The sequence below is a fragment of the Accumulibacter sp. genome (assembly GCF_029255285.1).
In the GTDB taxonomy this organism is placed as follows: domain Bacteria; phylum Pseudomonadota; class Gammaproteobacteria; order Burkholderiales; family Rhodocyclaceae; genus Accumulibacter.
Window position 1 is genome coordinate 1 of sequence record NZ_JAPUVI010000091.1, and the last position, 55,107, is coordinate 55,107.

The 55,107-nt window shown below is 63.9% G+C and carries 59 protein-coding genes, 1 other RNA gene and 1 riboswitch (1 of these 61 only partly in view); of the genes, 44 read left to right on the plus strand and 16 right to left on the minus strand.

Going from position 1 to position 55,107, the window contains the following annotated elements:
- Positions 1-319 precede the first annotated feature (319 nt).
- Complete coding sequence (gene tsaD, locus Q1M07_RS12055; protein ID WP_300454131.1) at positions 320-1,345, plus strand: tRNA (adenosine(37)-N6)-threonylcarbamoyltransferase complex transferase subunit TsaD; 1,026 nt, start codon at positions 320-322, stop codon at positions 1,343-1,345.
- 7 nt (positions 1,346-1,352) lie between these two features.
- On the opposite strand, the gene plsY is transcribed toward tsaD, so the two are convergent.
- Positions 1,353-2,000: a glycerol-3-phosphate 1-O-acyltransferase PlsY gene (gene plsY / locus Q1M07_RS12060; RefSeq protein ID WP_300454132.1), complete on the minus strand. Its 648-nt coding sequence runs from the start codon at positions 1,998-2,000 to the stop codon at positions 1,353-1,355.
- 105 nt (positions 2,001-2,105) lie between these two features.
- On the opposite strand from plsY, the gene Q1M07_RS12065 reads away from it, so the two are divergent.
- Positions 2,106-2,462, plus strand: a complete 357-nt coding sequence (locus tag Q1M07_RS12065; protein ID WP_300454133.1) for a dihydroneopterin aldolase — start codon at positions 2,106-2,108, stop codon at positions 2,460-2,462.
- Between the two features lie 24 nt (positions 2,463-2,486).
- On the opposite strand, the gene Q1M07_RS12070 is transcribed toward Q1M07_RS12065, so the two are convergent.
- Genes Q1M07_RS12070 through Q1M07_RS12085 form a run of 4 tightly spaced genes read right to left on the minus strand, consistent with a single transcriptional unit; the run spans position 2,487 to position 4,563 of the window.
- Positions 2,487-3,140, minus strand: coding sequence for a BON domain-containing protein (locus Q1M07_RS12070; protein ID WP_300454134.1), 654 nt, complete (start codon positions 3,138-3,140; stop codon positions 2,487-2,489).
- Positions 3,137-3,730 (minus strand): phosphoheptose isomerase, encoded by a 594-nt coding sequence (locus Q1M07_RS12075; RefSeq protein WP_300454135.1) that lies wholly within the window; start codon positions 3,728-3,730, stop codon positions 3,137-3,139. The genes Q1M07_RS12070 and Q1M07_RS12075 overlap by 4 nt, the downstream gene beginning before the upstream one ends.
- 43 nt (positions 3,731-3,773) lie before the next feature.
- On the minus strand, positions 3,774-4,166 hold the full coding sequence (locus tag Q1M07_RS12080) for an HIRAN domain-containing protein (protein ID WP_300454136.1): 393 nt from the start codon (positions 4,164-4,166) through the stop codon (positions 3,774-3,776).
- Positions 4,153-4,563 (minus strand): YraN family protein, encoded by a 411-nt coding sequence (locus Q1M07_RS12085; RefSeq protein WP_300454137.1) that lies wholly within the window; start codon positions 4,561-4,563, stop codon positions 4,153-4,155. Before Q1M07_RS12085 ends, Q1M07_RS12080 begins: the two co-directional genes overlap by 14 nt.
- Between Q1M07_RS12085 and rsmI the strand changes: the two genes are divergently transcribed.
- The 22 genes from rsmI to Q1M07_RS12195 all read left to right on the plus strand — a co-directional run bounded on the left by rsmI (position 4,562) and on the right by Q1M07_RS12195 (position 26,271).
- Entirely contained in the window at positions 4,562-5,443 is an 882-nt protein-coding gene (gene rsmI, locus Q1M07_RS12090) for a 16S rRNA (cytidine(1402)-2'-O)-methyltransferase (protein WP_300454138.1), read from the plus strand. The two genes, Q1M07_RS12085 and rsmI, sit on opposite strands and share 2 nt — an antisense overlap.
- Before the next feature lie 50 nt (positions 5,444-5,493).
- Entirely contained in the window at positions 5,494-6,528 is a 1,035-nt protein-coding gene (gene pyrC / locus Q1M07_RS12095) for a dihydroorotase (RefSeq protein ID WP_300454139.1), read from the plus strand.
- Positions 6,529-6,563: 35 nt separating this feature from the next.
- Positions 6,564-7,016: a hypothetical protein gene (locus Q1M07_RS12100; protein ID WP_300454140.1), complete on the plus strand. Its 453-nt coding sequence runs from the start codon at positions 6,564-6,566 to the stop codon at positions 7,014-7,016.
- Positions 7,017-7,060: 44 nt separating this feature from the next.
- Positions 7,061-7,801 (plus strand): DUF3025 domain-containing protein, encoded by a 741-nt coding sequence (locus tag Q1M07_RS12105; protein ID WP_300454141.1) that lies wholly within the window; start codon positions 7,061-7,063, stop codon positions 7,799-7,801.
- A 9-nt stretch (positions 7,802-7,810) separates the two neighbouring features.
- Positions 7,811-8,182, plus strand: an RNA gene (rnpB, locus tag Q1M07_RS12110) — RNase P RNA component class A.
- A 360-nt stretch (positions 8,183-8,542) separates the two neighbouring features.
- Entirely contained in the window at positions 8,543-8,989 is a 447-nt protein-coding gene (gene mraZ, locus Q1M07_RS12115) for a division/cell wall cluster transcriptional repressor MraZ (RefSeq protein ID WP_300454195.1), read from the plus strand.
- Positions 8,986-9,936 (plus strand): 16S rRNA (cytosine(1402)-N(4))-methyltransferase RsmH, encoded by a 951-nt coding sequence (gene rsmH / locus Q1M07_RS12120; protein WP_300454142.1) that lies wholly within the window; start codon positions 8,986-8,988, stop codon positions 9,934-9,936. Before mraZ ends, rsmH begins: the two co-directional genes overlap by 4 nt.
- Position 9,937: 1 nt before the next feature.
- On the plus strand, positions 9,938-10,216 hold the full coding sequence (gene ftsL / locus Q1M07_RS12125) for a cell division protein FtsL (protein WP_300454143.1): 279 nt from the start codon (positions 9,938-9,940) through the stop codon (positions 10,214-10,216).
- Entirely contained in the window at positions 10,213-11,964 is a 1,752-nt protein-coding gene (locus Q1M07_RS12130; protein WP_300454144.1) for a penicillin-binding protein 2, read from the plus strand. The genes ftsL and Q1M07_RS12130 overlap by 4 nt, the downstream gene beginning before the upstream one ends.
- A complete protein-coding gene (locus tag Q1M07_RS12135; protein WP_300454145.1) occupies positions 11,961-13,460 on the plus strand; it encodes a UDP-N-acetylmuramoyl-L-alanyl-D-glutamate--2,6-diaminopimelate ligase in 1,500 nt (499 codons plus the stop codon). The genes Q1M07_RS12130 and Q1M07_RS12135 overlap by 4 nt, the downstream gene beginning before the upstream one ends.
- A 5-nt stretch (positions 13,461-13,465) precedes the next feature.
- Positions 13,466-14,839, plus strand: a complete 1,374-nt coding sequence (gene murF, locus Q1M07_RS12140) for a UDP-N-acetylmuramoyl-tripeptide--D-alanyl-D-alanine ligase (protein WP_300454196.1) — start codon at positions 13,466-13,468, stop codon at positions 14,837-14,839.
- The gene (gene mraY, locus Q1M07_RS12145; protein WP_300454146.1) at positions 14,839-15,927 is read left to right on the plus strand and encodes a phospho-N-acetylmuramoyl-pentapeptide-transferase; all 1,089 of its coding nucleotides are present in this window, start codon (positions 14,839-14,841) and stop codon (positions 15,925-15,927) included. The genes murF and mraY overlap by 1 nt, the downstream gene beginning before the upstream one ends.
- Before the next feature lies 1 nt (position 15,928).
- A complete protein-coding gene (gene murD / locus Q1M07_RS12150) occupies positions 15,929-17,296 on the plus strand; it encodes a UDP-N-acetylmuramoyl-L-alanine--D-glutamate ligase (protein ID WP_300454147.1) in 1,368 nt (455 codons plus the stop codon).
- Positions 17,296-18,450, plus strand: a complete 1,155-nt coding sequence (gene ftsW, locus Q1M07_RS12155) for a putative lipid II flippase FtsW (protein ID WP_300454148.1) — start codon at positions 17,296-17,298, stop codon at positions 18,448-18,450. The genes murD and ftsW overlap by 1 nt, the downstream gene beginning before the upstream one ends.
- A complete protein-coding gene (gene murG / locus Q1M07_RS12160) occupies positions 18,447-19,505 on the plus strand; it encodes an undecaprenyldiphospho-muramoylpentapeptide beta-N-acetylglucosaminyltransferase (protein WP_300454149.1) in 1,059 nt (352 codons plus the stop codon). The genes ftsW and murG overlap by 4 nt, the downstream gene beginning before the upstream one ends.
- A complete protein-coding gene (gene murC / locus Q1M07_RS12165; protein ID WP_300454150.1) occupies positions 19,502-20,890 on the plus strand; it encodes a UDP-N-acetylmuramate--L-alanine ligase in 1,389 nt (462 codons plus the stop codon). The genes murG and murC overlap by 4 nt, the downstream gene beginning before the upstream one ends.
- A 9-nt stretch (positions 20,891-20,899) precedes the next feature.
- Positions 20,900-21,826, plus strand: a complete 927-nt coding sequence (locus tag Q1M07_RS12170) for a D-alanine--D-alanine ligase (protein WP_300454151.1) — start codon at positions 20,900-20,902, stop codon at positions 21,824-21,826.
- A 3-nt stretch (positions 21,827-21,829) separates the two neighbouring features.
- Positions 21,830-22,582, plus strand: a complete 753-nt coding sequence (locus Q1M07_RS12175; protein ID WP_300454152.1) for a cell division protein FtsQ/DivIB — start codon at positions 21,830-21,832, stop codon at positions 22,580-22,582.
- The gene (gene ftsA, locus Q1M07_RS12180) at positions 22,579-23,808 is read left to right on the plus strand and encodes a cell division protein FtsA (RefSeq protein WP_300454153.1); all 1,230 of its coding nucleotides are present in this window, start codon (positions 22,579-22,581) and stop codon (positions 23,806-23,808) included. The genes Q1M07_RS12175 and ftsA overlap by 4 nt, the downstream gene beginning before the upstream one ends.
- Positions 23,809-23,877: 69 nt before the next feature.
- Positions 23,878-25,053 (plus strand): cell division protein FtsZ, encoded by a 1,176-nt coding sequence (gene ftsZ, locus Q1M07_RS12185; protein WP_300454154.1) that lies wholly within the window; start codon positions 23,878-23,880, stop codon positions 25,051-25,053.
- Between the two features lie 95 nt (positions 25,054-25,148).
- Positions 25,149-26,078 carry a UDP-3-O-acyl-N-acetylglucosamine deacetylase gene (lpxC, locus tag Q1M07_RS12190; RefSeq protein WP_300454155.1) on the plus strand — a complete coding sequence of 310 codons (930 nt, stop codon included), beginning with the start codon at positions 25,149-25,151 and terminating at the stop codon, positions 26,076-26,078.
- Positions 26,079-26,082: 4 nt separating this feature from the next.
- Complete coding sequence (locus Q1M07_RS12195) at positions 26,083-26,271, plus strand: hypothetical protein (protein WP_300454156.1); 189 nt, start codon at positions 26,083-26,085, stop codon at positions 26,269-26,271.
- Here the strand turns inward: Q1M07_RS12195 and Q1M07_RS12200 are convergent.
- The 3 genes from Q1M07_RS12200 to Q1M07_RS12210 all read right to left on the minus strand — a co-directional run bounded on the left by Q1M07_RS12200 (position 26,258) and on the right by Q1M07_RS12210 (position 28,153).
- Positions 26,258-26,692 (minus strand): DUF721 domain-containing protein, encoded by a 435-nt coding sequence (locus tag Q1M07_RS12200; RefSeq protein WP_300454157.1) that lies wholly within the window; start codon positions 26,690-26,692, stop codon positions 26,258-26,260. The two genes, Q1M07_RS12195 and Q1M07_RS12200, sit on opposite strands and share 14 nt — an antisense overlap.
- Positions 26,693-26,773: 81 nt before the next feature.
- The gene (locus Q1M07_RS12205; protein ID WP_300454158.1) at positions 26,774-27,301 is read right to left on the minus strand and encodes a dihydrofolate reductase; all 528 of its coding nucleotides are present in this window, start codon (positions 27,299-27,301) and stop codon (positions 26,774-26,776) included.
- A gap of 30 nt (positions 27,302-27,331) precedes the next feature.
- Positions 27,332-28,153, minus strand: coding sequence for a thymidylate synthase (locus tag Q1M07_RS12210; protein ID WP_300454159.1), 822 nt, complete (start codon positions 28,151-28,153; stop codon positions 27,332-27,334).
- A 74-nt stretch (positions 28,154-28,227) separates the two neighbouring features.
- Between Q1M07_RS12210 and Q1M07_RS12215 the strand changes: the two genes are divergently transcribed.
- Complete coding sequence (locus tag Q1M07_RS12215; RefSeq protein ID WP_300454160.1) at positions 28,228-29,760, plus strand: hypothetical protein; 1,533 nt, start codon at positions 28,228-28,230, stop codon at positions 29,758-29,760.
- Here the strand turns inward: Q1M07_RS12215 and mog are convergent.
- Together mog and yjgA are read right to left on the minus strand one after the other, a co-directional pair.
- On the minus strand, positions 29,718-30,356 hold the full coding sequence (mog, locus tag Q1M07_RS12220) for a molybdopterin adenylyltransferase (RefSeq protein WP_300454161.1): 639 nt from the start codon (positions 30,354-30,356) through the stop codon (positions 29,718-29,720). The two genes, Q1M07_RS12215 and mog, sit on opposite strands and share 43 nt — an antisense overlap.
- Positions 30,343-30,936 (minus strand): ribosome biogenesis factor YjgA, encoded by a 594-nt coding sequence (yjgA, locus tag Q1M07_RS12225; RefSeq protein ID WP_366984096.1) that lies wholly within the window; start codon positions 30,934-30,936, stop codon positions 30,343-30,345. Before yjgA ends, mog begins: the two co-directional genes overlap by 14 nt.
- 57 nt (positions 30,937-30,993) lie before the next feature.
- Here yjgA and pmbA point away from each other — a divergent pair, with 57 nt between their 5' ends.
- Both pmbA and Q1M07_RS12235 read left to right on the plus strand, forming a co-directional pair.
- A complete protein-coding gene (gene pmbA, locus Q1M07_RS12230) occupies positions 30,994-32,370 on the plus strand; it encodes a metalloprotease PmbA (RefSeq protein WP_300454163.1) in 1,377 nt (458 codons plus the stop codon).
- A 219-nt stretch (positions 32,371-32,589) separates the two neighbouring features.
- Positions 32,590-33,669 carry a TRAP transporter substrate-binding protein gene (locus Q1M07_RS12235; RefSeq protein ID WP_300454164.1) on the plus strand — a complete coding sequence of 360 codons (1,080 nt, stop codon included), beginning with the start codon at positions 32,590-32,592 and terminating at the stop codon, positions 33,667-33,669.
- A gap of 119 nt (positions 33,670-33,788) precedes the next feature.
- Here Q1M07_RS12235 and Q1M07_RS12240 read toward each other — a convergent pair whose 3' ends face one another.
- Both Q1M07_RS12240 and Q1M07_RS12245 read right to left on the minus strand, forming a co-directional pair.
- On the minus strand, positions 33,789-35,282 hold the full coding sequence (locus Q1M07_RS12240) for a TRAP transporter large permease subunit (RefSeq protein WP_300454165.1): 1,494 nt from the start codon (positions 35,280-35,282) through the stop codon (positions 33,789-33,791).
- Positions 35,282-35,869, minus strand: a complete 588-nt coding sequence (locus tag Q1M07_RS12245; protein WP_300454166.1) for a TRAP transporter small permease subunit — start codon at positions 35,867-35,869, stop codon at positions 35,282-35,284. The genes Q1M07_RS12240 and Q1M07_RS12245 overlap by 1 nt, the downstream gene beginning before the upstream one ends.
- A 521-nt stretch (positions 35,870-36,390) precedes the next feature.
- Between Q1M07_RS12245 and Q1M07_RS12250 the strand changes: the two genes are divergently transcribed.
- Positions 36,391-36,624, plus strand: coding sequence for a hypothetical protein (locus Q1M07_RS12250; RefSeq protein WP_300454167.1), 234 nt, complete (start codon positions 36,391-36,393; stop codon positions 36,622-36,624).
- A 42-nt stretch (positions 36,625-36,666) separates the two neighbouring features.
- On the opposite strand, the gene Q1M07_RS12255 is transcribed toward Q1M07_RS12250, so the two are convergent.
- From Q1M07_RS12255 to Q1M07_RS12265, 3 genes are all read right to left on the minus strand, one after another.
- On the minus strand, positions 36,667-38,160 hold the full coding sequence (locus Q1M07_RS12255) for a sensor histidine kinase N-terminal domain-containing protein (RefSeq protein ID WP_300454168.1): 1,494 nt from the start codon (positions 38,158-38,160) through the stop codon (positions 36,667-36,669).
- Positions 38,129-38,809 (minus strand): response regulator transcription factor, encoded by a 681-nt coding sequence (locus Q1M07_RS12260; RefSeq protein ID WP_300454169.1) that lies wholly within the window; start codon positions 38,807-38,809, stop codon positions 38,129-38,131. Before Q1M07_RS12260 ends, Q1M07_RS12255 begins: the two co-directional genes overlap by 32 nt.
- Positions 38,810-39,144: 335 nt before the next feature.
- On the minus strand, positions 39,145-40,335 hold the full coding sequence (locus tag Q1M07_RS12265; protein WP_300454170.1) for a M20 aminoacylase family protein: 1,191 nt from the start codon (positions 40,333-40,335) through the stop codon (positions 39,145-39,147).
- Between the two features lie 84 nt (positions 40,336-40,419).
- Here Q1M07_RS12265 and rapZ point away from each other — a divergent pair, with 84 nt between their 5' ends.
- From rapZ to Q1M07_RS12345, 16 genes are all read left to right on the plus strand, one after another.
- Positions 40,420-41,301, plus strand: a complete 882-nt coding sequence (gene rapZ / locus Q1M07_RS12270) for an RNase adapter RapZ (RefSeq protein ID WP_300454172.1) — start codon at positions 40,420-40,422, stop codon at positions 41,299-41,301.
- A complete protein-coding gene (locus tag Q1M07_RS12275; RefSeq protein ID WP_300454174.1) occupies positions 41,298-41,669 on the plus strand; it encodes a NusG domain II-containing protein in 372 nt (123 codons plus the stop codon). Before rapZ ends, Q1M07_RS12275 begins: the two co-directional genes overlap by 4 nt.
- A 96-nt stretch (positions 41,670-41,765) precedes the next feature.
- Positions 41,766-41,838: riboswitch (S-adenosyl-L-homocysteine riboswitch) on the plus strand.
- 109 nt (positions 41,839-41,947) lie between these two features.
- Positions 41,948-43,357: an adenosylhomocysteinase gene (gene ahcY, locus Q1M07_RS12280; RefSeq protein ID WP_300454175.1), complete on the plus strand. Its 1,410-nt coding sequence runs from the start codon at positions 41,948-41,950 to the stop codon at positions 43,355-43,357.
- A gap of 25 nt (positions 43,358-43,382) precedes the next feature.
- Positions 43,383-43,733, plus strand: coding sequence for a phage holin family protein (locus tag Q1M07_RS12285; RefSeq protein ID WP_300454176.1), 351 nt, complete (start codon positions 43,383-43,385; stop codon positions 43,731-43,733).
- Positions 43,734-43,739: 6 nt separating this feature from the next.
- A complete protein-coding gene (metF, locus tag Q1M07_RS12290) occupies positions 43,740-44,630 on the plus strand; it encodes a methylenetetrahydrofolate reductase [NAD(P)H] (protein WP_300454177.1) in 891 nt (296 codons plus the stop codon).
- Positions 44,627-44,905 carry a DnaJ domain-containing protein gene (locus tag Q1M07_RS12295; RefSeq protein WP_300454178.1) on the plus strand — a complete coding sequence of 93 codons (279 nt, stop codon included), beginning with the start codon at positions 44,627-44,629 and terminating at the stop codon, positions 44,903-44,905. The genes metF and Q1M07_RS12295 overlap by 4 nt, the downstream gene beginning before the upstream one ends.
- Positions 44,902-45,486, plus strand: coding sequence for a hypothetical protein (locus Q1M07_RS12300; protein ID WP_300454179.1), 585 nt, complete (start codon positions 44,902-44,904; stop codon positions 45,484-45,486). Before Q1M07_RS12295 ends, Q1M07_RS12300 begins: the two co-directional genes overlap by 4 nt.
- Positions 45,487-45,490: 4 nt before the next feature.
- Positions 45,491-46,216: a hypothetical protein gene (locus Q1M07_RS12305; protein WP_300454180.1), complete on the plus strand. Its 726-nt coding sequence runs from the start codon at positions 45,491-45,493 to the stop codon at positions 46,214-46,216.
- Between the two features lie 39 nt (positions 46,217-46,255).
- Complete coding sequence (locus Q1M07_RS12310) at positions 46,256-47,470, plus strand: hypothetical protein (RefSeq protein WP_300454181.1); 1,215 nt, start codon at positions 46,256-46,258, stop codon at positions 47,468-47,470.
- Between the two features lie 173 nt (positions 47,471-47,643).
- The gene (locus Q1M07_RS12315; RefSeq protein ID WP_300454182.1) at positions 47,644-48,252 is read left to right on the plus strand and encodes a MotA/TolQ/ExbB proton channel family protein; all 609 of its coding nucleotides are present in this window, start codon (positions 47,644-47,646) and stop codon (positions 48,250-48,252) included.
- Positions 48,253-48,266: 14 nt separating this feature from the next.
- The gene (locus Q1M07_RS12320) at positions 48,267-48,686 is read left to right on the plus strand and encodes a biopolymer transporter ExbD (RefSeq protein WP_300454183.1); all 420 of its coding nucleotides are present in this window, start codon (positions 48,267-48,269) and stop codon (positions 48,684-48,686) included.
- Positions 48,686-49,732 (plus strand): tetraacyldisaccharide 4'-kinase, encoded by a 1,047-nt coding sequence (gene lpxK, locus Q1M07_RS12325; protein WP_300454185.1) that lies wholly within the window; start codon positions 48,686-48,688, stop codon positions 49,730-49,732. Before Q1M07_RS12320 ends, lpxK begins: the two co-directional genes overlap by 1 nt.
- Positions 49,713-49,889 carry a Trm112 family protein gene (locus tag Q1M07_RS12330; protein ID WP_300454187.1) on the plus strand — a complete coding sequence of 59 codons (177 nt, stop codon included), beginning with the start codon at positions 49,713-49,715 and terminating at the stop codon, positions 49,887-49,889. The genes lpxK and Q1M07_RS12330 overlap by 20 nt, the downstream gene beginning before the upstream one ends.
- 17 nt (positions 49,890-49,906) lie before the next feature.
- On the plus strand, positions 49,907-50,671 hold the full coding sequence (gene kdsB / locus Q1M07_RS12335) for a 3-deoxy-manno-octulosonate cytidylyltransferase (protein ID WP_300454188.1): 765 nt from the start codon (positions 49,907-49,909) through the stop codon (positions 50,669-50,671).
- 131 nt (positions 50,672-50,802) lie between these two features.
- Positions 50,803-51,456: an adenylate kinase gene (gene adk / locus Q1M07_RS12340; RefSeq protein ID WP_300454189.1), complete on the plus strand. Its 654-nt coding sequence runs from the start codon at positions 50,803-50,805 to the stop codon at positions 51,454-51,456.
- Positions 51,457-51,725: 269 nt separating this feature from the next.
- The gene (locus Q1M07_RS12345; protein WP_300454190.1) at positions 51,726-54,140 is read left to right on the plus strand and encodes a sodium-translocating pyrophosphatase; all 2,415 of its coding nucleotides are present in this window, start codon (positions 51,726-51,728) and stop codon (positions 54,138-54,140) included.
- A 234-nt stretch (positions 54,141-54,374) separates the two neighbouring features.
- On the opposite strand, the gene ubiB is transcribed toward Q1M07_RS12345, so the two are convergent.
- Positions 54,375-55,107: the 3' portion of a ubiquinone biosynthesis regulatory protein kinase UbiB gene (gene ubiB / locus Q1M07_RS12350; RefSeq protein WP_300454197.1), read on the minus strand. 812 nt of this gene lie beyond the right edge of the window; 733 of the gene's 1,545 nt are visible here — the last part of the coding sequence; its start codon lies off the right edge, out of view; the stop codon is at positions 54,375-54,377.

A 55,107-nucleotide genomic window follows, 5' to 3' on the forward strand; every position in this document is an offset into this window, starting at 1 on the left:
CGTCGGTAGAAGGCTTCAACGCCCAGGCCGCTGCCGTCAAATTTCGCCAACAAGGATCGCCACTCCTGCCGGCTCCGCCTCGATCCCTTGCCCTTCTTTGCTCCCACCATCGCCGTTCCTCCTGCGTGTCATTTGCGTGGGCAGCCGTTTTGGTCATCGCGCGCGCGAACGGAAGAACGTCGTAGGGTTACCGGTTACGCCACTGATCGGTGGCTGGTCCGGATTTTCGGTCGCCACCCCCTCATCCTGGCGCTCGATCGGCGTGTGTAACCGGCGCCACGAACGGCGGGCTCGACGGCGGCTGGAGTAGAATGCGCCGATGCTGATTCTCGGAATCGAATCCTCCTGCGACGAGACCGGTGTCGCGCTCTACCGCGGCGACGGTGGCGATGGCGGAGAACTGCTCGCCCACGCCTTGCACTCGCAGGTCGCGATGCATGAGGACTACGGCGGCGTGGTGCCGGAGCTCGCCTCGCGCGATCACATTCGGCGCCTGATCCCCTTGTTGCGCCAGGTGCTGGCCGACGGCCGATGCGCGTTGGCCGAGATCGACGCCGTGGCCTACACGCAGGGACCGGGCCTGGCCGGCGCACTGCTCGTCGGCGCGGCTTTCGCCGAGGCCCTGGCGACCGCGCTCGGCGTGCCGACCGTTCCGGTACACCACCTCGAAGGCCACCTGCTCTCGCCGCTGCTTTCCCGCCGGCCGCCGCGCTTTCCCTTCGTCGCCCTGCTGGTTTCGGGCGGCCACAGCCAGTTGATGCGCGTCGCCGGCGTCGGCCAGTATGAACTGCTCGGCGAGACGCTCGACGACGCCGCCGGCGAGGCGTTCGACAAGACCGCCAAGCTGCTCGGCCTTGGCTACCCGGGCGGTCCGGCGCTCGCCGAACTGGCGGAACGCGGTCGGCGCGACGAGGTGCAACTGCCGCGCCCGATGCTCAAATCCGGCGACCTCGACTTCAGTTTCAGCGGCCTGAAAACGGCGGTGCTCACCAGGGTGCGCGAGTTGCCAACGATCAGTGACCAGCAGCGGGCCGACATCGCGCGCGGTTTTCAGGATGCCGTTGTCGATGTGCTGGTCGGCAAGTCCTTGCGCGCCGTCGCGCTGAGTGGCCTGCGGCAGCTCGTCGTTGCCGGCGGCGTCGGTGCCAACCGCGAGCTGAGGCGCCAGCTCGACGCCGCCGCGAGCCGGGCGGGGATCGTCGTTTTCTACCCGGAACTGGAATTCTGTACCGACAACGGCGCCATGATCGCGCTGGCCGGAGCCTTGCGCCTGCAGGCCGGGCTGGCCGGCAAGCCGGCCGGTGCCTTTGCCGTGCGGCCGCGCTGGCCGCTGACCGGCAGCTAGCGCGCTCTCATTCGCTGGTAGCGCGCCGGCCGGCGGCGGTTTTCCTGCCTGCGCCGATCTTCGGCTCGCTGCCGGCCATCAGGCGCTGCAGGTTCGGCCAGTGCTTGCCGACCAGCGCCATGGCGATGATGCCGACCGCCAGCACCAGGCCATTGCTGCCCCACAAAAGGAAGGCGTAGAGCGGCGCTGCGCTGGCGGCGACGAGCGCAGCAAGCGACGAATAGCGCGACGTGAAGGCGATCAGCAGCCAGGTGCACAAGGTTGCCAGGCCAAGCCAGGGGTCGATCGCGAGCAACACGCCGGCCGCGGTGGCGACGCCTTTTCCTCCCTTGAAACCGAGGAAGATCGGGTAGAGGTGACCGAAGAAGACGGCCAGCGCGACGACTCCGACCGTGTAGCCGGGCAGGCCGAAATCGGCCGCGTAGCGCTCCGCGAGAAAGACGGCCAGCCATCCCTTGGCCACATCGCCGATCAGCGTGACGACCGCGGCGCCTTTGTGGCCGCTGCGCAGGACGTTGGTCGCGCCGGGGTTTCGCGAACCATAGCTGCGCGGGTCGGCGAGGCCGAACAAGCGGCTGGCGACCAGCGCGAAGGGAATCGAGCCGAGCAGATAGGCGGCCAGGATGGCGAGCGGAGTGATCAGCAAGGGCGACATCGGGGCGATCGGGTATCGGTGGGGCTGTGGGTTAGAATGCGCGCACTGTCGTCGCCGCGGACCGCGCCCGACGAGTCATTTTACACCGACACGACACCCGCCCGTATGGACATCATTTTCATCGACGATCTTCGCGCCGCCACCCGGATCGGCATCTATCCGCGCGAAAAAGCGATGCCCCAGACGATAGAAATCTCGTTGCGCATCGGCACCTCGACCGCCAGCGCCGGCGCCAGCGACGACATCGGCGACACCATCGACTACGCGCAGGTCGTCGACTGCCTGCGTGCCGAACTTGCCGTGCGGCACTTCAATCTCCTCGAGAGGCTGGCCGAATATGTCGCCACACTGCTGCTCGAAGACTTCGGCGCCACCTGGGTTCGCGTTTCGATCGCCAAGGTCGGCATGATGCGCGGCGTGCAGCGCGCCGGCGTCGTCATCGAGCGCGGCGCGGCGGCGTAGTAAGGCTGAGGCAGGACGTCGCGCTCAGCCGCCGCCGCTTGCCGGCGGTACCGGCGGCCGCTGCTCGGGCAGACGTATGTCGGCCTCCCTGGCCTGCGCGGCGGAGATGATCTCGAGCAGCGTGACGACTTTCTTGACGTCGCTTGTCGTGCGCGCGACCTGGATCGCCGAGTCCGCCTCGCGCTGGGTCACGAGGCCCAGCAGATAGACGATTCCGGCCTCGGTGACGACCTTGACATGGACTGCGTTGAACTTTCCCGAGTCGACGAAGCGGCTCTTCACCCGAGTGGTGATGTAGGAATCGTTGCTGCGCGCCGAGTAGGACGTGACCGGTGCCACCGCCAGTTCGTTGTAAACGCCTTGCACCTGCGGCACGCCGGCGACGATACGTTCGATTTCCGCTTTCGCTTCCTCGGTCGCCACTTCGCCGGTCAGGAGAACCTTGCGGTTGTAGCTCGTGAAGTTGACGTGCGTGTTGGCGCTGTACTTCTCGTTGACGCGCGAGCTGGCTTTCCACTCGATGGCTTCGTCGTCGGTCTGCGTGCCCAGCGAGCGGCGATCGAAGGTGGCCAGCGCGCCGCCGGTGGCGGCGCCGGCGGCGACGACCGGCAGGCAGCCTTGCAGCAGCGGCAGCAGCATGGCGCCGACGAGGAGGCTGGCGGTGAGGATTTTTCTCATTCTTCAACTCCCATGAGCAAGCAATCGATGCCATCGCACAGGCAGTGGATGGCGAGCAGGTGCGTTTCCTGGATGCGCGAGGTGCGGTCGGCCGGAACGCAGATGTGCACGTCGCTTTCGCGCAGTAGGCCGGCAATCTCGCCGCCGCCCCTGCCGGTCAGTGCGACGACGCGCAAATCGTTTTCCTGCGCGGCGTTGATCGCTTCGACGACGCTCGGCGAGTTGCCCGAGGTGGAAATCGCCACCAGCACGTCGCCAGCCTGGCCCAGCGCCCGTACCTGCTTGGCGAAGACCATCTGGTAGCCGTAGTCGTTGGCGACTGCCGACAGGATCGAGCTGTCGGTGGTCAGCGCAATCGCTGCCAGTTCGTGGCGTTCGACCTCGAATCGGCCGACCAGTTCGGCGGCAAAATGCTGCGCGTCGGCTGCCGAACCGCCGTTGCCGCAGGCGAGGATCTTGCCGTTGTTGAGCAGGCAATCGACCATCGCTTCGATCGCCTGCGCAATCGGCGAAGCCAGCACTTCGATGGCGTCGAGCTTGGTTTGCGCGCTGTCCCGGAAATGCTGGCTGACGCGCGTGATCAGGTCCATGGGCGCTGACTCGGGTTTGGGGTGAGGAGCGCGGATTCTATCATCAGAGGATCAGGAATACCTCGAACTCGACGCGGCGCCAGGGGTCGGAATCCTCGCGCAGGCGCGAAACACGCGCCTCGAGCCGCTCGCCGCCGTCGAGTGCGCGCGCCACGGCGCGGTTCTCGGCGCGCGGCACATAGCCGAGCTGGTGGCCCTGCCAATCGACGCGGATGGCATTGCGGTCGTGGCGATTGGTCGGCTCGCGAACCAGCGTCAGGCGGTCGCCGAGACGGATCTGCGACCAAACTTCGCGCAACGCGTAATACTGGCTGCCCGCCAGCGGCGAGCTCTGGACGACGATCCTGACGCTCTCGGCGCTCTCGGCGCTCTCGGCGCTCTCGGCGGTGGTGCAGAGAGTCAGCCAGAGGGCGACGGCAAGGCTAGCAAAAGGCATCGCGCAGCCACTCGATGGCGCTTTCGGATAGATCGTCGAGCAGCACGCAGTCGAAGCGGCAGTCCGCATCGCCGGCCGCGTGTGTGGCCAGATAGTGTTGCGCGGCGAGGATGATCCGCTCGCGCTTGCCAGCCGTGATGCTGGCCGCGGCACCGCCGTAGCCGGCGCTGCGCCGCAGGCGCACTTCGACGAAAACGAGGCCGCGCCGGTCGCGGCAGACGAGGTCCACCTCGCCGCCGCGGCAGCGGTAGTTGCATTCCAGGATCGTCAGACCCTGCTGTTCAAGAAAGTGCCCCGCCAGGCGCTCGGCTATGCGGCCGTCGGTGGCGCGCTTGGCCGCCTGTATGGTCTGCCCGGTCGTGCTATCTTTGCCGCTCACTTGCCCACCGATCGCCATGACAGAAGAATCCACCGCATTATATGTCGTCCCCACTCCGCTCGGCCATCTCGGCGACATGACGCAGCGCGCGATCGACGTCCTGCGTCGGGTGCGCTGGGTCGCTGCCGAGGATACGCGACACAGCGCACCGTTGCTCAGGCACTACGGATCGACGGCGCGCCTGCTGGCGGCGCACGAGCACAACGAGGAGGGCGCCGCGCGACAGGTGATCGCGCGCCTGGCGGCCGGCGAGTCGGTGGCGCTGGTGGTCGATGCCGGGACGCCTGCCGTCTCTGACCCCGGCGCGCGGCTGGTGGGGCGCGTGCGCGCCGCCGGTTATCGCGTCGTTCCCTTGCCTGGCGCCTGCGCGGCGGTCGTCGCGCTGTCCGCCGCCGGATGGAGCGAGGCGCGCTTCCTGTTCTACGGTTTCTTGCCGAGCAAGGCCGGGCAGCGTGCCGAAGCCTTGCGCACACTGGTCGATCTGCCATGGGCGCTGGTCTTCTACGAGGCGCCGCATCGCATTCTCGACACCATCGACGCGCTGTCCGCCGTCTTCGAACCGACGCGCCAGGTGGTGCTGGCGCGCGAGCTGACGAAGATGTTCGAGAGTATTCATTGTTGTCCGCTCGGTGAAGCACGGGACTGGTTGCTGGCCGATGCCAATCGCCAGCGCGGCGAGTTCGTCGTGCTCGTCGCCGGTGCGCCGGCGAAGATAGGTGATGGTGAAGGTGAGCGCGTGCTGACCGTGCTGCTCGACGAGGGCCTGCCGGTAAGCCAGGCCACACGCCTGGCGCACGCGATCACCGGTGCGGGGAAGAAATCGCTCTATCAAAGGGCATTGCGCTGGCACGACGAGCGGCGACCAAGCGACGCGGTCGCCGGGCCGGAAATCCTCTAGAATTCAGGTATCCTGCGCTTCCCGACACGGCTCCTTTTTCTGGTCAGAACATGCAGATCACGATCACCCGCCCCGACGACTGGCATCTCCATCTGCGCGACGGCGAGGCGCTGGCCAGCGTTCTGCCACATACGGCGCGTCAGTTCGCGCGCGCCATCGTGATGCCCAATCTGCGACCACCGGTGACGACCGTCGCCGCCGCCGCTGCGTATCGGGCGCGCATCCTGGCCGCCTTGCCGCCCGGAACGGCGTTCACGCCGCTGATGACCTTGTACCTGACCGACAACACGCCGGTGGATGAGATTCGGCGTGCGGCGGACAGTGCTTTCGTACACGCGGTGAAATTTTATCCGGCCGGCGCGACGACCAACTCGGACCTGGGGGTCACTGATCTCGGCCATTGCACGATGGTGCTCGCCGAGATGGAGAAACTCGGCCTGCCGCTCCTGGTGCACGGCGAGGTGACCGATCCGGCGATCGACGTTTTCGACCGCGAGGCGGTGTTCCTCGAGCGTGTTCTGCAGCCTCTGATGGCGCGCTTCCCGGCGCTGAAGGTGGTCGTCGAGCACATCACGACCGCCGATGCGGCGGACTTCGTTGCCGCTTGCGGGCCGAACGTCGCGGCAACGATCACCGCGCACCACTTGCTGTACAACCGCAACGCAATTTTTTCCGGCGGCGTCCGGCCGCACTACTACTGCCTGCCGGTTCTCAAACGCGAGCAACACCGTTTGGCGTTGCTGCGGGTCGCGACCTCGGGCAATCGCCGTTTCTTTCTCGGCACGGATTCGGCGCCGCACGCCCGGACGACCAAGGAGGCAGCCTGCGGCTGCGCCGGATGCTACACGGCGCATGCGGCACTGGAGTTGTACGCCGAAGCCTTCGAGTCGATCGGTGCGCTCGACCGGCTCGAAGGCTTTGCCAGTTTCAACGGGCCGGACTTCTATGGCCTGCCGCGCAATTCCAGCCAGGTCACGCTGCTGCGCGGCGAGTGGTCGACGCCGGAGGCATTCCCTTACCTGGCCGGCGACACGCTGGTTCCCCTGCGTGCCGGTGAGCCGCTACGCTGGAAGATGCTCGGTTGAGACCGCGCATCGCGATTTGTTGCAGGAGGTTGTGCGTGCTGCCGAACAAGCTGTTGGTGCTGACGCTGTTGCTGCCCTGGCTGGTCGCCTGTTCGGACCAGCGGGCGGCGCTTGAACTCGAATCGCCGCAGCATACGCTGACGCTGGTTCGTGTGCAGAACTTCTTCTGGGAAAAGACCGCACGCTACACCGTCGTGGCCGCTCGCATGCCGGACTGCATGCGCCGCCACGACCTCGGTCCAGGCGGCGCCGACAGCAAAATGGAGGTCTATTCGCCGGGCAACAACGCCTGGATTCTCAAGCAGGGCAAACGAATGTTCGCGGTCGAGACGCGTAGCTGCGAAGGCTTCGCCAAGCTGGAGGAAGAGCCGGAGGGCGGCCTCGGCCCCTTGCTCGGAACTTTCCAGATGCGCAACGGCGTACTGACCGTGGTCGCCGCTGGCAAAGGCGAATCGGCTGGCGGGTCGGTCGCCCCGGCCGGTCAGTGAGAGGCGAGGTTTTTCCTTCGCCGGGTGGCCTCTTCGCGCCCTTGATGCCGCTTCTCGAACAGATGCCGTCGGCACCCGGTCTGGCGCTGCTCGATGAACTGAGCGCGACACGCGATCTGCGTACGCAGAGCGGCCAGCGGGTGGTGTTTCGGCCCGCACCGGCCGACGGCCTCGATTACGAAACCCGTATCTGGACGCGCGGCGAAGTGGCGACTCGCCCGGACAACTGGCACGATTTTTTCAACGCACTCGTCTGGCTGACCTTTCCGCTGACCAAGGCAGCGCTCAATGCCTGCCATGTCGAAGCGCTGGCCGCACCGATCGGCGGCCACGGTCGCGGCCAGGCGCGCGACGCGCTGACGCATTTCGACGAATGCGGGGTCGTCGTCGTCTCGTCCGACCCTTCGCTGCTCGGGCTGCTGCGCAGCTTTCGCTGGCGGGAGCTGTTCTGGGAGCGCCGGCTCGACCTCCGCCGTGCGCTGTGCTGCTTCGTTTTCGGACACGCGACCTACGAGCAGTTGTTGCGGCCCTTTCGTGGCCTTACCGGCAAGGCCGTTCTTTACGCAGTCGACAGCGCCTGGCTGCAGCGGCCGCCAAGCGAGCAACTGGCCGACCTTGACCGGCGTCTGGCCGGCGAACTGGAGGCCGGTCTCTATCGTCAGCCGCGCGCCTTGCAGCCGCTACCGCTGCTCGGCCTGCCCGGCGTTACGCCGGACAGCGATAACCCCGCCTATTACGACGACCCGTATCAGTTCCGGCCGGGCCGCGCCGGGCGCGGCGTATAATCTGCCCGGGAAGTCGGTCAGGCAGCCGCTGGGCAAGAGGTGCAAACCTGGCGCCGAGAGGAAAGTCCGGGCTCCGCAGAGCAGGATGCCGGTTAACGACCGGGCACCGTGAGGTGACGGAAAGTGCCACAGAAAACAGACCGCCGATGTCGTCGTTCGGGAAACCGACGGGACAGGTAAGGGTGAAACGGCGAGGTAAGAGCTCACCGCGGCCGTGGTAACACGGACGGCACGGCAAACCCCATCCGGAGCAAGGCCAAATAGGGAAGCATGGGCGTGGCTCGCGCTGCTTCCGGGTAGGCTGCTTGAGCGTGCTGGTAACAGTACGCCTAGAGGAATGGCTGCCCACGACAGAACCCGGCTTATCGGCCGGCTTCCCACCTCCTCCCATTTCTTTTGATTCCTTCCGCTGACGGACAGCGAGCGCGGCCGGCTCGTCGCGTCGCTTTGTCTGGCGGCGCCATTGCGCCGCTGGCTGGTAGCGTCTGATTTCCGCCACGCTCACCCACTTGGCGCTCTTTTTGAATAAGTTACTTTAAGTTAGTTCTTTTGTGCTTTGTTTTTATGTAGAAAAATTATTTTTAACATCCTTTCAAAACAGCCATAAGTGCTTGTCGTCATTGACAAAACCATGCTTCGACCCCTTGCTTTGGGCGATTCTTTGCCTTAGAGTGGGAATAAGTGGTAGAAAGTGGGGGGAATTGCCCCCCCAAGCAAGAACGCAAGGGACGATCGGTGGTGATGTTTCAGGGTGCGGCAGCGTTGAGTCTGGATGTCAAGGGCAGAATCGCCATTCCGGCGCGTCATCGCGAGGGACTGGCGGCGGCTGCCGAAGGCCGGCTGGTGCTCACCGCCCATCCGCATCGCTGTCTGCTGCTTTACCCGGAGAGCGCGTGGGAACCGATTCGCGACAAGGTGCTGGCGGCGTCCAGCTTGGACCCGCGATCCGCCCTGATCAAGCGTCTGCTGGTCGGTCACGCGCGGGAGGAGGAAATGGATGCGGCGGGTCGCGTGCTGATCGCTCCGGAGTTGCGCCAGTTTGCGCAATTCGACAAGCAGGTCTGGCTGGTCGGTCAGGGCAGCCATTTCGAGATCTGGTCGGATGCCGGCTGGCAGCAGCAGCAGGAAGCGGCTTTCGCTCTGGCTGACCAGTTGTTGCCGGCCGGACTCGAGGATCTGGCGCTGTGAGTTCGGAGCCGCCGCATCGGACGGTGCTGTTGCAGGAAGCCGTTGCCGCGCTGGCCATCAAGCCTGGCGGGACGTACGTCGATGGCACTTTCGGTGGCGGCGGCCACAGTCGGGCGATCCTCGACCAGCTCGGCCCCGAGGGCCGCTTGCTGGCACTGGATCGTGATCCGCAAGCGGTGGCGCAGGGCAAGGAAGTAAACGATCGGCGGCTGCTGGTCAGGCATCAGCGCTTCGGCGAGCTGGACGATGCGCTGCGCCAGGCGGGCTTCGCCAGCGAGCAGGGCGTCGACGGCGTACTGCTCGATATCGGCGTTTCGTCGCCGCAGCTCGACGAATCGCAGCGCGGCTTCAGTTTCCGCCACGACGCGCCGCTCGACATGCGGATGGATACGACGCAGGGCGAGACGGCGGCGCAGTGGCTTGAGCGAGCCAGCGTGCAGGAGATCACGGAGGTCATTAGGAACTATGGTGAAGAACGGTTTGCTTTCCAGATTGCAAAGAAGATTGTGGTTGCTCGGGGAGAGCGGCCGCTTGCAACCACGGGGCAGCTGGCCGCGCTTGTACGCCAGACCGTGTGGACCCGCGAGCCCGGCCAGGACGCGGCGACGCGTACCTTTCAAGCTCTACGGATTCATATCAATCAAGAGCTCGAGCAGCTCGCGCTAGTGTTGCCGCAGGCCATGACAGTTCTCAAACAGGGCGGACGGCTGGTGGTCATCTGTTTCCATTCGCTCGAAGACCGTATCGTCAAACGCTTCCTGCGTGCCGAGTCTGATCCTGACCGCTCGCCGAAAAACCTGCCTCTGCGCGCCGCCGATCTGCCGCCGCCCAGACTCCGTCTGGTCGGCAAGCCGGTGCGTGCGAGCGCCGACGAGATTGCCGCCAATCCACGGGCGCGCAGCGCGATCATGCGCGTCGCCGAGAAACTCGTCGCCCGGGCGGCCTGAGATGCTTCGTCTGAACATATTTCTCTTGGTCACCGCCGTGCTTTGCGGTCTCGGCGTGGTGACTTCGCAGCACAAGGCACGCAAGCTCTTTCAGGCGCTCGACATCGAGCAGGAGCGTGCGCGGCAGCTCGACGTCGAATTCGGGCAGTTGCAGCTCGAGTTATCGACCTGGGGAACGGCGCCGCGAATCGAGAAGATCGCCCGCGAAAAACTCAAGATGACCACGCCGGATAGCGACCGCATCATCACCGCCACACCCGGAGGAGCGCTGTCGCGATGATGCACCTGAAGGGAAAAGTGGCGCACAAGTTCGCCGAAAGCCCGCTGCTGCAACTCAGCCTGCCGCCCTGGCGCTCGCGCCTGATGGCCCTGCTGATCCTTGCTTCCTTTGCCGTGCTGATCGGCCGGGCGTTCTATCTGCAGATTCTCAACAACGACTTCCTGCAGGAAAAAGGCGAGTCGCGTTACCGGCGCGATATCGAAATCAGTGCCTCGCGCGGCCGGATTGCCGACCGGCACGGTGACGTGCTGGCCATTTCGACGCCGATGAAATCGATCTGGGCGATTCCCCCGGCGACCACCCTGACCCCAGAGCAGAACAAGCAACTGGCGGCTCTGCTCGAGACCGACGCCAAGCAGTTGTCGCGCAAGCTGGACACCGACAAGACCTTCGTCTTCCTGCGGCGCCAGATACCGCCACCGGTCGCCGACCAGGTGGCCGCGCTCAAGCTGCCCGGCATCGGCCAGAACAAGGAGTATCGGCGCTTTTATCCGACCGGTGAAATGACGGCCCACATGGTCGGCTTCACCGGTGTCGACGACAAGGGACTGGAAGGCGTCGAACTTGCTTTCCATAGCCAGTTGCTGGGCCAGCCCGGCAGCCGAAGCGTCATCAAGGACCGGCGTGGCCAGATCGTCGAGGACGTCGGGTCGATCAAGCCGCCGCAGGACGGCAAGGACATTCGCCTGGCACTCGACTCCAAGATCCAGTACCTCGCCTACAGCCAGTTGAAACAGGCGATCGCTGAAAACAACGCGAAAGCCGGTGGGGTGGTCGTGCTCGACGTGCGCACCGGCGAGATTCTGGCGCTCGCCAATCTGCCGACCTACAACCCGAACAACCGCGAAAATCTGTCCGGTAGCCAATTGCGTAACCGCGCCGTCACCGACACTTTCGAACCCGGATCGACACTCAAGCCCTTCACCATCGCCCTCGGCCTCGAGAACGGCAAGGTTCGTTCCGACAGCATCATCAACTGCGCGCCCGGTCGGCTGACGATCGGCAGCGCGACGATTTCCGACGCCCATCCGCATGGCGCGCTGAGCGTGGCGCAAGTCATCCAGAAGTCTTCCAACGTCGGCGCGGCCAAGATCGCCGCCATGCTGCCGTATCAGAAGATGTGGGAAATGTTCGACGACGTCGGTTTCGGTCAGTTGCCGGGACTCGGCTTTCCGGGCGAGGTAAGCGGCCGAGTGCGGCCATGGAAGAGCTGGCGGCCGATCGAACAGGCGACCATGGCCTACGGGCACGGCATTTCGGTATCGCTGATCCAGCTCGCACGGGCGTACTCGGTTTTCGCGCGCGACGGCGATCTGGTGCCGCTCTCTCTGACCCGGGCAGAGGCCGCGCTTCCGCATGGCACGCGAGTCTTCAGCCCGCAGACGGCGCGCGAGGTGCGCGCCATGCTCGAGCTGGCGGTGCTGCCAGGCGGAACGGCTCCCAAGGCACAAATTCCCGGCTATCGGGTGGCCGGCAAGACCGGCACGGCGCACAAGCTCCAGGGCGGGCGCTACGCCAACAAGTACGTGTCGTCCTTCGTCGGTTTTGCGCCGGCGTCGGATCCCCGGCTGATCGTCGCGGTCATGATCGACGAGCCGAGCGCCGGCAAGCACTACGGCGGTGACGTTGCGGCACCGGTGTTCGCCTCCGTGATGAGCAACTCGCTGCGCACCCTCGGCATCGTCCCCGACGCCCCGCTGGTCGTCGCGCAAAGCCCGAAGCCGCCAGCGGCAAAGGCTAAGCTTTGAATCGCCCGGTCAGCGTGTCGCCGAGCGCCGCCGCCATTCTCGAAGAGCTGGCGGCGTTTGGCGTCGTGCCGAGCGGAATAGCCGACGACAGCCGCCGAGTCCGCCGGGGCGACCTCTTTCTGGCTTATCCGGGCGGCTCGGCCGACGGTCGCCAGCACATCGCCGAGGCCATCGCCAAGGGCGCCGCGGCCGTCGTCTGGGAAGCTGCCGATGGTGCATCGGGGTTCGCCTGGCGCGACGCGTGGCGGATCGCCAATATTCCGGTGTGCGGGCTGCGCCAGCTGTGCGGGCCTCTCGCCCACGCCGTCCATCAGCGGCCGAGCGAGCGCCTGTCGCTGATCGCGGTCACCGGGACCAATGGCAAGACCAGCGTCAGCCAGTGGATAGCCGCCACGCATCCGCGCCGCTGCGCAGTGATCGGTACGCTGGGCGCCGGTTTCCCTGGCCAGTTTGCCGATACCGGCTTCACGACTCCGGAAGCGACGACATTGATGCGCTACCTGGCCGCTTTTGCCGATGACGAAGTGCAAGCCTGTGCGCTCGAAGCGAGTTCGATCGGCCTGGCCGAGGGGCGTCTCGACGGCGTTCGCGTCGACGTGGCGGTGTTCACCAATCTGACGCGCGATCATTTGGACTATCACGCGACAATGGACGACTACGCGCAGGCCAAGGCCAGACTGTTCACTTGGCCCAGGCTTCGTCTGGCGGTGAGCAACCTCGATGATCCTTTCGGGCGACAACTGGCCGGGCTAAGCACAGCGACCAAAGTGGTCGGCTATACGCAACAGGACGGAGTGGACGACAGGCAAGGGACGATCCGCGCCGAGAAGGTCGAGGAAACGATCTCCGGGCTGCGTTTCCGTCTCTGCGCGCCGAACGGCCGGGCGCTCGTGGAAACCGGCCTGCTTGGGCGCTACAACGTCGCCAATCTGCTGGCCGTGGCGGCGGTTTTGATCGATGCCGGAATGACTCCGCAAGGCATTGCCGAGCGCTTCGCGCAGCTGGGCTCGCCGCCGGGCCGTCTGGAGAAAGTGGGTGGCGACAACGAACCGCTGGTCGTCGTCGATTACGCGCATACTCCCGATGCGCTGGCCAATGCCCTCACCGCCCTACGTCCGACGGCCGACGCCCGAGGTGCCGGTCTGGTCGTCGTCTTCGGCTGCGGCGGCGATCGTGACCGCGGCAAGCGACCCCTGATGGGATCGGTCGCCGCGCGCCTGGCCGATCGCGTGGTGTTGACCAGCGACAACCCGCGCGGCGAGGATGAGCAGGCCATTCTCAACGACATTCTGGCCGGCGCACCGGCTGCCGAAGTGATCGCCGATCGCGGCGAAGCGATTCGTCGTACTCTGGTGGCGGCCCATCCGGCCGACGTCGTACTGATTGCCGGCAAGGGGCACGAGACCTACCAGGACATCGGGGGGCAGCGGCGGCCCTTTGCCGACACGACGCAGGCCCGCGCCGCCCTCGACGCGCGTCGGGAGGCCAGCCGATGAGCGCCATGATGGACCTGCAGGCCGTCGCACGCGCCACCGCCGGCAAGCTGGTCGGCGACAACGTGAGCTTTAGCGGTGTTTCGACCGACAGCCGGAGCATCGCCGCCGGTGAGCTCTTCGTCGCCTTGCGTGGCGACAGGTTCGACGGTCACCACTACCTCGCGGCGGCCAAGGAGCGCGGCGCCGTCGGCGCGATCGTCGCGGCCGACAGTGTGGTCAGCCTGCCGGGGCTGTCGCTACCGCTCGTGCTAGTCGCCGAGACGCGGCTCTCGCTCGGCGCCCTGGCCGCCGAATGGCGCAGCCGCTTCACCTTGCCGGTACTCGCCGTCACCGGCAGCAACGGCAAGACGACGACCAAGGAGATGATCGCCAGCATTCTGCAAGCCGCTTATGGCGACGCGGTCCTGGCGACGCGGGGGAACTACAACAACGACATCGGCCTGCCGCTGACTCTGCTGCGCCTCAACGCGACGCATCGCGCGGCGATCATCGAGTTGGGGATGAACCATCCGGGCGAAATCGCCTACCTGGCCGGCATCGCCCGCCCGACCGTCGCCCTGGTGACCAACGCTCAGCGCGCGCATCTGGCCGGGATGGGTTCGCTCGAAGCGATTGCCGCGGAGAAGGGAAGCATCTACACGGGCCTGGACGAAACGGGGATCGCGGTTTTCAATGCCGACGAACCGTGGGCCGAGCTCTGGCGCGCTCAGAGTCGTGGGCTGGGAGTCCTGACTTTCGGCGTCGACCACGCGGCAGACGTCACGGGAAGATTTCATCTGCACGGTCTGGAGAGTCGTCTCAGCATCTTCGCCCCGGCGGGCCAGGCGGATGTCGTGCTTTCCCTGCCCGGCCGGCACAATGCGCGCAATGCCTTGGCCGCCGCCGCCGCCGCACTGGCCGCCGGCGTCCCGCTGGCCGCGGTGCGCGACGGCTTGAACTCCTTTCGCGGGCTCAAGGGCCGCTTGCAACGGCGGATGGCCTTGCAAGGCGCCGTTCTGCTCGACGACAGCTACAACGCCAACCCAGATTCGGTACGCGCCGGTATCGACGTTCTGGCGGCGACGATCGGCAAAAAGATACTGGTGCTCGGCGATATGGGAGAGATCGGCGAGATGAGCGCTCAGTTCCACGACGAGGTTGGCGGCTATGCCAAGAGCCAGGGAATCGACCGCCTGCTGGCGCTCGGTGACGCCAGTGCGCTCGCGGCCTACAATTTCGGTAGCGGTGGCGAGCACTTCGCCAGCATCGAACGCTTGATCGTCAGTCTGCGCGCCGCGCTGACCGCCGAGACGACGGTGCTCGTCAAGGGATCACGTTTCATGCGCATGGAGCGGGTGGCCGACGCCATCGCGCTGCCTGCACCTGCCGGGGAAACGTGATGCTGCTGCTCCTGACCCAATGGCTGGCACAGGAAGTGCGCGCCTTCAACGTCTTCGGTTACATCACGCTGCGCACGGTGCTGGCGGCGATGACCGCGCTGATCATCTCCTTCATCGCCGGGCCGGGCGTCATCCGCTGGCTGGCGGCGAAGAAAATCGGCCAGGCGGTACGCAACGACGGCCCGCAAACCCACCTTGTCAAGTCCGGCACGCCGACCATGGGCGGTGCGCTGATCCTCATTGCCGTCGCCATCACGACGCTGCTGTGGGGCGACCTCAGCAATCGCTACGTGTGGATCGTGCTGATCGTGACGCTCGGCTTCGGGAGCATCGGTTGGTACGACGACTGGCAGAAAGTCGTGCATCGCAATCCGCGCGGCCTGCCGGCCCGCTGGAAGTATTTCTGGCAATCGGCCATCGGTCTGGCGGTGGCGCTCTATCTCGGTCTGACGGCAACCGGCCCGGCACAACTCGAGCTGATCGTGCCCTTCTTCAAGACCGTTTCGTACCCGCTCGGCATCTTCGGTTTCATTGTTCTGAGCTATCTGGTAGTCGTGGGAACGAGCAATGCCGTCAACCTGACCGATGGTCTGGATGGCCTGGCGATCATGCCGACGGTGATGATCGCCGCCGCGCTGGCAATCTTTGCCTACGTCGCCGGAAACTCGGTGTACGCCAGGTATCTTTTCCTGCCCTATATCCCGGGTGCTGGCGAGTTGGCCATTTTCCTTGGCGCAATGGCCGGGGCCGGGCTCGGTTTCCTGTGGTTCAACGCCTACCCGGCCGAGGTCTTCATGGGCGACGTCGGCGCGCTGGCGCTCGGCGCTGCCCTTGGCACGGTGGCGATCATCGTCCGTCAGGAGATCGTGCTGGCGATCATGGGCGGCATTTTCGTCGCCGAAACGTTGTCGGTTGCTGCGCAGGTGCTCTACTACCGGTTTACCGGCGGCCGGCGGATCTTTCGCATGGCGCCGCTGCACCATCATTTCGAACTGGGCGGCTGGAAAGAAACGCAGGTCGTCGTGCGCTTCTGGATCATCACCATCATGCTGGTGCTGATCGGCTTGTCTACCTTGAAGCTGCGTTGACATGGAGCTTGCCGGTAAGCTGATTCTCGTTGTCGGTCTCGGTGAGACCGGTCTGGCGGTTGCCAGATGGCTAGCGCGCCAGGGCGCGCGCGTGCGCGTCGCCGACAGCCGCGAGGTGGCGCCACAGGCCGCCGCTTTGCGCGCCGCAGTGCCGATCGCGGAGCTATTCGTGGGCCCCTTCACGCGCGAGGCCTTTGCCGGCGTCGACCTGATCGTCATCTCCCCCGGCGTTCCGGTCCAGGAGCCGCTCGTCCAGGCGGCGGCGATGCGAGGCGTCGCACTGGTTTCCGAGATCGAGTTGTTTGCCTGGGCAATCCGCCGGCTGACTCCGTCGGCGCGGCTCATTGCGATTACCGGCAGCAATGGCAAGACCACGACGACCGCGCTGACCGGCGCTCTGTGTCAGGCGGCCGGACGGCGGACGGCCGTTGCCGGCAACATCGGCCCGGCGGCGCTCGACGCGCTGATGAGCGCCATCGACGACGATTGCCTGCCCGAGCTTTGGGTACTCGAACTGTCCAGCTTTCAGCTCGAAACGACGCACAGCCTGGCCGCGGACGCGGCGACGCTGCTCAACGTCAGCGAGGACCATCTCGACCGCTATTCCGGCATCGACGATTACGCGGCCAGCAAGGCGCGAGTCTTTCACGGCAACGGCGTGATGGTGCTTAATCGCGACGATGCGCGCAGTCTCGCGGCGCGGCGCGCTGGGCGCAACGTAGTGACTTTCGGCCTCGATTCGCCGGCCGGCAGCGGCGACTACGGGATCACGGACAACTGGATCGTGCGCGGCAGCGAACGCTTGATCGCCTTGCGCGACATGCGACTCGTCGGCCGCCACAACGCCGCCAATGCGATGGCGGCGCTGGCGCTTTGTGCAGCGGTCGGCATCGAGCCACGCGGCGTCCTGTCTGCCCTGGCGGCCTTCGCGGGCCTCGCGCACCGTGTCGAGCGGGTGGCCGAAATCGCCGGTGTCGAGTACTACGACGACTCCAAGGGAACCAACGTCGGCGCCACACTGGCCGCCTTGCAGGGTCTCGACCGGCGGGTCGTGATCATTCTCGGCGGCGAAGGCAAAGGACAGGATTTCTCGCCGTTGAAGCCGGCGATCGACGCCCATGCGCGGGCTGTCGCACTGATCGGCCGCGATGCGGAAGCCATCGCGGCGGCCCTTTCGACTTGCCGGGTGGCGCAGCGTCGTTGCGCTGACATGGCCGAGGCGGTCGGCTGGTGCGCCGCCCAGGCTCAGCCCGGTGACGCCGTATTGCTCTCGCCGGCCTGCGCCAGCTTCGACATGTATCGAGACTACGCGCATCGCGCCGAAGCCTTTGTCGATGCCGTTCGTCGTTTGGAAAGGGGGGCTGCCTGATGTTGCGAGCCGCACCGCGTCGCCTGCCATCGGAAATCGATCTGGCGCTTCTCTGGAGCAGCGTCATGCTGCTCGTGATCGGGATGGTGATGGTCTATTCGGCGTCGATGGCGACCGCCGAGGCCGGGCGCTTGACCGGCAATCAGCCGGCCTACTTCCTGCTCCGCCACGCCGTTTTTCTGTCCATCGGCCTGGTCGGCGCGGCGATCGCCTTCCAGGTGCCGATGCGGACCTGGCAGCAGTGGTCGCCGTGGCTGTTCGTCGGCGGTTTCGTATTGCTGGCGCTGGTCCTGATTCCCGGTATCGGCCGCGAAGTCAACGGCGCGCGGCGCTGGTTGCCGCTCGGGATCGTCAATCTGCAGCCGTCGGAGTTGATGAAGCTGTTTGCCGTTCTCTACGCCGCCGACTACACGACGCGCAAAATGCCGCACATGCACGATCTGAAGCGTGCCTTTCTGCCGCTGGCCAGTGCGATGGTGGCGGTCGGTGTCCTGCTGCTCAAGGAGCCGGACTTTGGTGCCTTCGTCGTCATCATCGCCATCGCGATGGGGATTCTCTTTCTCGGCGGCATGCGCGCGCGCCTGTTCGTCGTGCTGATTCTCGTTCTGCTCGCCGCCTTCGCCGCGCTGATCATTTTCTCTCCTTACCGGCGGGATCGCATCTTCGGCTTCATGGACCCCTGGGCCGACGCTTTCGGTCGCGGCTATCAGCTCTCGCACGCCCTGATCGCCTTCGGTCGCGGCGAGTTGCTGGGCGTCGGGCTGGGGGCCAGCGTCGAAAAACTGTTCTACCTGCCGGAAGCGCACACCGACTTCCTGCTCGCCGTGATCGCCGAAGAACTCGGCTTCGTCGGTGTCCTCGTGGTGATCGTCCTGTTCGGCCTGCTGATCCAGCGTGCCTTCGCCATCGGCCGCCAGGCGGTCGCCCTCGACCGCCTGTACTCGGCGCTGGTGGCGCAAGGCCTAGGTGTCTGGCTGGGCGTGCAAAGCTTCATCAACATGGGGGTGAACACCGGCCTTTTGCCGACCAAGGGTTTGACGCTGCCGCTGATGAGCTTTGGCGGTTCGGGCATCCTGGCCAATTGCGTGGCGCTTGCCGTGCTGCTCAGAATCGACTGGGAGAACCGCCAACTGATGCGTGGAGCGAAGGTGTGAGCAGGACGCTTCTGGTCATGGCGGGCGGCACCGGGGGCCACGTCTTTCCCGGGTTGGCGGTCGCCGACTTCCTGCGCAGCCGCGACTGGAAGGTGGTCTGGATGGGCGCCCCGGACGGCATGGAGGCGAAGCTCGTTCCCTCGCGCGGCTACGAAATGGCCTGGGTGCGCTTCGCCGCGCTGCGTGGCAAGGGCCTGCTGCGCAAACTGCTGCTGCCCTTTCACCTGTTCTCGGCGTGTCGCCAGGCACGGCGCGAGATTCGCCGCGTCAGCCCGGATGTCGTTCTCGGCATGGGTGGCTACGTCAGCTTTCCGGGTGGCATCATGGCGGCACTGCTGGGTCGCCCGCTGCTCATCCACGAGCAGAACTCGGTGGCCGGGCTGGCCAATCGGGTGCTCGCCAGGCTGGCCGATCGCGTCGCCTGCGGCTTTCCCGACGTTCTGCCGAAAGGCCTCTGGGTCGGCAATCCGGTGCGTCCGGAAATGGCTCGCGTAGCGGCGCCGGCGGCTCGCCTGGCCGGTCGTCGGGCGCCCCTGCGTCTGCTCGTCCTGGGTGGCAGCCAGGGGGCCAATGCGCTCAACGAGATGATTCCCCGCGGTCTGGCACTGCTCGCCGCCGAGCAGCGACCCATGGTGGTGCACCAAGCCGGGGAAAGGCATTTGGCGCAAGCCGCACGGAACTACGCGACGGCCGGCGTACAGGCACAGTGCGCCGCCTTCATCGAGGACATGGCGGGCGCCTACGAGTGGGCCGACCTGGTGATCTGCCGGGCCGGCGCGCTGACCGTCGCCGAAGTCGCGGCGACCGGAGTAGCCAGCATCCTGGTGCCTTTTCCGCATGCCGTCGACGATCATCAGACGGCCAACGCCCGCTTCCTGTCGGCGGCCGGCGCGGCCATCCTGCTGCCGCAGGCGGAGTTGACGCCGGAGTCGGTCGGCCGGCTTTGCGCAACGCCTTTCGCTCAGTTGCTGGAAATGGCCGAAAAGGCTCGCCAACTGGCCCGGCCGGAGGCCACCCGCGAGCTTGCGCGTCTGTGCGAGGAGTTGAGCAAGTGAAACACAAGGTCAGGAATATCCACTTCGTCGGTATAGGTGGCGCCGGAATGAGCGGCATCGCCGAAGTGCTGGCCAATCTGGGATTCTCGGTCAGCGGTTCGGATTTGGCCGACAACTCGGTGACTCGGCGCCTCGCCACCCTCGGCGTACGCACCGTCGTCGGGCACGCCGCGGCGAACATCGACGCGGCCGACGCGGTGGTCGTCTCTTCAGCCGTCAAGGCGGACAATCCCGAAGTCGTCGCGGCGCGCCGCCGCCAGGTTCCGGTGGTGCCGCGCGCGCAGATGCTGGCCGAGTTGATGCGGCTCAAACAGGGGATCGCCGTTGCCGGTACGCACGGCAAGACAACGACGACCAGCCTGGTGGCGTCGATCCTCGCCGAAGGCGGCATGGATCCGACCTTCGTCATCGGTGGGCGTCTCAACGCCGCCGGTGCCAACGCCCGTCTCGGTTCGGGGGATTTCCTGGTGGCCGAAGCGGACGAGTCTGATGCGTCCTTTCTGTACCTCTCCCCGGTGCTCTCGGTGGTCACCAACATCGATGCCGACCACATGGAGACCTATGGCCACGACTTCAATCGACTCAAGCAGTCTTTCGTCGATTTCCTGCACCGCCTGCCGTTTTACGGCGTCGCCGTGCTCTGCACGGACGACGCCAACGTGCGCGAAATCCTGCCGCGGGTGAGCAAACAGATCGTCACTTACGGTCTCGATCCTTCGGCTAGCTTCTACGCCGAGAACGTCAGCGCGCAGGGCGGCCAGATGCGCTTCGATTGCGTCAGGGTGAACGGCAGCGTCAGCCGACTGCCGGTCACCCTCAACCTGCCGGGGAGGCATAATGTGCTCAATGCCTTGGCGGCGATCGCGGTGGCCAGCGAGCTCGGGGTGGCCGACGAGGCGATCCTCAAGGCGCTGAGCGACTTTCGCGGCGTCGGTCGCCGCTTCCAGCGCTACGGTGACATTCAACTCCCGCGTGGCGGTCGCTGCACGCTGATCGACGACTACGGCCATCACCCGGTCGAGATGAGCGCGACGCTCGCGGCGGCGCGGGGTGCATTTCCGGGCCGCCGTCTGGTGCTGGCCTTCCAGCCGCATCGCTACACGCGCACGCGCGACCATTTCGAAGACTTCGTGAAAGTGCTGAGCGGCGTCGACGCCCTGGTGCTGACCGAAGTGTATGCGGCCAGCGAGCAGGCGATCGTCGCCGCTGACGGGCGGGCGCTGGCGCGCGCGCTGCGCGTCGCGGGCAAGGTCGAACCGTTCTTCGTCGACAGCGTGGCCGATTTGCCGCAAGCCATACTCGACGTCGCCCGCGACGGCGACGTGGTGATCACGATGGGCGCCGGGTCGATTGGGGGCGTTCCCGGCAAACTCGTTAGCGGGTAGGATCAAGGGATGAACAGCGGGGACTTCGGAAAGGTTGCGGTACTCTTCGGCGGGCGCTCGGCCGAGCGCGAAGTGTCGCTGAACAGTGGTTCGCGCGTCCTGGCTGCCTTGCAGCGACAGGGGGTAGACGCCCAGGCTTTCGACCCGGCCGAGCGCCGACTCGACGAGCTGAGAGTCTTCGATCGTGCCTTCATCGCTTTGCACGGACGTTATGGCGAAGACGGGACGATCCAGGGTGTGCTCGAGCTGATGGGCATTCCCTACACCGGCAGTGGTGTGATGGCTTCTGCGCTGGGAATGGACAAATGGCGAAGCAAGCTGCTGTGGCGTGCGGCGGGTTTGCCGGTGCCGGAGTATGTGCTGCTCGACGAGCAGACTGATCTGGCGAGCGTGGCTTCGGCACTTGGGCTGCCTTTGTTCGTCAAGCCGGCCAACGAAGGCTCGTCGATCGGCATCACGAAAGTCAAGACGGTCGATGATCTGGCCGTAGCGCGCGTCGCGGCCGCGCGCTACGACTCGCTGGTGATCGCCGAGCGCGCGATACTGGGCGGCGAGTACACCGTCGCCATTCTCGGCGACCAGGCGCTGCCGATCATCAAGATCGAGCCGGGTAACGAGTTTTACGATTACGAGGCCAAGTACCTGCGCGACGATACCGCCTATCGCTGTCCCTGCGGTTTCCCCGAGGCCCGTGAAGCCCAGCTTCGCGCGCAAGCGCTCGAGGCTTTTCGCGTTCTGGGCGGGCGTGGCTGGGGGCGGGTCGATTTTCTGCTCGACCAGCCCGACGCCTCTGGCGAGCAGCAGGCCTATTTCCTCGAGGTCAATACCTCGCCCGGAATGACCGACCACTCGCTGGTGCCGATGGCGGCGCGCGCCGCAGGCATCAGCTACGAGGAACTGGTCGTCCGCGTCCTGGCACTTGCCACTCTGGGATGAGCGATGTGGCACAAACCGCGCTTGCTGACCGCCATTGCCGATCTGCTCCTCGTGGCGGCCGGAACGGCCTTGCTGTTTGCGGCGGTGATCTGGGGAGCACCGCGTCTGCGACTCTTTCCGTTGCACGAGGTGGCGATCAAACACGAACTTCGGGAGCTTCGGCAGGAAGACATCGAGCAGGCGCTGTCGCCGGTCCTGCAGGGCAATTTTTTCACCGTCAATCCAGAAGCCGTTCGTCTGGCGCTCGAGCAACTGCCGTGGGTACGCCGTGCCGAAGTGTGGCGCAAGTGGCCCGCCCGGCTCGAGGTGCGTATCGAGGAACAGCAGGCGGCGGCCCATTGGGGCGACGGTCAGGGAGAGTTGGTCAATACCTTTGGCGAAGTGTTCACCGCGCCGCTGGCGCGACCACAAGCACTGCCTCGGCTCAGCGGTCCGGCCGGGTCATCGGTCGAGGTTCTGCGTCGTTACGCGGAGTTCGCGGAGCAGTTGAAGCCCACCGGGACAAGGCCGGCACAACTGGCTCTGTCGACGCGGTTGGCGTGGTTGCTGAAAATGGAAAACGGCATGCTGGTTGAACTCGGTCGCGAACAAGCAAAGGCGCCTATCCTCCTTCGCCTGCAGCGCTTCGTCGACTACTATCCGACCTTGTCGGAGACGCGCCTTGGTCGGCCGCTGGTGGTAGACATGCGCTACCCGAACGGTTTCGCGCTGCGCTTTCCGGCCAGTGCAGTTCAAGAAGTCAAAGGAAAGAAATGAGCAGGGATAGCAAGGATCTGATCGTCGGACTCGACATCGGTACATCGAAGATCGTCGCGCTGGTCGCTGAACTCACTCCCGAAGGGCGGGTGAACGTGATCGGCATGGGTTCGCAGGAATCGAAGGGGCTGAAGAAGGGCGTCGTGGTCAACATCGAGGAGACCGTTGCCACGATCTCGCGTGTCTTGCAGGAAGTCGAACTGATGGCCGACTGCAAGGTGCGCGACGTTTATACCGGCATCGCCGGCAGCCACATCAGGAGCTTCAATTCGAACGGCATGGTCGCCATCAAGGACAAGGAAGTCACTCCGATGGACGTCGACCGGGTGATCGAAACGGCGCGTGCGATGCCCATCCCGGCCGATCAGGAGATTCTGCACATCCTTACCCAGGAATTCATCATCGACGATCAGGACGGCATCCGCGAGCCGATTGGCATGAGCGGCTTTCGCCTCGAGGTGAAGGTGCACATCGTTACCGGTGCCGTCTCGGCGGCACAGAATATCGTCAAGTGCGTCCGGCGCTGCGGTCTGGAAGTAAACGACCTGGTTCTGCAGCCGCTCGCTTCGAGCCGCGCCGTGCTCTCGGAGGACGAGAAGGACCTCGGCATCTGCCTGATCGACATCGGCGGTGGAACGACCGATCTGGCGGTATGGACGCAGGGCGCGATCCGCTACACTTCGGTGATACCGATTGCCGGTGATCAGATCACCAACGACATCGCGATGGCCTTGCGGACCCCGACGCGCGAGGCCGAAGACATCAAGCGTACCTACGGCTGCGCCGTTGCCCACCTGGCCGACCCCGACGATGTGCTCGACGTGGCTGGAGTCGACGACCGTCCATCGCGCAAGCTGTCGCGCCGCGCGTTGGCCGACGTCATCCAGCCGCGCGTCGAGGAACTCTTCGAACTGATCCAGGCCGAGCTCCGCCGCTCCGGTTTCGAGGATGTGCTGTCGTCGGGAATCGTGCTTACCGGCGGTGCCTCCGTGATGCCGGGAATGATCGAACTCGGCGAGGAGATTTTCCACATGCCGGTTCGCCTGGGGGTGCCCAAGTATCAGGGAGCCTTGGCCGATGTGGTGCAGAGCCCGCGCTTTGCGACGGCCTGCGGTCTGTTGCTCGAAGCGCAGACGCAACGCAAGCGCGGCCTCAAGGTGCGGGAGACACGCGACGTGAAACAGGTATTTGGCCGCATGAAATCGTGGTTCGAGAAGAACTTCTGAGAACGGTCGAGGCCGCGGGCGACATTTTATTTTCCAGTTATCAACCAGCTTTTTGCAGAGGAGGCGACAATGTTTGAAATCATCGACAAAGAACAGGGATCAAGCGACATGGACACCGTGATCAAGGTGATCGGTATCGGCGGTGCCGGCGGCAACGCCGTCGATCACATGATCCGCGAGGGCGTCAATGGCGTTGACTTCATCGCCGCCAATACCGACTCCCAGGCCCTGGGCCGCAGTATCGCCGTGCAGAAGCTGCAGCTCGGCAAGACCGGACTGGGTGCCGGCGCCAAGCCCGAGGCCGGGCGCAGCGCCGCGATGGAGGAACGCGAAGCGATCGCCGAGTCGCTCAAGGGCGCACACATGGTCTTCATTACCGCCGGCATGGGCGGGGGCACCGGCACCGGCGCCGCGCCCATCGTCGCCGAAGTGGCGCGCGAACTGGGCGTCCTGACCGTCGCCGTGGTTACCAAGCCGTTCGGCTTCGAGGGCAAGCGCCTGAAAGTCGCGGAAGTCGGCATCGGCGAACTGCAGAAGCATGTCGATTCGCTTATCGTGATCCTCAATGATCGTCTGATGGACGTGCTGGGCGACGATGTGTCGATGGACGACGCGTTCAAAGCCGCCGACAATGTGCTGCGCAACGCCGTCGGAGGTATTGCCGAGATCATCAACTTCCCGGGGCTGGTGAACGTCGACTTCGAGGACGTGCGCACGGTGATGGGCGAAATGGGAATGGCCATGATGGGCTCGGCCAACGCCGCCGGCGTGGATCGGGCGCGAATCGCCGCCGAGCGTGCGGTCGCCTCGCCGCTTCTCGAAGGGGTCAACCTGTCCGGCGCCAAGGGCGTGCTGGTCAATATCACCGCCACGCGCTCGTTGAAGATGAAGGAAGTCAATGAAGTAATGAACACCGTCCGCGCCTTCGCCGCTGACGACGCGCACATCATTTTCGGCGCCGTCTACGACGAAAACATGGGCGAGGACATTCGCGTGACCGTGGTGGCGACCGGCCTCGGCCAAGCACAGGCCAAGCGGCAGAACTTCGAGGTGATCAACAGCGCGTTCAGCCAGGCGACGGGCACCGACAGCCGTTTCGGGCACAGCCCGAACATCGACTACTCGAGCCTCGACCAGGTGCCGGCGATTGTCCGCAAAGGACGCAGCGCGACAGTCGAAGCGCTGGCCAACAGCGGCGTCGATCGCTACGACATCCCGGCTTTCTTGCGCAAGCAGGCTGACTGAGCGGGAAATCGGGTAACTCCTCTGCCGGGATTGGCGCCTTCCGGGACCGCGCGGGCTGTGCTAGAATTCGTCAATTCCACAATTCTTTCAGACACATGTTGAAACAGCGAACACTCAAGTCGGTAGTCCGCGCGGCGGGCGTCGGCCTGCATTCCGGCGTCAAGGTAACCATCAGCCTGCGTCCGGCAGCGCCCGACACGGGCATCGTTTTTCGTCGTGTCGATCTGGAACCGGTCGTTGACGTGCCGGCTTTTGCCCAACTCGTCAGCGATACGCGCATGTGCTCCTGCCTGGAGAGCGGCGGCGCCAAGGTGGGGACGGTCGAACATCTGATGTCGGCTTTCGCCGGCCTCGGTATCGACAACGCCTTCGTCGATCTCGACGCGGCCGAGTTGCCGATTCTCGACGGTTCCGCTTCGCCGTTCGTGTTTCTCATACAATCCGCCGGCATCGAAGAACAGCCGGTCGCCAAAAAATTCATCCGCGTCAAACGGTCGATAGTGGTCAGTGAACAAGATGCTGCGGGCGAAAAGTCGGCGCGTCTGGATCCCTACAACGGCTTTCGCCTGTCGTTCTCGATCGGCTTCAACCATCCGGCGATCGACCGTACCGGTCAGTCGGTGAGCGTCGACTTCGCCGAGCATTCCTACGTCCGGGAAGTGGCGCGTGCACGGACCTTCGGTTTCATGCAGGAAGTCGAGTGGTTGCGCGAAAACGGTCTGGCGCAGGGCGGTGGTCTGGACAACGCCGTCGTGCTCGACGAATACCGGGTGCTGAACGCCGACGGCTTGCGCTACAACGACGAGTTCGTCAAGCACAAGGTGCTCGATGCCATCGGCGACCTCTATCTGCTCGGGCACCCGCTGTTGGCGTCCTTCGTCGCCCACAAGTCGGGGCACGCGCTGAACAACGCGCTGGCGCGCGAGCTGCTGGCGCAACCCGACGCCTGGGACTACGTCACTTTCGAGAACCACGAGCTGGCACCGCAGTCGGTTGTCCGCTGGCTGGCTTCGCCGGCTAACTGACGGCATGTGGTTGCTGCGCCTGCTGGCGGTCCTGACGGTCATCGCCGTCGCCGGTGGTGTGGCGATCTTTCTGTTTACCCGCGATGTACGCTACCTGCAGTTTGCCTGGAGGCTGTTTCGCTATTCGCTGCTCGTCGCACTGCTGATTTTCGCGTTGATGATCGTCGAGCGGGTGGCCGTCATTCCTCTCTAGCCGCGCGGGCCAGGAGCGTTTCGAGTGCCTGTCGCAAGGGCGAGGCCGGCAGCGTTTCACATAGCGTCGATAGATCCTCACCAGCTCTCGCGCTGAGCGGTTTGAGGAGCGGCGGTCGGGGCACCGCGAACGCTGTGCGCGCCTGTACCTTGACCCGAAGCGCGTGGCATTCGATGCCGCGTTTCCGCAGTTCCTCGACCAGCGTTGGTGCCATCTGGCGGAGTTTGGTCGCCACCGCACCGTTGTCGGCGTGGATGACGACGACTCCCGACTTGAGGTTGGCGACCTGACTTGCCCCGCTCAGATGCCTCGGTGCGATCTCGGCGTAGAGGCCGGCAATCCGGATCAGGCGGCCGGCGTGCTCGAGTACCTTGCCGGCACCGTCGCTGGCCTGCAGATAGTGCTGAAGTCGATCCGGCATCGGCGAACTCGAAGATAGTTTGATCAGCTATTAATCCTAAGCGCGGGGAGGTAGCCTGGCAAGCCGCCATCTTCGCCCCGGTCAGGTGCGCTCGTAGACCACGAAGTCGAAGGAAGGTCCCGCTTCCCGTCTGTCGTCGCGGTTCGACGGCGCGTTTCCAGTGCGTCGGGAGACTTCTCGCCACTCGTCGGGAGCGACTTCGGGAAAGAAGGCGTCGCCTGGAAAATCGTCGGCGATTTCGGTCAGGTAGAGACGGCAGGCCAGCGGCAGCGTCTGGCGATAGAGATCCTCGCCGCCGATGACGAAGACCTCGTCGGCGTCTCCGGCCAGACGCAGCGCTTCGTCGATCGAATGCGCCAGCGTCGCGCCCCCTGCTTGATACGCCAGGTTGCGGCTGACGACGATGTTGTGCCGATTTGGCAGGGGACGATAGGCCGGTGGCAGCGACTCCCAGGTTTTCCGGCCCATGACCACCGTCTTGCCAAGCGTCGTCTCGCGAAAGTGCCGCATGTCTTCCGGCAGGTGCCAGAGCAATCGCTGCTCTTGACCAATGCTGCGGTTGCGCGCCAGGGCGGCGATCAGCGAAATCATCGCCTGGCAAACGGCCATCGGGCGTTCGGCGTACCCATCGTTCGCCGTTCAGACGGCGACCGGAGCTGCAATGTGAGGATGGGGATCATAGCCTTCGAGGGAGAAGTCCTCAAAACAAAAGGCAAACAGATCATTGGTGGCTGGGTTGAGTCGGAGCGTTGGCAGTGCCCGTGTTGCGCGGGCAAGTTGACAGCGCGCCTGTTCGAAATGGTTGCTGTACAGATGCGCGTCGCCAAAAGTGTGCACGAAGTCGCCTGGTCGGTAACCGCACACCTGCGCCACCATCAAGGTCAACAGCGCGTAGGAAGCGATATTGAACGGCACGCCGAGAAAGACGTCGGCACTGCGCTGGTACAGCTGACAGGAGAGTTTCGCGCGGCCATCATGATCTTCCGTTGTCGCCGGGGTGACGTAGAACTGGAACAAAGCGTGGCAGGGCGGCAGCGCCATTCGTTCTACATCGGCGGGGTTCCAGGCCGTGACCAGATGACGGCGAGAGTTCGGATCTTTCTTCAGGCGGACGACGAGTTGTGCGATCTGGTCGATTTCGCCGCCGTCGGCAGTTGGCCAGCGGCGCCACTGCCGGCCATAGACCGGGCCGAGATCGCCGCTCGCGTCGGCCCATTCGTCCCAAATGCGGACACCGTTCTGCTGCAGGTAGCGGATATTGGTGTCGCCGCGCAGAAACCAGAGCAATTCATGGACGATCGAACGAAAATGAAGTTTCTTGGTGGTCAGCAACGGAAAGCCGGCGGCGAGATCGAAGCGCATCTGCCAGCCGAATATGGAGCGCGTGCCGGTGCCGGTGCGGTCTGACTTGGGTACGCCGTGTTCGAGAACATGGCGCATGAGATCGAGATACTGCTGCATGCTTGCGGCCTGTCAAACGGAATGCATTACAATTTAGCGTTGGGCCACGACCGCCCGCGATACGGCTGACTCCGATGATCCTCAACTTGTTTCCCCGACGTCCCGATCACCTTCTCGCCGACGCCAAGGAGCTGAAGCGCGTTCTGGCGGACTTGCATGTCGCCAAGGCGGGGAATGCGGTCGACGAAGTGATGAACTGGTTCGAATCGTTGAAGGATACCAAGGATTTTCGCTTAGACCACTATTTTGACATTCTTCGCCAGCTCGACGAGGCGGCGCAGCCTCACCTGCGCCGCCTGGCGCGCGACTATCTGCAGACGGTCGGCCTGCCGAGAGCCGAAGAACAGCGCCTATGGACCAAGACTTGCGCCTACTGGCGCGAGATCGCCAGTCTCTACTCGGCGAGTGTCGAACGTTCCCAGCGCGACCCGAAGGGCAAGGGCGTGGATCTGTTCAAGACCTCGCTAGCGCTGGCCGACACGCGTGCCCAGGCGGCACGCAACGTTCATCTGAAATGGCTGGCTTACCGCTACGGTCCGATCGACGACAGCCTCTGGATGGCGCTCGGCCAAACCTATCTGGCGGCGGAGAACGCAGGGCACGCGCAGAAGCTGCTGCAGCTCTATCCGACGCTGCGTGGAATGACCAGCGTCGCGCAGCAGTATCTGCGGGCCATCGTGTTCTTTGCGTCGTCCATGGACAGTCTGCTTCCGTTGCAGATCGAACTCGCCGACCGCCTGATCGCGCACTTCCTGCCGTGCTTCGTCTTCTCCGCCGATTGCCGCCGGGACAGCGTCTATTGGGTCGACGCGGCAAGCGGTTCGGTGCCGGTCCGATTGGCGCGCCACCCGGGCTCGACGCGCCCGGGGCTGCGCTTTTACTCGCCGGGAACGGTGCTCGCCGCCCTGGAGGAACTGATTCATGTCGTCGAACACGGCGAAATTCCGCCCGATCTCAACCTTGGCGGCGACTATCCGCCGAACGTTCTGTTGCCGGTGTTGCGGCACTTGCGCGTTCATTGGTCGGTACATCCGCCGCAGCGACTTTTTCAGCGCCATGCGGTCAAAACGCGAGTCACCGTACGGCACGGGTTCTCGGCCGGCCATGCGGTGTTTGGGCGAACCGCTTCGGCCTTGGAGAGCAACCTGGCGAACGAGGTTTGGCTGGTCGAGAACGTCAGCCGGGGGGGGTTTCGCGCTTGCGTGGCGGACAATCCGGCCGACCGGATCACGCTCGGTACTCTGCTTTCCTTGCAGCCCGAGGGTGGCGACAACTGGTTGCTCGGTGTCGTGCGGCGTTTCAACCGCCTGGCTGGCGGGCGTGTCAACCTGGGTATCCAGTTGCTGTCCAGGCAGGCGCAGAGCATCGACCTGCGGCCACGGCGAAGCGGTTTCTCGGCGGCCATCGGCGTGCCCGGAATCTGGTTACGCGACGGCGGTACGCCGGGACAGGTGCGTATCGTGCTGCCGCGGGGTGACTTCAATGTCCGCGAGACTCTGGAGTTCGCGGATGCTGGGCAGCGCCATGTGCTGACGCCGGCGGAACTCGAGGAGAGCGGAGCCGATTACGATATCGGCCGTTTCCACGACCCGTCTTCGGCCGCCTGAGGGGCTTCGGCAGCAGGCCGCAGGGCCGATTTCGGCCGAAAGGCACGGACCACCCGGTCGACGGTTTCGACATAAGGGCCGCCGATGAGGTCGAGACAGTAGGGAACCGCAGCGAAGATGCCGGCGACGGTCAGCACGCCGTCAGCCGTCCTCACGCCTTCGAGGGTCTCCTTGATTGATTTCGGCTGACCTGGCAGGTTGAGGATCAGCGCTTGGCCGCGAACGACCCCGACTTGGCGCGAGAGGATCGCGGTGGGTACGAAATTCAGGCTGATGCGCCGCATTTCCTCGCCGAAGCCGGGCAGGATCTTGTCCGCCACGGCGAGCGTGGCCTCCGGAGTGACGTCTCGCGGTGCCGGACCGGTGCCGCCCGTGGTCAATACCAGATGGCAACCGCACTCATCGACCAGTTCGATCAGCGTCCCTTCGATCGTCCGCTGATCGTCGGCAATCAGGCGCGTCACAGCCCGCCAGGGGCTCTTCAACGCGCCGCCCAACCACTCCTCTAGCGCCGGGATCCCCTGGTCGCGATAGCCACCCTGTGTCGCGCGGTCGCTGATTGACAGCAGGCCGATCACAAGTTCATTGTTCGTCATGTCTATCGTCGTCGGCGACGCGGGCAGCGCTCCCTTCGACGTCCTTGAGTAACTGAAATATGGCGCGGTAGCTGCGTGGCGGCTTGCTTCTTTCCTGTTCGAGAAGAGCCGCGCGGCGCAGCGAACGCAGATGCTGTAAATCGAGCGACGGATACGCATTGGCGATTTCGTACAGGACCTTCTCGTCGGCCAGCAAATCGGCGCGCCGACGTTCGATGCGGTGCAGCCTCGCCGTCTCCTCTAGCGATTCGCCACGCATCGCTGCCAAAGCCGCGCGTATCGGCGCCGGGTCCACGTCGCGCATCAGCCGGCCGACATACTGCATCTGTCGCCGCCGCGCATCGTCGTGCCGCGTCATGCGCTGCACTTGGTCGACCGCTGCCCGCAGTTCCTCGGGCAGATCGATCTTCTTCAGTCGCTCGGCGGCCAGTGTGACCAGATCTTCACCGAGCGCCTGGAGCTCTTCCATGGCCCTTTTGCGCTGCGTTTTGGACGGAGGCGCCGTTGCTTCGTCGAGAGTCTTCATTGGTGGCTTACGATCCGCCTCTCGCGGTATAAGGGGGAACGGATGGTCTGGCATCAATGGTGCCCAGGGGAACTGCTATGATAGCCGTTTTCGCTTCCGGCCACCGTCCTCATGCCTCGTCGAACCCCCACTCCAATCTTGTCAGAATCGCGTTTCAGCCATCGCTTCTCCACACTTCAGGAACTGGCGCGCGACGTCCTGGCGTACGCCGAGAAACAGGGTGCCAGCGCCTGCGAGGTCGACGTTTCGGACGGCTTTGGGCAATCGGTGACGGTTCGTCGCGGCGAGATCGAAACGATCGAGTACAACCGCGACAAGTCGTTGGCCGTGACGATTTACCTGGACCAGCGCAAGGGACAGGCAAGTACTTCGGATTTTTCGCCGGCCGCCTTGCGCGAGACAGCCGACGCGGCCTTGAACATTGCCCGCTTCACAGCCGCCGATCCCTGCGCGGGATTGCCGGATGCCGCGCTGCTGGCGGTCGACAGCGATAAACTGCCGGACCTCGACCTCTACCATCCGTGGGTGCTGTCGGTCGAGGCGGCGGTCGAACTCGCCCGGCGTTGCGAGCAGGCCGCCTTTGCCGTCAGCCCTCAGATCAGCAACTCCGAGGGAGCGATGCTGTCGATCCAGGAGGGACAGTTCGTCTCGGCCAACAGTCTCGGTTTCATGGGCGGCTATCCGACCTCGCGACACTATCTGTCGTGCTCGGTGATCGCCGGTCAGAACGAGCACATGCAGCGCGACGAGTGGTATTCGATCACCCGCCATCCGCTGGCGATCGATTCGCCTGAGTCGATCGGCCAGCGTGCGGCGCAGCGCGCGCTGTCGCGGCTTGGTGCGCGGAAGATCAAGACCTGCCGCGTGCCGGTACTCTTCGAAGCGCCCCTTGCCCCGTCGTTGATCGGCAATTTCGTGCACGCGGTGAGCGGCGGCAGCCTCTACCGAAAGACGTCTTTCCTGGTCGATAGTCTAGGCAAGCGGGTTTTTTCGAAGAAAGTCCGTATCAGCGAACGCCCGCACCTGCCCGGTGCGCTGGCCAGTACTTGGTTCGACAGCGACGGCGTTGCGACACAAGAGCGTGAGGTAGTCAGTGACGGGCGGCTGCAGGGCTATTTCCTGAGCACCTACTCCGCGCGCAAGCTGGGCATGCAGACGACCGGCAATGCCGGCGGCTGCCACAACCTCATCGTCCACCCAGGCAAGCGCGACTTCCGCGGCCTGCTCAAGAAAATGCGGCGTGGATTGCTGGTCACCGAACTGCTGGGCCATGGCGTCAACTACGTCACCGGCGACTATTCGCGCGGCGCGGCAGGCTACTGGATCGAAGACGGCGAGATCGCCCATCCGGTCGAGGGCGTCACCATCGCGGGCAATCTGCGCGACATGCTGGGCAATGTCGCGGCGGTTGGTAACGACGTTCTCGTCCGCGGCTCCAAGCAGGTCGGGTCGCTGCTCATCGAGCAAATGAAGGTGGCGGGTCGCTAGCTTCCGGCGCGGCAGACGCAAATCGTTGATTGCCGCCTAGTGCTATTGGCTATAATCACACGGCAACCTGTCAAGGGGGAGGTCGTGCCGTGGCTCACGAAAGGCACCTCGCCCGCCGCGGGGAAAGATGCCGGGGGCGAGGATAAGGGTCTTGATTTTCGTCACCGAGAGGAGTCTGGAGTTGCCTTGACCGTTAACAAAAACCTACAGGAGACAAATGTGGAAAGACGTTCTTTCTTGAAGAATGCGGGCGTCGGCCTTGCCGCCGGAAGCATGGCCATGCCGGCGATCGCGCAGAACGCGCCGACCATCAAGTGGCGGCTGGCGTCAAGTTTTCCGAAGAGCCTGGACACCATTTACGGCGGTGCCGAGGTGATGGCCAAGCGAGTCGCCGAGGCCACCGGCGGGAAGTTCCAGATTCAGGTTTTCGCGGGTGGCGAAATCGTTCCCGGGCCGGCGGTATTCGACGCTGTCAAGGACGGTACGGTTGAAATGGGGCATACGGTCTCCTATTACTATTTCGGCAAGGATCCCGCCTATGCGCTCGAGACCGCGGTTCCTTTCGGCATGACCAACCGTCAGATGGACGCCTGGATGCGTCACGGCAATGGCGGCAAGCTGATGGCGGAGTTGTTCGGCAAGTCCAACATCGTGACCATTCCCTGCGGCAACACCACGACCCAGATGGGTGGCTGGTATCGCAAGGAAATCAAGACGGTTGCCGATCTGAAAGGGCTGAAAATCCGCATCGGCGGTTTTGCCGGCGCCGTGATCAGCAAACTGGGTGCCGTACCGCAACAGATTCCGGGAAGCGACATCTATCCGGCGCTCGAGAAAGGTACGATCGACGCTGCCGAATGGATCGGTCCCTACGACGACCAGAAGCTCGGTTTCAACAAGGTGGCAAAGTTTTACTACTATCCTGGTTGGTGGGAGGGTGGCCCTCAGGTGTCGGCCTATGTCGGTGCCAAGAAGTGGGCCGAACTGCCGAAGGAGTACCAGACCATTCTGCAGATCGCCTGTGCCGACGCGCACGTCGACATGGTTGCCAAGTACGATGCCAAGAACCCGACGGCGCTCAAGCAACTGGTCGGGTCCGGGACACAATTGAAGCAGTTCCCGAAAGAAGTGATGGACGCCTGCTACAAGGCGGCCATGGAGGTCTATGCCGAAACCTCGGCGAGCAATCCGGGCTTCAAGAAGATTTACGACGATTACAAAAAGTTCATGGACGATCAGAACCTCTGGATGCGGGTTGCCGAGGGCGCCTACACGAACTATATGTACAGCAAGAGATAGTCGACTGCCGGGCGACGCGACCAGGGCAATACCGTCGCTGTCGCTGCGAATGGAAAGCGGAGGCCGTAGCCTCCGCTTTTTTTGTTGGCCGGGGGTGTTTCGTTCCGTGCCTCTCTCGGCTACTTGCCCTGATCCTGCTTCATCGCATCGCGGATTGCCTTGCTGGCCGCATCTTCCGCGTCGGCCGGCGAAGCCCCCGACGGACCCTGCAAGCCCGCTGGGGCACCGTAGTCGGACGTCGGCATTTCGATCTGCACTTTGTCGAGATCGACCGCAACATCCTGCGCCAGGCCGAAGGTCACCAACTGCGGTACGAAGATGAGGATCGTCACCATGATGATCTGGATGCAGACGAAGGGAATCGCTCCCCAGTAGATGTCGGTCGTCTTGACCGCCGCCGGAGCCACCGAGCGCAAGTAGAACAGCGCAAAGCCAAAAGGCGGGTGCATGAACGAAGTCTGCATGTTGACCGCCAGCAAGACCCCGAACCAGATCAGGTCGATTCCCAGCGCCTGTGCCACGGGTCCGAGCAGCGGTACGACGATGAACGAGAGTTCGAAGAAATCGAGGAAAAACGCCAGCAGGAAGACCAGCACGTTGACCACGATCAGGAAGCCGACTTCGCCACCTGGTAAGCCGGTCAGCAGGTGCTCGACCCAGCGGTGGCCGTCGACGCCGTAGAAGGTGAGCGAAAAGACGCGCGCGCCGACCAGGATGAAGACCACGAAAGTGGTCAGCTTGGCCGTCGTGTCCATTGCTTGGCGGAGCAGTTTCCACGACAGGCGGCGGCGCGTCAGGGCCATGATCAGGGCGCCGGTAGCTCCCATCGCGCCGCCCTCGGTTGGCGTAGCGATGCCAAGAAAGATCGTGCCGAGGACAAGAAAGATCAGCATCAGCGGCGGCACCAATGTCGTCAATACGCGCCACACAAGTCTGCCGCCGCGCAGTGTGCGTGCGTCGAGCGGTAGCGCCGGTACCCAGCGCGGCCGGAAGATCGCCACCAGCACGACATATCCGACGTAAAACGCGGTCAGCGTCAAGCCGGGAATGAAAGCGCCGGCGTACATGTCGCCGACCGACTTGCCCAACTGGTCGGCCATGATGATCAGCACCAGCGAAGGTGGAATGATTTGGGCGAGCGTACCGGACGCCGCGATGACGCCGGTGGCGAGCTTGGTGTCGTAACCGTAGCGCAGCATGATCGGCAGCGAAATGAGCCCCATCGAGATGACCGAGGCGGCAACGACGCCGGTCGTCGCGGCGAGCAGCGCGCCGACGAAAATGACGGCGAAGGCCAGGCCACCGCGCAACGGTCCAAAAAGCTGGCCGATGGTGTCGAGCAGGTCTTCGGCCATGCCCGATCGCTCGAGAATCAGCCCCATGAAGGTGAAAAACGGGATGGCGAGCAGCGTGTCGTTACTCATGATGCCAAAGATGCGGTCCGGCAAGGCCTGGAAAAGCTGCGGACCGAGCAAGCCGAGCTCGATGCCGATCAGAGCGAAGAAGATGCCGTTGGCGGCCAGTGCGAAGGCGACCGGGAAACCGACGAGAAGGAATATGACCATCGACACGAAGATGATCGGTGCCATGTTGGCGATTACGAACTCGGTCATCACAGCTCTCCCTTTTGCGCCTTGATCGCCAGCGCCAGTTCCTCTTCGGGTGTCGGCTTGTGTTCCTTCGCCGTCGGGTCGGGACAGAGTCCTTGCAGAAAGCCGATGCGTTTGATGAGCTCCGAGATGCCCTGAATAACCAGCAGGAAGAAACCGACCGGGACCAACAGGCGCACCGGCCAGACCACCAGGCCGCCAGCGTTGCTCGACTGTTCGTTGTTGTGCAGGGCGAGCAGGAAGATGGGCCACGACAGGTACATCACGGCGACCGCCATCGGCAAGAGGAAGAAAACGATGCCGAATATGTCGATCATCGCCTGGCCACGTTTCGAGAAGCGACCGGCGATCAGATCGATGCGCACATGCTCGTTGCGCATCAAGGTGTAGCCCGCGCCAAACAGGAATATCGCCGAGAACAGGTACCACTGGATCTCGAGAAACGCGTTCGAGCTGTAGTTGAGGGTGTAGCGCATCACGGCGTTGCTGGCGGCGATCAGCGTGACGACCAGAACCAGCCAGATGAGGGCCTTGCCGACGCGCTCGGTGAGCCCATCGATCAGCCGCGAGAGTTTGAGTAAACCGTTCACTGGGTATCCCTCCTTGGACAACTGAAAATTCGCTCCTCCCGGACGAAGTCGTCGCCTGTTCCCTGCCTCTTCCGTGGGCAGTACATCGCGCCGCACTGAGGAACAAGACGTTAGGCGGGCACGGAGCCGACAAGCCGCTCCGATTATGGCACATCTTCGTTCTATGCGAGAACGATTTCACCATTCGCAACGACTCCCGCCACTACCCGCAAATCCTTTCTGTATCAGATAATTGAAGGCTGTTCAAATGAGCTTTCAAGGGCCCCGAAGCGAATCCGGGCGAACCGTCGGCAGACGCTTCTCCGCTCTTGCCTGCCACCAACTGGCCAGTATTGGCGGCGGGCGGGCCAAAGTCGCCGTCGGTGAGCGCTGGCCAGGAGCCGTACTGTCTGCTAGGGTGGCGAACTTGGCCAAGTTCGCACGGGGGCGCCGATCCTGCCCGATCGCCTTCCCGCCGGCACCACCGAGGTGCGCGGCTTGCGCCGGCGTGACGACGGCAAACGAATTCGAAGGACTGCCCGATGGATGCTGACTGGGTTCTCGCGACCCTCAACGACGTCATGGATGCGCTCGAAGACGGCCTCAGCGAGCTCGAGGCCAATCCCGAGGCGATCGACGAACTGCTGCCGCAAGTGTTGCCGGCGATCTACGCCAAGCTCAACTACGCGTGGAACAGCCGCGAACTGGGCCCGCAAGCGATAGAGCAGCTCGACCACGACGCGCTGATCGCCTTTCCGAAGGACTTGCCATTCTGATCGGTTTCGCGGCTCGGCCCGCGGTAGCGCGGCCGACGATGCTCAGGCGAAGCCCGTCTGGACCGAATTGGGCAGCAATGGCTGTAGCGGCTGCGGACGATGGATCGGAAAGACGATGCGCGCAACACAGCCGGACTGTTCGTCGCCATCCGTGCTTCTGCTTTTCGGACGCAGACTGGCTGCGGCCAAGTGCAGTTCGGCGATCTCGCGGACGATCGCCAGACCCAGACCACTTCCCTCGCCGTCGGCGCCCTCGCCACGGTAGAAGCGGTCGAAAACCTTTTGCGATTCCTCGTCGGAAATGCCGCTGCCGCTGTCTTCGACCTCGAGCAAGGCGAAATCGCCCTGCGCCACGACGCGGGCAGTGACCCGCCCGCCCGCGGGGGTGTAACGCAAGGCGTTGTCTATCAGGTTGTTGATCATCTCGCGAAGGAGAAAGGCGTTGCCCTGGATGAGCACGGCACCAGTCGATTCGAAACCGAGATCGATATGCCGGTCGAGGGCTCTGACCACCCAGGTTTCGACGATTTCGCGCAGCAACTGATCAAGGTCGAGTTCCAGCAAGGCTTGCTGGGCGTGTCCACTGGCTTCGGCGTGCGCCAGGGCGAGAAGCTGATCCACGAGGTGCGAGGCCCGATCGACGCCTATCAGGATTTGTCGCAGGGCGTGGCGCAGTTCGGCCGGATCGCTCTCGCGCATGGCGAGCTGTGCCTGGGTCTTAAGGCCGGTCAGCGGTGTCCGCATTTGATGCGCGGCGTCGGCGATGAAGCGCCGTTGGGCATCGACGTTGTGCTGCATTCGGGCCAGCATCGAGTTGAAGGCTTCGGTCAGTGGCCGCAGTTCCTCGGGGACGCGCCCGAGAGCTATCGGCGACAGGTCGGCCTCGCGACGCGCGTGAATGCGGTCGCGCAGACGGGTCAGCGGGCGCAAGCCTTGCGACAGCCCGAACCAGACCAGTACGACGGCGAGCGGAATGATCACGAACTGCGGCAGGATGACGCTGGCGATGATCTTGTTCGCCAGTTGCGAGCGCTTTTCTGTCGTTTCGCCCACCTCGATCAACGCCCAGCGTTGATGCGCCGCATCGGGCGCGGGCAGTCGGAGGTAGGCGACGCGCAGCGTTTGTCCTCGATACTCGTCGTCACGAAAATGAACCTCGCCATTCTCGTTCTTCGGCAGCGCGTCCACGCGTTTTGGCACCGGCAGTTCCTTGTCGCCAGCGATCAGCCTGCCGTCACCGTCGAGCAAGTGGAAATAGACGTTGTCGATCTCGTCCGAACGCAAAAAGGCCTGCGCCATCCCGAGCAGTTCGAGTTGCGGCCGACCGTCGACGGAACTGACCTGGCGCGCGAGGGCGGCGACATGTTCGCGCAGAGACTGGTCATAGGGAAAGCTGGCCACGCTGTTGGCGAAATAGTGGGTGAAGGCAATGCTGATCGGCCACACGAAGAGCAGTGGCGCGAGCATCCAGTCGAGAATCTCGCCGAATAGCGAGCGCTGGATGTCAGGGTTTTCTCTCTTCCGCAGGTTTCTCAAGGTAATAACCGAGGCCGCGCACGGTGATGATGTTGACACCGGTCGATTCGAGCTTCTTGCGCAGGCGGTGCACGTAGACCTCGATCGCGTTGTGGCTCACTTCCTCGCCCCAGCCACAGAGGTGATCGACCAATTGATCCTTGCTGACCAGCCGTTTGCTCCGTAACAGGAGGATTTCGAGCAAGCCCAGCTCGCGCGCCGAAAGATCGAGCATTTCACCGTTCACCAGAGCGCAGCGGTCGGTCTGATCGAAAGTCAGCGAACCGCACTGGATCATCCGTGAGGTGCCCGACGAGCGACGGCTCAGAGCCCGGACGCGCGCCTCGAGTTCAGCCAGTTCGAAGGGTTTGGCCATGTAGTCGTCGGCGCCCAGGTCGAGCCCCTTGACGCGGTCATCGGTACCGTCGAGTGCCGTCAGAATCAACACCGGCGTGCCCGAATTGCGCGTTCGCAAACGGCGCAACACGTCGAGACCGGGCATTCTGGGCAGGCCCAGGTCGAGGATCACCATGTCGTAGACGTTGGTCATCAGCGCCGTGTCGGCATCAAGGCCGTTGTAGGCGCAATCGATCGCGTAGCCCGTTTGGCGCAATGAGCGGCAAAGGCCATCGGCAATGATCCTGTCGTCTTCGGCGAGAAGAATGCGCATGATTTCCAGAGTCCGGTTCGTCGCCCGTAAGCTATCTGTAAGCCCTCGCTCGTAAACTGAGCGCGCTGTTCTCCTTTTATGGTCTTAGGAGTTCCGGTTTCGGCCCGAACTCGGGGGGCACCTGAATACTGCACCGGGTGCTCCCCGCCATCTTTTTCTCTTGGGAGTAAGGCAGCGCACCGTGTCGGGCTCGTTACCTCGTTACGGGTGGCGCGTGCAAACTTTGCGAGTGTAGCAAAAAGCCGCGGCTTCGCGACGTTTGGGGCGGCGCCTACGACGGCTTGCGTGTCCGGACTCCCGCAGGCCACCCGCAGGCAGCGCCGGATGCTTTGCAGTCATGCTCCGTCGCGGTCGGCGTTTACTCCGAGAGCCGTTTCGACCAGTCGCACCCAGTAGCTGACGCCGATTGGCAGGATCGCATCATTGAAGTCGTAATGCGGATTGTGCAGAGTACAGCCACCCGTGCCCGGGCCATTGCCCAGCCAAACGTAGCAACCGGGCCGCGCGCGCAGCATGTAGGCGAAATCCTCGGCTCCCATCGACGGCAGGTCGTTCTCGCGGACCTTGTCGCGACCCAACAAGTCGGTAGCCACGCGTTGGCAGATCTCCGTTTCCGCCCTGCTGTTGATGGTTGGTGGATAGCAATGATCGAAACGCACCGAAATTTGCGCCGCGAAGACGCTGGCGATCCCGCGACATAGGCGCTCGATGGCGCGTTCGACAAGATCCTGGATTTCCCCCGTAAACGTGCGGATCGTGCCGCGCAATACCGCGTCGTCGGGGATGACGTTCCACGCCTCGCCGGAGTGAATCTGCGTCACGCTGACCACCGCAGACTCGCACGGATGTACGTTGCGGGCAACGACGGTCTGCAGCGCGAGAACCAGATGGCTGCTCACGACCAGTGTGTCGACGCCCTCTTGCGGCATCGCCGCGTGGCAGCCATGACCGCGTACCGAGATCTCGAAGGTGCAGGTTCCGGCCATTACCGCACCCGGCATCACGGCCATTTCGCCGACCGGAATCCCCGGCCAATTGTGCAGGCCGAAAATCGCATCCATGGGAAACTGTTCGAACAGCCCGTCGGCGATCATTACCGCCGCACCGCCTTCGGACTCCTCGGCCGGCTGAAAGACGAAATAGACGGTGCCGTCGAAATCCAGTTCGTCCCGGTGCTCGGCCAAGTAGCGTGCGGCGCCGAGCAACATGGCGGTGTGGCCGTCGTGACCGCAGGCATGCATTCGCCCTTCGTTGCGCGACCGGTGCGGGCACTCCCCTTTTTCCTGTAGCGGCAAGGCGTCCATGTCGGCCCGCAAGCCGATCGCACGCCGACTATCCCCCTTGCGCAGAACGCCGACGACGCCTGTTCCGGCCAGGCCGCGGTGGACCGCCAGCCCGTAGCTGTTCAGCTCGCGGGCGACCACTTCGGAGGTTCGTGTTTCCTTGAAAGCCAGCTCGGGGTGCGCGTGCAGGTCGTGCCGAATTGCCGTGAGGTCGGCGATGAAGGGAATATTCAGAGTAGTCATGAGCCTGGCCCGAGAAATCAAATCGGTATTAGTGTACGCCACAGCAACTTGTCGTGGAGCCAGCCATCCGTTATGCTTTGTGACATGCATCTCGTTCTCATCAGCGGCCTCTCAGGCTCCGGCAAGTCGATTGCCCTCAAGGTGCTTGAGGACGCGAATTACTACTGTGTCGACAACCTTCCATCGCAGCTGTTGCAGCCGCTTGTCGAGCAACTCGGGCAACAAGGGTACGACAAGGTCGCCGTGGTCATCGACATTCGCGGCGGTGACAGCGTGGCCAGGCTGCCACGGCAGCTCGACGCGCTGCGCGCCAACGATCTCGAGCTCCAGTTCCTGTTTCTCGATGCCCAGGACGAGACACTGATCAAGCGCTACTCCGAGACGCGCCGCCGACATCCGCTGGCCAGCGACCAACTGACGCTGACCGAAGCCATTGCCGAAGAACGGGTTCGCCTTGCCGGCTTGGCGGCACTCGGACACCACATGGACACCAGCGGCCTGAAGGCCAGCGTGCTGCGCGAGTGGGTCCGCCAGTTCATTGCCGCCGGAGTGGGGGCGGACCCCTGCCAGGGACTGACCCTGCTGTTCGAATCTTTCGGCTTCAAGAACGGTGTCCCGCTCGACGCCGATTTGGTATTCGACGTTCGCTGTCTGCCCAATCCCCACTACGACGCCAATCTGCGACCGCTGACCGGGCGCGACGCGGCGGTGATCGATTTTCTCGAGGCGGAATCCGAAGTGTTGCGCATGCGCAGCGATGTCGCCGGCTTCATTCGTGCCTGGCTGCCGGCCTACGTCCAGGATAGCCGTAATTACCTGACGGTCGGGATCGGCTGCACGGGGGGGCAGCATCGCTCGGTGTACCTGGCCGAGTGGTTGGGACGCGAGTTTCGCGGTTGCGCGCGCGTGCTGATCCGGCACCGCGAGCTGGGCCCGTTGACTGCGGGCTGCCGTGAAGCTCCGTGAGGCCGACCTCGGTAAAGCCCGGCGATTGCCTGGTCGCCGCCCTGGGTCTCGGGGTTTGTGCGGCATCGTTTCCTCTTGCCTGGCAGGCGGGTATCGCCGACAAGGCGGTCATCAGGCGTGGCGGCGAGTTGTTCACGGAAATCGATCTGTCACGCAACGGCCGGATTGACGTGCCGGGGCCGCTGGGTATTACGACAGTCGTCGTCGACCAGCGCCGGGCGCGCGTCGCGGCGGATCCGGGGCCCCGTCAGTACTGCGTGCGTCAGGGCTGGCTGGCGCGCGCCGGCGAGATCGCCGTTTGCGCCCCGAATCAGGTTAGCGTCGAGATTCGTGGCAGCCGAAGAGCCTACGACTCGATGTCCTACTGAAGGGCGTAGGCTCGACGGGCGCGGGCGCCCGGCGTGGCCCGACGATATTTCCCCACGTCGCTGGCAAAGGTCGCCGATCGGTTATAATCCACAACTTAATCCGAGGAGCGCTGCAGGGCCGTCGAGCGACGGTTTCAGGCTCGGATTCCTCAAACGGCGCTCATCCGACCAACCCGTACCGGGTATGGGAAGATGGGTGGACGCCGGTCGAAAGTCTTCAGCCGGCACTCACCGCAGCTTTCCTGCCCCGGTCACAGTCATGATGGAGCCTTACTGTGATGGATGCTGCTAGCCAGATTAAAGACTACGTGATTGCCGACCTCGGTCTCGCCGACTGGGGCCGCAAGGAAATTCGCATCGCCGAAACCGAAATGCCGGGTCTGATGGCGATTCGCGAAGAATTCGCCGCCGCCAAACCGCTCGCCGGGGCACGTATCACCGGGTCCCTGCACATGACGATCCAGACGGCCGTGCTGATCGAGACGCTGACCGCTCTCGGCGCTGAGTTGCGCTGGGCTTCGTGCAACATCTTTTCGACGCAGGACCATGCCGCCGCCGCCATCGCGGCTGACGGCATCGCCGTTTTCGCGGTCAAGGGCGAGTCCCTGCAGGACTACTGGGATTACACCCACCGTATCTTCGAATGGCCCGATGGCGGCTACAGCAACATGATCCTCGACGATGGAGGCGATGCGACCCTGCTGCTGCATCTCGGCGCCAAAGCCGAAAGGGATCCCGCGGTGCTCGCCAGCCCGACTTCGGAGGAAGAAACCATACTCTTCGCCGCGATCCGTGCCCGTCTGGCCAGCGATCCCGGCTGGTACTCGGCGCGTCTGGCGGCGGTCAAGGGTGTGACCGAGGAGACCACGACCGGTGTTCATCGCCTTTACCAGATGCACGCGCGCGGCGAGTTGATGTTTCCGGCGATCAACGTCAATGATTCGGTCACCAAGTCGAAGTTCGACAACCTCTACGGTTGCCGCGAATCGCTGGTCGACGGCATCAAGCGTGCCACCGATGTGATGATCGCCGGCAAGGTGGCGCTCATCGCCGGCTACGGCGACGTCGGTAAAGGCTCGGCGCAGGCCATGCGTGCGCTCTCGGCGCAGGTTTGGGTGACCGAAATCGATCCCATCTGCGCCCTGCAGGCGGCGATGGAGGGCTACCGCGTAGTGACCATGGACTACGCCGCTGACAAGGCCGATATCTTCGTCACCTGTACCGGCAACTACCACGTGATCAATCACGAACACATGTGCAAGATGAAGGATCAGGCAATCGTCTGCAACATCGGCCACTTCGACAACGAAATCGACGTTGCCTCGATCGAAGGCTATCCGTGGGAGGAGATCAAACCGCAGGTCGACCATGTGATCTTCCCCGACGGCAAACGGATCATCCTGCTCGCCAAGGGCCGTCTGGTGAACCTCGGCTGCGGCACCGGACATCCCTCGTACGTCATGAGTTCCTCGTTCGCCAACCAGACGATCGCGCAGATCGAACTGTTCACTCGCGCGGCCGATTACCCGGTCGGCGTTTACACGCTGCCGAAGCATCTCGACGAAAAGGTCGCCCGCCTGCAACTGAAAAAGCTCAACGCGCAGTTGAGCGAGTTGACCGACCAGCAGGCGGCTTACATCGGCGTACCGAAACAAGGTCCGTACAAGCCCGAGCACTACCGCTACTGATGTCGGCTTTCTACAGGAGGGCGCCGTGCGTCTGATCCTCGCCTGGCTGGTCAACGCCTGCGCCTTGCTGGCCGTTGCCTACCTCATGCCATCGATTCAAGTGGCCTCATTCGGATCGGCGCTGCTCGCCGCAGCGGTCCTCGGGTTGGTGAACAGCCTCCTGCGCCCGCTGCTGGTCCTGCTCACGCTGCCGGTGACGCTGCTCACGCTGGGGCTCTTCCTCTTCGTGCTGAACGGCCTGATGTTCTGGCTGGCCGCCTCCTTGCTCGAGGGCTTCGTGGTCGGCGGCTTCTGGTCGGCGGTTTTCGGCGCCGTTCTGTACAGTATCTTCTCGGCGATCATTTCTTCGCTATTGGCGACCGGGAAAAACAGGTAACCCGTGATGACCCAGGACACTCGTACCTTCAGCCTCGAACTGTTCCCGCCACAGACGGCCGAGGGCGCCGATAAATTGCGCGCGGCGCGCGCCCAAATGGCTCTGCTCGAGCCCCGCTTCTTTTCCGTCACCTTTGGCGCTGGCGGTTCGACGCGTGACCGGACGCTGGCCACCGTTCTCGAAATCCAGCGCGAAGGACATGCCGCCGCACCGCATCTGTCGTGCGTCGGCTCGACACCGGACAGTATCCGCAGCATCCTCGAACAGTATCGCTCGCACGGCATCCGGCACCTCGTCGCGTTGCGTGGCGACCTGCCCTCGGGTATGGCTAGGCCGGGGAGCTTTCGCTATGCCAATGAACTCGTCGAGTTCATTCGCGCCGAAACCGGCGACTGGTTCACGATCGAGGTCGCGGCTTACCCGGAGTACCATCCGCAGGCGAAGAGTCCGCGCGACGACTTGCTGGCCTTCAAACGTAAACTCGACGCCGGGGCCAACTCGGCGATCACGCAGTATTTCTACAACTTCGACGCTTACGCCCACTTCATAGACGACTGCCGGGGCATCGGCATCGACGTGCCGATCGTCCCTGGCGTCATGCCGATCTCGAGCTACAGCAGCCTGGCGCGTTTTTCGGACAATTGTGGCGCCGAGATCCCGCGCTGGATCAGGCGAAGGCTCGAAAGCTACGGTGACGATGCGACGTCGATCCGCGCCTTTGGCCTGGATGTGGTGACGCAACTTTGCGAAAAGCTGCTCGCCAGCGGGGCCCCCGGCCTGCACTTCTACACGCTTAACCAAGTGTCGTTGACCCGTGAGCTGTGGCACCGCCTCAGGCTTCCGGGCGGTGCCGCCCGGCCTGCCGTGTCAAGCTCGATCGAGGGTGGCGAGGCATGAAGGACCATTACGCTGCGCTGGGCCTGGCCAGCGATGCGACAGGCGAAGACGTCAGGCGGGCGTATCGCCGGAAAGCGTTGCAGTATCATCCTGACCGGAACGCCGCCGCCGACGCTACCGACCGCTTCCGCGACGTGCAGGAAGCCTACGACACGCTGTCCGACCAACAGCGCCGGCAGGCCTACGACGACAATCGCCGGCGCAATCTTCTCGACAACCCGCTGGTGACGGCGCGCGAGATCTGGAAGAGCTATCTGGGAGGAGTGCTGCCTTGAGTCTGTCGCCCTACTTTGCCGACCTGCGCTCTGCCTACGAGGCGGAACTGGACGATCTGATGACCGATTCGGGGGGGCACGATGTCCTCGCCAAACGGCTGAAGGAAAAACGCGCCCAACTTTCCCAACTGCTGTCGATGCTCGAATGCAACCCGGAAATGGTCGCCGTGGCCTTTCACGGCGGGATTCGATTTCTCAGTTTGGCAGTCATGCGCGACCTGGTGACGCAGGAGGCGGACGACCTGCCTTCGTGGTCGGAGCTGCGGGCTGCGCTCGAGTTGGCGCCGTGGGCCGAGGAACTGGCCCGGGTCGTTCTGCAGGACGCCAGCGGTGACCGCTTTCTGGTCGTCACTGCCTGCCTGGAGTATTTGCAGGGTCATACTGGCGCTCGTCCGGAGACGCCAGGTCGGCAGCCGGCTGCCGATGACGGCGACGGCGACGGCGACGGCGACGGCGACGGCGACGGCGACGGCGACGGCGATGATGACGACGAGGACCGGGGCATGGATCTCGAGGAGGCCGGAGCCGAATGGCTTTCGGAGCAGGGGTTCGAACGTAAGGATCGATTCTCGGACGATTGAGCCAATGAGCCACCCGATACGCCTGAAGGCAGAAAAGCTAATCCACGCCGGTGACATCGTCGGCGCCGAGAAGGCCCTGGTTTCGCTGGTCGACAGTGAGGGCGATACGGCATTGGTCGTCGTGCTGGACGATCTGCCGGCCAAGGATCTGCTGGCTATCCTGCGGGATTTCGATTCGTCGCGCGAATCGGTCGTCAACCTGCTGGTTACGCCGGAACAGTTCGCCCGCGCCATCGTCCTCGAACGGCGCTATGCCGACGCGAGTCACGAGCGCCTGCGCGGAATGCTCAACTCGGTGATCTTTCGGGCCGGCAGCGACCCTGGAGAGTTTCTGGCCGCGATCGGCGACATCGACGGCGGCTGCGACGTGCTGGCCGATTACCTGGCCGATCGTGTCGAAAGTGTCGAGCATTTTTTCCGTACCGGCAGTTTTGGTTTTTTCGACGACGGCGACGACTCGCTGGCCGATCTGAACGACGAGGAACGTCTCGACGCGCTTTCCGATCCCGATTCCAACCGCCCGTTTCTGAGCCATAGCGAGGTTACCGACCACGATTGGATGGAATTGGCCTGGCTACTGCGTTATCAGCAGCCGGAGCTCTTCCGCGACGTCCTGCTGACCCTGCGGGCACGTGCCAGGGCGGACGAGCTTCGGCGGGCGGCGTCGGACGGTGCTCCGGAGGAAACACCGGCGCCTGAGGCCGGGCCAGAGGAAGAGTCGGCGCTCTAAGCGCGGGCAGATCGCATCGAGCGCTACGGACTCGCCACGATGATGTCAACGTCCACAGCGAACGACAACCGCCAGGTCGCCGTTTTCGACGATCGGCCATTTTTCGAGAAAGCCCTCATTTACGGCGTGCGCAACCGGATCATCGATCAGGCGACGATCGATCGTATCCAACATGACGCGCCGAAAGGAATGGTGCAGATCGCCGAGCATTTCGGCACCCAGTACTTGCGTCCCAATATCGAAGAAGCGCGCGTCCGTATCGTCAGGCTCGTCAGCCTTTACCTCGAAGAGTTCAGCGGTGGCGATCTCGCGCAAGCCGCCCGATCCCTGCGGGACAATTCCTTCCTTTCGCATTCGCGGGGCGGATCCGATTTGCTCAAGAGGCTTTGGGCAATGCCCGAGGACAGTTCCATCGGACTCCTGGTCAATCGTTCGCAGAAGTCGTTTCTGGCCGACTGGTCGCTACGTACTCCCGACGAGTATAGACAGGTGCTCGAACAACGCCGCGGGAATCAACTGACTATTTCCGCCGCGTTGTGGTTTGCCGATCGGCTAGGCTTGCCGCGTGCGGCGATGGTGACCGTGGCTGCCGAGTCGGTCATCCGCAGCGGACTGCTGGTCCATCTCGATGGTCGTTCGGCATTCGCTTTTCCCAATGCGGCGGAGTTCGCGGCCATGCTTTCCCGGCTCAGGAACAAGGGTGTCACGGGCAAGGGCAGGAAGCGGCTGCAGGAGATTCTGAAGGATTTGCCTCCAGCCTTTGAGCCCGTCGTGGCACACGAACTGGGGCGGCTGGAAACCGAGGATCTGCGAAAGATCGGTGATCCCGCGCGGCCGCTCGGCGAGTTGATGCGCGAACTCGAGCCACTGTACTTCCTGCGTGACTTCGGCCCGGAGGATGCCGGTCACTTCGACGCCGTGGCAGCTACCGATTGGCACAGGATTACCGATGGCAAGACCGACGACAGTTCCTTGCTGACCATTTTCGTCTGCTTGGCGGCCGGCAACCCGGCTCGGCCGACGCTGACCAGAAGCGCCGCCCGCACCCTGATCAGCCGAGCCCGTAGCGGCGGCTTCCGAAAGTCGCCGGCAGTCGACTTCATCAGGACGCTTGCCCCCTACACGATGCAGGAAGACCTGGAAGCCCTGTGGAACGAGTTTTTCCCCGAGGCCGAGACTTACTTGCTCGACGCTTCCGATACGACTCTCGCGGATGCGCTGTCCTTCCTGAGGGAACACTGTAACGTCGTCTGACCACTCGCTTCGGGCGAGGAAAGCGCGAGCCGGTAGGCCGGCCACGTATTCCATGTGAGGCACTCGTCGAGGTCTGCCGCGCACCGTGGCGCCGCCCGCTGGCCAGCCAGGGCTTGCTGCAAATGCCGGCGCAGGCTAAAGTGCCGAATTGAAAAAATCTCCCGGGAGTCAGCGTGTTTTCCATCGTTCAGGCCGCCGGCTGGCCGATTTGGCCCTTGCTCATAGCGTCGATCATCGCCGTTGCTCTGATCATCGAGCGCCTGGTGGCGCTGCGGCGTGCCAAGGTCGTTCCCCCTGGCCTGCTGCAGCGGGTGGTCGGCGAGTACCGGCAGAATGGCGCCACGGCAGCGATGGTCGTTGATCTTGAAGCGCATTCTCCGCTGGGACGCGTGTTGGCCGCCGGTCTGCGCAATGTCGGCGCACCACGCGAGATCATGAAAGAAGCCATCGAGGAAGTCGGCAGCGTTGTCTCGCATGACCTCGAGCGCTATCTCACGACGCTGGGTACCATTGCGGCAATCAGTCCGCTGATGGGACTGTTCGGTACGGTGGTCGGCATGATCGAGATCTTCGGCTCGCAGGCGCCGAGCGGCAGCAATCCGATACAGCTCGCGCATGGCATTTCGGTGGCCTTGTACAACACGGGCTTTGGCCTGCTGATTGCCATCCCGAGCATGATCTTCTGGCGCCATTTCCGTGCCCTGGTCGACAGTTTGGTGATCGAGATGCAGCATCAGGCCGTGCGCTTGGTGGAAGTTCTGCACGGCGAGCGCAAGTCTTGAACTGAGGCCGGGCGATGAACTTCCGACGTGCCGGGCGGGCTGCGGACGCACCCGAGATCAACCTGATTCCCTTGATCGATGTCCTCTTGGTGATCATCATCTTCCTGATGCTTACCACGACCTATGCCAAGTTTTCCGGACTGGAGATCAACCTGCCGACGGCCGATGCCAACAAGCAGCCGGAGCCGCCGAATGAAGTCAGTGTGGCGGTCACGGCGGCCGGTCAAATCCTGGTCAATAAAGCGCCGCTGGCCACGGTGAGCGTCGCCGCGATCAGCGAAGCCTTGCGTCGTGCCGCTGGCGACGCCAAGGATCCGGTGATCGTCATCAACGCCGACGCCAAGGCGACGCACCAAAGCGTCATCGACGTTATGCAGGGGGCGCAGACCGCCGGCTATCCGCGCATTTCCTTCGCCACACAAGCGCCGCACTGATGGCGGTTTCCGGGATCGCACAGCGCCTTCCCGGCTGGTGGTACCAGCGCCATCTTAGACCGGCGCTCTGGCCGCTGTTGCCGGTAGCCTGCATCTTCGGCCTGCTGGTCGATCTGCGGCGGGCCTTGTACCGTTGCGGCGCGTTGCGCTCGCATCGTCTGTCAGTACCGGTGATCGTCGTCGGCAACCTTACGGTCGGTGGCAGCGGCAAGACGCCGCTCGTGTTGTGGCTGGTTCACCACCTGCGCGCGAGCGGCTGGCGACCGGGGATCATCAGTCGTGGCTACGGCGGCAGTGCCCGGCAGGTTCAGGCGGTGACTCCGGACTCGGCGTGTTCGCTGGTCGGCGACGAGCCCGTGCTGCTTGCCCGGCGCAGCGCTGTCCCGGTTTTCGTCGGCCGCGACCGCGTCGCTACAGGCCAAGCCCTGCTCGCCGCTCACCCGGAATGCGACCTGATCGTCTCCGACGACGGACTGCAGCACTATCGCCTGCAACGCACGGTCGAACTGGTCGTTTTCGACGGGCGAGCCACCGGCAACGGCTGGCTGCTGCCGGCCGGCCCGCTGCGCGAACCGCTGCGGCGCTTGTCGGACGCTTCGGCGGTCGTCTGGAATGGTCCTCGCGACCCGGGGCTGGCCGGCGCCGCTGGCCGGCTGCCGCAGTTCGACATGCAACTCGCCGGCCAGCGTTTTGTCGCTGCCGGCGGCGGCTCGGCGAGTTGTGGCGCGGCCGCCTTGCGCCAGCGCAAGCTGCACGCCCTGGCGGGGATCGGCGACCCAAGCCGTTTCTTCCGGCAACTCAGGGCGCTGGGGCTCGAGTTCGAGGAGCATTCCTTTCCCGACCATCACTCCTACCGCGCCGAGGACTTGGCTTTTGCCGGCGAGGGCGTGCTGCTGATGACCGAAAAGGATGCGGTAAAATGTGCCGCGCTGCTGACCGGTGAGGCCTGGGTGCTGCCGGTCGACGCGGTCGTCAGCCCCCCTCCTGGCCAGGCCGGCCTGTTGGAGACCCTTCTGGAGAAGCTTCATGGACGCACGCCTGCTTGACATTCTCGTCTGCCCGATTTGCAAGGCTAACCTCGAGTACCGCAAGGCGGCCGCGGAACTCGTTTGCCGGCCCTGCCGGCTGGCGTTTCCGGTCCGTGACGGTATACCGATCATGCTGCAGAACGAAGCCCGCCTCCTGTCCTCCGAGGAAGCCTGAAAGGTCGCCGTCGCGCCGTGCGCTTCAAGATCGTCATTCCGGCCCGCTACGCTTCCACGCGCCTGCCGGCCAAGCCCCTGCTCGACCTCGGTGGCAAACCGATGGTCGTTCGTGTGGCCGAACGCGCGCTCCTCACGGGTGCCGACGAGGTTCTGGTCGCCACCGACCATCGAGCGGTCCTGGCCGCCACCGAGCGTCACGGCCTGCGTGCGCTGCTGACTCGCAGCGACCACACGAGCGGGACCGACCGTCTGGCCGAGGTGGTCGAATCAATGGGCTGGAGTGACGATACGATCGTCGTCAACGTCCAGGGCGACGAGCCTCTTATCGATCCGGTGCTGATCGTTCGAACGGCTGCCCGCCTGGCGGAGAGCGCTGCCGATATCGCCACGCTGGCGCATCCGCTGACCGACGCCGCCGACTTCTTCAACCCGCACATCGTCAAGGTCGTGTGCACCGCAAAAGGCGACGCGCTGTACTTTTCGCGCGCCCCGGTGCCTTACGCGCGCGACCACTTTGCCCGTGAAACCGGCGGCGAGACGTTGCCGCCGGGCATGCCGGCGTACCGGCACGTCGGCCTGTACGCCTACCGGGTACGCTTCCTGCGCACTTACTCGGGACTGGCCGCCTCACCACTGGAAACCTTCGAAGCCCTGGAGCAGTTGCGTGCCCTGTGGCACGGATTCCGCATCAGCGTGGCGCTTGTCGATCACCTGCCGAGCGCAGGCGTAGACACCGCAGACGACGCCCGCCGAATGCAGGAATGGTTCAAAAAGGTTTGACCGTTCGCGCATTTGAGGGTAAGTTTCCGCCTGACGATCACGACAACGTGCTGCAACCATGCCGGTGGTGAAATGCAAGTATCTGAAGTACTGGATAAACTGCTCGATTTGATGTTCTTCGAAAGCGAACCATGAAACTCATACTGCTCGGCGCGCCAGGCGCCGGAAAAGGCACTCAGGCTCAGTTCATCAGGGAACAATTCAGTATCCCGCAAATCTCCACCGGCGACATGCTGCGCGCTGCCGTGAAGGCCGGTACGCCCCTCGGTTTGGCTGCCAAGAGTGTGATGGATTCGGGTGGCCTGGTTTCCGATCAGATCATCATCGGTTTGGTGACCGATCGCCTGCAACAGGACGACTGTCGGTCGGGCTATTTGTTCGACGGCTTTCCCCGCACCCTGGCGCAAGCCGAAGCGATGAAACTTGCCGGTATCGCACTCGACTATGTGCTGGAAATCGACGTTGCAGATTCGGAGATTATCGAACGCATGAGCGGACGACGCGTCCATCCCGCCTCTGGACGCGTTTATCATATCCGCTTCAACCCGCCCAAGGTTGCCGGAAAAGACGATGTGACGGGCGACGACCTGATTCAGCGTGACGACGACCGAGCCGAAACGGTTCGGAAACGTCTCGAGATCTACCACTCGCAGACCAGACCCTTGCTCGAGTACTACAGTAGCTGGGCGGCCGCTGGTGATCCGCAGGCGCCGAAATGCCGAAGGATTTCCGGTGTCGGGAGCGTGGACGAGATCAGGAAGGCGGCGTTCGAGGCCCTGCGGTAGTCGCGCCGATGCGGCCGGCTCGCGATCCGCCAATGGCGTTCTGGGTGGCGCCGTACCCGCCGTCGAACTGGTAGGCAGTGACAGGTCGGCACCACGCCGTGTCGGCTTTTTCTACCGGTTCGGTCGGGGGCACCGCGCACGACAGTTCGAGGCTGACGGAGGGGTTTCCTGGTCGCCGTTTTCTGCAGCAGCTTCGGTTGTGAAGCAAAAACCCGGCCCACGGGGACTGCTCGGAGGGTGAGGGTAACTTTAGAGAGGGAGGTTGTTTTATGTCATCATTTTTGATCTTCGCACTGGTATGTGCGGTCATTGCGGTGCTGTACGGGGCCGCCATGACGAAGTGGATTCTCTCGTTGCCGGCCGGCAACCCGCGCATGCAGGAAATCGCCAAGGCCATTCAGGAGGGCGCTTCCGCGTATCTCGCCAAGCAGTACACCACCATCGGCCTGGTCGGCGCCGTGTTGTTCGTGCTGATCTGGCTGGCGCTCGGCAAGTTGATGGCTTTCGGTTTCCTGATTGGTGCCGTGCTGTCGGGAGCCACTGGCTTCATTGGCATGAACGTTTCCGTACGCGCCAACGTGCGGACCGCCGAAGCGGCACGCAATGGCATTGCGTCGGCGCTCAACGTCGCCTTCAAGGGTGGCGCCATCACCGGCATGCTGGTAGTCGGCCTTGGCCTGCTCGGAGTCGCCGGCTACTACGCGTTGCTCAAGGGCTCGGGCGCCGACCTTCAGCACAGTGTCGAGCCGCTGGTCGGCTTGGCCTTTGGTGGGTCGCTGATCTCGATCTTTGCTCGGCTGGGCGGCGGCATCTTTACCAAAGGTGCCGACGTCGGGGCAGATCTGGTCGGCAAGGTCGAAGCTGGAATTCCGGAGGACGATCCGCGCAACCCGGCGGTCATCGCCGATAACGTCGGCGATAACGTCGGCGACTGCGCGGGCATGGCCGCCGACCTTTTCGAGACCTACGCCGTGACCGTCGTCGCGACGATGGTGCTCAGTGCGATGATGCTCAAGGGCGTCGTCGGTGCCAACGACAACCTGGTCGTTTATCCGCTGGTACTCGGCGGCGTGTCGATCGTCGCCTCAATCATCGGCTGTTTCTTCGTCAAGTCGAACGACGGCGGCAAGATCATGAACGCCCTCTATCGCGGCCTCGCCGTTGCCGGTGTCCTCGCCCTGGTCGCCTTCTATCCGGTGACCACCATGTTGCTCGGCAGTGGTGTGACCCTGGCGGACGGTAGCATGATCAGTTCGATGAACATCTTCTGGTCGGCGGCGGTTGGCCTTATTCTCACCGGCTTGCTGGTCTGGATCACCGAGTACTATACCGGTACCGACTTCTCGCCGGTCAAGCGCGTCGCCGAAGCATCGACCACCGGCCACGGGACCAACATCATCGCTGGTCTTGCCGTTTCCATGAAAGCCTGTGCGCTGCCGGTGCTGTCCGTCTGCGCGGCGATCTACATCACCTTTGCACTGGCCGGTCTGTACGGCATCGCCATCGCCGCCACCTCAATGCTGTCAATGACCGGCATCATCGTCGCCCTCGACGCCTACGGGCCGATTACCGACAACGCCGGCGGTATCGCCGAAATGTCCGGCCTGCCGAAGTCGGTTCGCGACGTGACCGACCCGCTCGACGCCGTCGGCAACACCACCAAGGCGGTGACCAAGGGGTATGCCATCGGTTCGGCCGGTCTGGCGGCGCTCGTCCTGTTCGCCGACTACACGCATGCGCTCGAGGTCAATTTCGGTGGCGGCCTGCGTTTCGATCTGTCGGACCACATGGTGATCATTGGCCTTTTTCTTGGCGGACTGATTCCCTATCTTTTCGCCGCGATGGCCATGGAAGCGGTCGGTCGCGCGGCCGGCTCCGTGGTCATCGAAGTACGGAGGCAGTTCAGGGAAATCAAGGGCATCATGGAAGGCAAAGCCAAGCCCGACTACTCGCGCGCCGTCGGCATGCTGACCATAGCCGCTATCCGCGAAATGATCATCCCCTCGCTGTTGCCGGTACTCGTACCTGTCCTCGTTGGCCTGCTGCTCGGTCCGAAAGCCCTGGGCGGGCTGTTGATGGGAACGATCATCACCGGCCTCTTCGTCGCCATCTCGATGACCACCGGTGGTGGCGCCTGGGACAACGCGAAGAAGCACATCGAGGACGGGCATTTCGGTGGCAAGGGTTCTGATGCCCACAAGGCTTCGGTGACTGGCGACACGGTCGGCGACCCGTACAAGGACACGGCTGGTCCGGCGGTCAATCCGCTGATCAAGATCATCAATATCGTCGCCCTGATGATCGTGCCGCTGATGGTTCCCGCGTCGACCGCCAAGCCGGTTGCCGAGGCGCCGGCGAAGGTGGTCGCGATCATCCCGGTTGCCAAGGTTTACTTCGCGATGGGCTCGGCTGAATTGCCCGCCGACGCGTCGAAAACGCTCGAAGCGATCGTCCAGCACGCCAAGGCCAATACGGCTGTCAAGCTGGCTATCTCGGGTTTCCATGATCCGAGCGGCAGCCAAGCGGTCAACGAGGAAATTGCCAAGAATCGTGCCAAGGCGGTACGTGATTCGCTGAAGAACGTGGGGATTGCCGAGGAGCGCATCGAGCTGAGGAAGCCGGAAGTCACCAGCGGTACCGGAGACCCGGCCGAGGCGCGTCGCGTCGAGGTCAGCGTGCAATAAAGCGTCCGATACGCAACGGCGATCGGCGCCGTTGCCTCACGATAAACAAACGGGCCGCACTACTTGCGGCCCGTTTGTTTTTACGACGCCACCGTGGCCGGCCCCGGCATAGCCGCCCTCGGCCGCGACGACTTCTGCTCGCACGATCGGCCGATGGGGAACTGCTGCTGCGGCCGACTCGCGCGCATAGATCAGGCGGCGATGGCGGCCGGTTGCCGGAACGCCGGAACGTGCTTACAGGTATTGACTGGCCAGCAGCGCGGCCAGCAGCGCGGCCAGGAGGGCGCTGATGAGCGCCAGCAGGCGCCCCTGCCGGCGCTGCATGCGCGTCAGCTCGGCGAGCAGTGGCGTCAGATCGGCCGCTTTCGGTTGCGCCAGCGCCTGGTGCACCAGACGCGGCAACTGCGGCAAGGTGCGCGCCCAATACGGGGCTTCCTGCTGTATGCCGAGGCGGAAGGCGTGGCGGCCAATCTGTTCGCTCATCCAACGTTCCAGGAAAGGCTTTGCCGTTTTCCACAGGTCGAGATTCGGGTCGAGCTGGCGACCGAGGCCCTCGATGTTGAGCAAGGTTTTTTGCAGCATGACCAGTTGCGGCTGAATCTCGACGTTGAAACGGCGCGAGGTCTGGAACAAGCGCAGCAATACCCGGCCGAACGAGATTTCGTGCAGCGGACGGTCGAAGATCGGTTCGCAGACAGCGCGGATCGCAGCTTCGAACTCGTCAGCCCGGGTGTTGGCCGGCGCCCAGCCAGCTTCGATATGCGCCGTGGCGACCCGTTTGTAGTCGCGCTGAAAGAAAGCGAGAAAGTTCTGCGCCAGGTAGTTTTTGTCGGCGTCGGTCAGCGTTCCGACGATGCCGAAGTCAAGCGCGATGTAGCTGCCGTGGTGAACCGGGTCGACGGCGATGAAAATGTTTCCCGGATGCATGTCGGCGTGGAAGAATCCATCGCGAAAGACCTGGGTGAAG

What these genes read in the sequence shown, in the direction of transcription:
- Q1M07_RS12305 (WP_300454180.1), top strand. Translation starts at nt 45,491, where the DNA reads ATGAGCCACCCGATACGCCTGAAGGCAGAAAAGCTAATCCACGCCGGT.
- Q1M07_RS12205 (WP_300454158.1), bottom strand. Translation starts at nt 27,301, where the DNA reads ATGGCCGTTTGCCAGGCGATGATTTCGCTGATCGCCGCCCTGGCGCGC.
- murD (WP_300454147.1), top strand. Translation starts at nt 15,929, where the DNA reads ATGGAGCTTGCCGGTAAGCTGATTCTCGTTGTCGGTCTCGGTGAGACC.
- rsmI (WP_300454138.1), top strand. Translation starts at nt 4,562, where the DNA reads ATGACAGAAGAATCCACCGCATTATATGTCGTCCCCACTCCGCTCGGC.
- ahcY (WP_300454175.1), top strand. Translation starts at nt 41,948, where the DNA reads ATGGATGCTGCTAGCCAGATTAAAGACTACGTGATTGCCGACCTCGGT.
- Q1M07_RS12215 (WP_300454160.1), top strand. Translation starts at nt 28,228, where the DNA reads ATGATCCTCAACTTGTTTCCCCGACGTCCCGATCACCTTCTCGCCGAC.
- Q1M07_RS12295 (WP_300454178.1), top strand. Translation starts at nt 44,627, where the DNA reads ATGAAGGACCATTACGCTGCGCTGGGCCTGGCCAGCGATGCGACAGGC.
- metF (WP_300454177.1), top strand. Translation starts at nt 43,740, where the DNA reads ATGACCCAGGACACTCGTACCTTCAGCCTCGAACTGTTCCCGCCACAG.
- lpxK (WP_300454185.1), top strand. Translation starts at nt 48,686, where the DNA reads ATGGCGGTTTCCGGGATCGCACAGCGCCTTCCCGGCTGGTGGTACCAG.
- Q1M07_RS12330 (WP_300454187.1), top strand. Translation starts at nt 49,713, where the DNA reads ATGGACGCACGCCTGCTTGACATTCTCGTCTGCCCGATTTGCAAGGCT.
- Q1M07_RS12105 (WP_300454141.1), top strand. Translation starts at nt 7,061, where the DNA reads ATGCCGCTTCTCGAACAGATGCCGTCGGCACCCGGTCTGGCGCTGCTC.
- pyrC (WP_300454139.1), top strand. Translation starts at nt 5,494, where the DNA reads ATGCAGATCACGATCACCCGCCCCGACGACTGGCATCTCCATCTGCGC.
- pmbA (WP_300454163.1), top strand. Translation starts at nt 30,994, where the DNA reads ATGCCTCGTCGAACCCCCACTCCAATCTTGTCAGAATCGCGTTTCAGC.
- Q1M07_RS12240 (WP_300454165.1), bottom strand. Translation starts at nt 35,282, where the DNA reads ATGACCGAGTTCGTAATCGCCAACATGGCACCGATCATCTTCGTGTCG.
- plsY (WP_300454132.1), bottom strand. Translation starts at nt 2,000, where the DNA reads ATGTCGCCCTTGCTGATCACTCCGCTCGCCATCCTGGCCGCCTATCTG.
- Q1M07_RS12310 (WP_300454181.1), top strand. Translation starts at nt 46,256, where the DNA reads ATGATGTCAACGTCCACAGCGAACGACAACCGCCAGGTCGCCGTTTTC.
- rapZ (WP_300454172.1), top strand. Translation starts at nt 40,420, where the DNA reads ATGCATCTCGTTCTCATCAGCGGCCTCTCAGGCTCCGGCAAGTCGATT.
- Q1M07_RS12195 (WP_300454156.1), top strand. Translation starts at nt 26,083, where the DNA reads ATGTGGTTGCTGCGCCTGCTGGCGGTCCTGACGGTCATCGCCGTCGCC.
- Q1M07_RS12130 (WP_300454144.1), top strand. Translation starts at nt 10,213, where the DNA reads ATGATGCACCTGAAGGGAAAAGTGGCGCACAAGTTCGCCGAAAGCCCG.
- Q1M07_RS12080 (WP_300454136.1), bottom strand. Translation starts at nt 4,166, where the DNA reads ATGCCTTTTGCTAGCCTTGCCGTCGCCCTCTGGCTGACTCTCTGCACC.
- ftsW (WP_300454148.1), top strand. Translation starts at nt 17,296, where the DNA reads ATGTTGCGAGCCGCACCGCGTCGCCTGCCATCGGAAATCGATCTGGCG.
- ftsA (WP_300454153.1), top strand. Translation starts at nt 22,579, where the DNA reads ATGAGCAGGGATAGCAAGGATCTGATCGTCGGACTCGACATCGGTACA.
- Q1M07_RS12250 (WP_300454167.1), top strand. Translation starts at nt 36,391, where the DNA reads ATGGATGCTGACTGGGTTCTCGCGACCCTCAACGACGTCATGGATGCG.
- ftsL (WP_300454143.1), top strand. Translation starts at nt 9,938, where the DNA reads ATGCTTCGTCTGAACATATTTCTCTTGGTCACCGCCGTGCTTTGCGGT.
- ftsZ (WP_300454154.1), top strand. Translation starts at nt 23,878, where the DNA reads ATGTTTGAAATCATCGACAAAGAACAGGGATCAAGCGACATGGACACC.
- Q1M07_RS12210 (WP_300454159.1), bottom strand. Translation starts at nt 28,153, where the DNA reads ATGCAGCAGTATCTCGATCTCATGCGCCATGTTCTCGAACACGGCGTA.
- lpxC (WP_300454155.1), top strand. Translation starts at nt 25,149, where the DNA reads ATGTTGAAACAGCGAACACTCAAGTCGGTAGTCCGCGCGGCGGGCGTC.
- tsaD (WP_300454131.1), top strand. Translation starts at nt 320, where the DNA reads ATGCTGATTCTCGGAATCGAATCCTCCTGCGACGAGACCGGTGTCGCG.
- Q1M07_RS12320 (WP_300454183.1), top strand. Translation starts at nt 48,267, where the DNA reads ATGAACTTCCGACGTGCCGGGCGGGCTGCGGACGCACCCGAGATCAAC.
- mraZ (WP_300454195.1), top strand. Translation starts at nt 8,543, where the DNA reads ATGTTTCAGGGTGCGGCAGCGTTGAGTCTGGATGTCAAGGGCAGAATC.
- mog (WP_300454161.1), bottom strand. Translation starts at nt 30,356, where the DNA reads ATGACGAACAATGAACTTGTGATCGGCCTGCTGTCAATCAGCGACCGC.
- Q1M07_RS12200 (WP_300454157.1), bottom strand. Translation starts at nt 26,692, where the DNA reads ATGCCGGATCGACTTCAGCACTATCTGCAGGCCAGCGACGGTGCCGGC.
- adk (WP_300454189.1), top strand. Translation starts at nt 50,803, where the DNA reads ATGAAACTCATACTGCTCGGCGCGCCAGGCGCCGGAAAAGGCACTCAG.
- murF (WP_300454196.1), top strand. Translation starts at nt 13,466, where the DNA reads ATGATGGACCTGCAGGCCGTCGCACGCGCCACCGCCGGCAAGCTGGTC.
- Q1M07_RS12265 (WP_300454170.1), bottom strand. Translation starts at nt 40,335, where the DNA reads ATGACTACTCTGAATATTCCCTTCATCGCCGACCTCACGGCAATTCGG.
- Q1M07_RS12065 (WP_300454133.1), top strand. Translation starts at nt 2,106, where the DNA reads ATGGACATCATTTTCATCGACGATCTTCGCGCCGCCACCCGGATCGGC.
- Q1M07_RS12070 (WP_300454134.1), bottom strand. Translation starts at nt 3,140, where the DNA reads ATGAGAAAAATCCTCACCGCCAGCCTCCTCGTCGGCGCCATGCTGCTG.
- Q1M07_RS12345 (WP_300454190.1), top strand. Translation starts at nt 51,726, where the DNA reads ATGTCATCATTTTTGATCTTCGCACTGGTATGTGCGGTCATTGCGGTG.
- yjgA (WP_366984096.1), bottom strand. Translation starts at nt 30,936, where the DNA reads ATGCCAGACCATCCGTTCCCCCTTATACCGCGAGAGGCGGATCGTAAG.
- mraY (WP_300454146.1), top strand. Translation starts at nt 14,839, where the DNA reads ATGCTGCTGCTCCTGACCCAATGGCTGGCACAGGAAGTGCGCGCCTTC.
- Q1M07_RS12075 (WP_300454135.1), bottom strand. Translation starts at nt 3,730, where the DNA reads ATGGACCTGATCACGCGCGTCAGCCAGCATTTCCGGGACAGCGCGCAA.
- Q1M07_RS12175 (WP_300454152.1), top strand. Translation starts at nt 21,830, where the DNA reads ATGTGGCACAAACCGCGCTTGCTGACCGCCATTGCCGATCTGCTCCTC.
- Q1M07_RS12085 (WP_300454137.1), bottom strand. Translation starts at nt 4,563, where the DNA reads ATGGCGATCGGTGGGCAAGTGAGCGGCAAAGATAGCACGACCGGGCAG.
- Q1M07_RS12260 (WP_300454169.1), bottom strand. Translation starts at nt 38,809, where the DNA reads ATGCGCATTCTTCTCGCCGAAGACGACAGGATCATTGCCGATGGCCTT.
- Q1M07_RS12170 (WP_300454151.1), top strand. Translation starts at nt 20,900, where the DNA reads ATGAACAGCGGGGACTTCGGAAAGGTTGCGGTACTCTTCGGCGGGCGC.